This window comes from Ornithinibacillus gellani (assembly GCF_003730295.1).
GTDB lineage: Bacteria > Bacillota > Bacilli > Bacillales > Amphibacillaceae > Ornithinibacillus_A > Ornithinibacillus_A gellani.
The window spans coordinates 57,672-115,342 of the sequence record NZ_QTSZ01000053.1 but is presented as its reverse complement, the minus strand read 5'-3'; the positions used below and the strand labels follow the sequence as shown (position 1 = coordinate 115,342).

55 protein-coding genes (2 of these 55 cut by a window edge) are annotated in these 57,671 nt (G+C 40.6%); 27 read left to right on the top strand and 28 right to left on the bottom strand.

Annotated elements, in window-relative coordinates; all coding sequences use genetic code 11:
- On the top strand, window positions 1-313 hold the 3' portion of the coding sequence (locus tag DX933_RS18025) for a heavy metal translocating P-type ATPase (protein ID WP_123317823.1). 1,616 nt of this gene lie to the left of the window's left edge; only the last 313 of its 1,929 coding nucleotides appear in the window; its start codon lies off the left edge, out of view; the stop codon is at window positions 311-313.
- A gap of 20 nt (window positions 314-333) precedes the next feature.
- Here DX933_RS18025 and DX933_RS18020 read toward each other — a convergent pair whose 3' ends face one another.
- Genes DX933_RS18020 through DX933_RS18010 form a run of 3 tightly spaced genes read right to left on the bottom strand, consistent with a single transcriptional unit; the run spans window position 334 to window position 1,975 of the window.
- Complete coding sequence (locus DX933_RS18020) at window positions 334-1,152, bottom strand: YihY/virulence factor BrkB family protein (RefSeq protein WP_123317822.1); 819 nt, start codon at window positions 1,150-1,152, stop codon at window positions 334-336.
- 38 nt (window positions 1,153-1,190) lie between these two features.
- Window positions 1,191-1,487, bottom strand: coding sequence for a YtxH domain-containing protein (locus DX933_RS18015; RefSeq protein WP_123317821.1), 297 nt, complete (start codon window positions 1,485-1,487; stop codon window positions 1,191-1,193).
- A gap of 14 nt (window positions 1,488-1,501) precedes the next feature.
- Window positions 1,502-1,975 carry a low molecular weight protein-tyrosine-phosphatase gene (locus DX933_RS18010; protein ID WP_123317820.1) on the bottom strand — a complete coding sequence of 158 codons (474 nt, stop codon included), beginning with the start codon at window positions 1,973-1,975 and terminating at the stop codon, window positions 1,502-1,504.
- A 338-nt stretch (window positions 1,976-2,313) separates the two neighbouring features.
- Between DX933_RS18010 and DX933_RS18005 the strand changes: the two genes are divergently transcribed.
- Complete coding sequence (locus DX933_RS18005) at window positions 2,314-3,666, top strand: alanine/glycine:cation symporter family protein (RefSeq protein WP_123317819.1); 1,353 nt, start codon at window positions 2,314-2,316, stop codon at window positions 3,664-3,666.
- Window positions 3,667-3,725: 59 nt separating this feature from the next.
- Here DX933_RS18005 and DX933_RS18000 read toward each other — a convergent pair whose 3' ends face one another.
- Together DX933_RS18000 and DX933_RS17995 are read right to left on the bottom strand one after the other, a co-directional pair.
- The gene (locus DX933_RS18000; RefSeq protein ID WP_123317818.1) at window positions 3,726-4,397 is read right to left on the bottom strand and encodes an SOS response-associated peptidase; all 672 of its coding nucleotides are present in this window, start codon (window positions 4,395-4,397) and stop codon (window positions 3,726-3,728) included.
- A gap of 27 nt (window positions 4,398-4,424) precedes the next feature.
- Entirely contained in the window at window positions 4,425-5,420 is a 996-nt protein-coding gene (locus DX933_RS17995) for a glutaminase (protein WP_123317817.1), read from the bottom strand.
- Window positions 5,421-5,944: 524 nt separating this feature from the next.
- Here DX933_RS17995 and DX933_RS18780 point away from each other — a divergent pair.
- On the top strand, window positions 5,945-6,073 hold the full coding sequence (locus DX933_RS18780) for a hypothetical protein (RefSeq protein WP_263363209.1): 129 nt from the start codon (window positions 5,945-5,947) through the stop codon (window positions 6,071-6,073).
- 62 nt (window positions 6,074-6,135) lie between these two features.
- On the opposite strand, the gene DX933_RS17990 is transcribed toward DX933_RS18780, so the two are convergent.
- Complete coding sequence (locus DX933_RS17990) at window positions 6,136-6,933, bottom strand: CAP domain-containing protein (RefSeq protein WP_123317816.1); 798 nt, start codon at window positions 6,931-6,933, stop codon at window positions 6,136-6,138.
- A 619-nt stretch (window positions 6,934-7,552) separates the two neighbouring features.
- Between DX933_RS17990 and mreBH the strand changes: the two genes are divergently transcribed.
- The 4 genes from mreBH to DX933_RS17970 all read left to right on the top strand — a co-directional run bounded on the left by mreBH (window position 7,553) and on the right by DX933_RS17970 (window position 13,212).
- Window positions 7,553-8,560 (top strand): rod-share determining protein MreBH, encoded by a 1,008-nt coding sequence (mreBH, locus tag DX933_RS17985; protein ID WP_123317815.1) that lies wholly within the window; start codon window positions 7,553-7,555, stop codon window positions 8,558-8,560.
- Between the two features lie 784 nt (window positions 8,561-9,344).
- Complete coding sequence (locus DX933_RS17980) at window positions 9,345-10,496, top strand: CaiB/BaiF CoA transferase family protein (RefSeq protein ID WP_190279592.1); 1,152 nt, start codon at window positions 9,345-9,347, stop codon at window positions 10,494-10,496.
- Window positions 10,497-10,508: 12 nt separating this feature from the next.
- Window positions 10,509-11,711 carry an acyl-CoA dehydrogenase family protein gene (locus DX933_RS17975; protein WP_123317814.1) on the top strand — a complete coding sequence of 401 codons (1,203 nt, stop codon included), beginning with the start codon at window positions 10,509-10,511 and terminating at the stop codon, window positions 11,709-11,711.
- 52 nt (window positions 11,712-11,763) lie between these two features.
- Window positions 11,764-13,212: an NAD-dependent succinate-semialdehyde dehydrogenase gene (locus DX933_RS17970; protein ID WP_123317813.1), complete on the top strand. Its 1,449-nt coding sequence runs from the start codon at window positions 11,764-11,766 to the stop codon at window positions 13,210-13,212.
- A 173-nt stretch (window positions 13,213-13,385) separates the two neighbouring features.
- Here the strand turns inward: DX933_RS17970 and DX933_RS17965 are convergent, their stop codons facing one another.
- From DX933_RS17965 to DX933_RS17935, 7 genes are all read right to left on the bottom strand, one after another.
- Entirely contained in the window at window positions 13,386-13,709 is a 324-nt protein-coding gene (locus DX933_RS17965; RefSeq protein WP_123317812.1) for a DUF3870 domain-containing protein, read from the bottom strand.
- Window positions 13,710-13,721: 12 nt separating this feature from the next.
- Window positions 13,722-14,489, bottom strand: a complete 768-nt coding sequence (locus tag DX933_RS17960) for an IclR family transcriptional regulator (protein WP_123317811.1) — start codon at window positions 14,487-14,489, stop codon at window positions 13,722-13,724.
- Between the two features lie 75 nt (window positions 14,490-14,564).
- Entirely contained in the window at window positions 14,565-15,737 is a 1,173-nt protein-coding gene (locus DX933_RS17955) for a saccharopine dehydrogenase family protein (protein ID WP_123317810.1), read from the bottom strand.
- A gap of 44 nt (window positions 15,738-15,781) precedes the next feature.
- Window positions 15,782-17,278, bottom strand: a complete 1,497-nt coding sequence (locus tag DX933_RS17950) for an aldehyde dehydrogenase family protein (RefSeq protein WP_123317809.1) — start codon at window positions 17,276-17,278, stop codon at window positions 15,782-15,784.
- 45 nt (window positions 17,279-17,323) lie between these two features.
- Entirely contained in the window at window positions 17,324-18,997 is a 1,674-nt protein-coding gene (locus DX933_RS17945; protein WP_223806039.1) for a thiamine pyrophosphate-binding protein, read from the bottom strand.
- Between the two features lie 5 nt (window positions 18,998-19,002).
- Entirely contained in the window at window positions 19,003-20,178 is a 1,176-nt protein-coding gene (locus tag DX933_RS17940; protein ID WP_123317808.1) for an LL-diaminopimelate aminotransferase, read from the bottom strand.
- 110 nt (window positions 20,179-20,288) lie between these two features.
- Complete coding sequence (locus DX933_RS17935; RefSeq protein ID WP_123317807.1) at window positions 20,289-21,881, bottom strand: Na+/H+ antiporter NhaC family protein; 1,593 nt, start codon at window positions 21,879-21,881, stop codon at window positions 20,289-20,291.
- 539 nt (window positions 21,882-22,420) lie between these two features.
- Between DX933_RS17935 and kynU the strand changes: the two genes are divergently transcribed.
- The 4 genes from kynU (at window position 22,421) to DX933_RS17915 (ending at window position 26,849) form a co-directional block, all read left to right on the top strand.
- The gene (gene kynU / locus DX933_RS17930) at window positions 22,421-23,692 is read left to right on the top strand and encodes a kynureninase (RefSeq protein ID WP_123317869.1); all 1,272 of its coding nucleotides are present in this window, start codon (window positions 22,421-22,423) and stop codon (window positions 23,690-23,692) included.
- Entirely contained in the window at window positions 23,692-24,321 is a 630-nt protein-coding gene (kynB, locus tag DX933_RS17925) for an arylformamidase (protein WP_123317806.1), read from the top strand. The genes kynU and kynB overlap by 1 nt, the downstream gene beginning before the upstream one ends.
- 253 nt (window positions 24,322-24,574) lie before the next feature.
- Window positions 24,575-25,417 carry a tryptophan 2,3-dioxygenase gene (gene kynA / locus DX933_RS17920; RefSeq protein WP_123317805.1) on the top strand — a complete coding sequence of 281 codons (843 nt, stop codon included), beginning with the start codon at window positions 24,575-24,577 and terminating at the stop codon, window positions 25,415-25,417.
- A gap of 76 nt (window positions 25,418-25,493) precedes the next feature.
- The gene (locus tag DX933_RS17915) at window positions 25,494-26,849 is read left to right on the top strand and encodes a sodium-dependent transporter (RefSeq protein WP_123317804.1); all 1,356 of its coding nucleotides are present in this window, start codon (window positions 25,494-25,496) and stop codon (window positions 26,847-26,849) included.
- Window positions 26,850-26,914: 65 nt separating this feature from the next.
- Here the strand turns inward: DX933_RS17915 and DX933_RS17910 are convergent, their stop codons facing one another.
- From DX933_RS17910 to DX933_RS18535, 7 genes are all read right to left on the bottom strand, one after another.
- Window positions 26,915-27,586, bottom strand: a complete 672-nt coding sequence (locus DX933_RS17910) for a hypothetical protein (protein ID WP_123317803.1) — start codon at window positions 27,584-27,586, stop codon at window positions 26,915-26,917.
- A 160-nt stretch (window positions 27,587-27,746) separates the two neighbouring features.
- Window positions 27,747-28,433, bottom strand: coding sequence for a TerC family protein (locus DX933_RS17905; protein WP_190279591.1), 687 nt, complete (start codon window positions 28,431-28,433; stop codon window positions 27,747-27,749).
- Between the two features lie 114 nt (window positions 28,434-28,547).
- Window positions 28,548-29,492: a DMT family transporter gene (locus DX933_RS17900; protein WP_123317802.1), complete on the bottom strand. Its 945-nt coding sequence runs from the start codon at window positions 29,490-29,492 to the stop codon at window positions 28,548-28,550.
- Between the two features lie 132 nt (window positions 29,493-29,624).
- Complete coding sequence (locus DX933_RS17895) at window positions 29,625-31,508, bottom strand: ABC-F family ATP-binding cassette domain-containing protein (RefSeq protein ID WP_123317801.1); 1,884 nt, start codon at window positions 31,506-31,508, stop codon at window positions 29,625-29,627.
- 42 nt (window positions 31,509-31,550) lie between these two features.
- Window positions 31,551-31,745, bottom strand: a complete 195-nt coding sequence (locus DX933_RS17890; protein WP_123317800.1) for a hypothetical protein — start codon at window positions 31,743-31,745, stop codon at window positions 31,551-31,553.
- 604 nt (window positions 31,746-32,349) lie between these two features.
- The gene (locus DX933_RS17885; RefSeq protein ID WP_123317799.1) at window positions 32,350-32,910 is read right to left on the bottom strand and encodes a TlpA family protein disulfide reductase; all 561 of its coding nucleotides are present in this window, start codon (window positions 32,908-32,910) and stop codon (window positions 32,350-32,352) included.
- A gap of 39 nt (window positions 32,911-32,949) precedes the next feature.
- Window positions 32,950-33,597, bottom strand: a complete 648-nt coding sequence (locus tag DX933_RS18535; RefSeq protein WP_190279590.1) for a hypothetical protein — start codon at window positions 33,595-33,597, stop codon at window positions 32,950-32,952.
- A 165-nt stretch (window positions 33,598-33,762) separates the two neighbouring features.
- Between DX933_RS18535 and DX933_RS17875 the strand changes: the two genes are divergently transcribed.
- Both DX933_RS17875 and DX933_RS17870 read left to right on the top strand, forming a co-directional pair.
- Window positions 33,763-34,764, top strand: coding sequence for a DmpA family aminopeptidase (locus DX933_RS17875; protein WP_123317798.1), 1,002 nt, complete (start codon window positions 33,763-33,765; stop codon window positions 34,762-34,764).
- Between the two features lie 17 nt (window positions 34,765-34,781).
- On the top strand, window positions 34,782-35,471 hold the full coding sequence (locus DX933_RS17870) for a copper homeostasis protein CutC (RefSeq protein ID WP_123317797.1): 690 nt from the start codon (window positions 34,782-34,784) through the stop codon (window positions 35,469-35,471).
- A 198-nt stretch (window positions 35,472-35,669) separates the two neighbouring features.
- Here DX933_RS17870 and nagE read toward each other — a convergent pair whose 3' ends face one another.
- The 4 genes from nagE to DX933_RS17850 all read right to left on the bottom strand — a co-directional run bounded on the left by nagE (window position 35,670) and on the right by DX933_RS17850 (window position 39,450).
- Window positions 35,670-37,118: an N-acetylglucosamine-specific PTS transporter subunit IIBC gene (nagE, locus tag DX933_RS17865; RefSeq protein WP_123317796.1), complete on the bottom strand. Its 1,449-nt coding sequence runs from the start codon at window positions 37,116-37,118 to the stop codon at window positions 35,670-35,672.
- A 197-nt stretch (window positions 37,119-37,315) separates the two neighbouring features.
- Window positions 37,316-38,134 (bottom strand): PRD domain-containing protein, encoded by an 819-nt coding sequence (locus tag DX933_RS17860; RefSeq protein ID WP_123317795.1) that lies wholly within the window; start codon window positions 38,132-38,134, stop codon window positions 37,316-37,318.
- A 35-nt stretch (window positions 38,135-38,169) separates the two neighbouring features.
- On the bottom strand, window positions 38,170-38,667 hold the full coding sequence (locus tag DX933_RS17855; RefSeq protein ID WP_123317794.1) for a PTS sugar transporter subunit IIA: 498 nt from the start codon (window positions 38,665-38,667) through the stop codon (window positions 38,170-38,172).
- Window positions 38,668-39,201: 534 nt separating this feature from the next.
- On the bottom strand, window positions 39,202-39,450 hold the full coding sequence (locus DX933_RS17850) for a DUF3949 domain-containing protein (RefSeq protein ID WP_223806038.1): 249 nt from the start codon (window positions 39,448-39,450) through the stop codon (window positions 39,202-39,204).
- Window positions 39,451-39,663: 213 nt separating this feature from the next.
- On the opposite strand from DX933_RS17850, the gene rfbA reads away from it, so the two are divergent.
- From rfbA to DX933_RS17815, 7 genes are read left to right on the top strand one after another with little or no spacing between them, the layout of a single operon-like run.
- The gene (rfbA, locus tag DX933_RS17845; RefSeq protein ID WP_123317793.1) at window positions 39,664-40,596 is read left to right on the top strand and encodes a glucose-1-phosphate thymidylyltransferase RfbA; all 933 of its coding nucleotides are present in this window, start codon (window positions 39,664-39,666) and stop codon (window positions 40,594-40,596) included.
- Complete coding sequence (gene rfbB, locus DX933_RS17840; RefSeq protein ID WP_123317792.1) at window positions 40,589-41,623, top strand: dTDP-glucose 4,6-dehydratase; 1,035 nt, start codon at window positions 40,589-40,591, stop codon at window positions 41,621-41,623. Before rfbA ends, rfbB begins: the two co-directional genes overlap by 8 nt.
- Window positions 41,602-42,597 (top strand): glycosyltransferase family 2 protein, encoded by a 996-nt coding sequence (locus DX933_RS17835; RefSeq protein WP_123317791.1) that lies wholly within the window; start codon window positions 41,602-41,604, stop codon window positions 42,595-42,597. The genes rfbB and DX933_RS17835 overlap by 22 nt, the downstream gene beginning before the upstream one ends.
- On the top strand, window positions 42,563-43,252 hold the full coding sequence (locus tag DX933_RS17830) for a GNAT family N-acetyltransferase (RefSeq protein WP_123317790.1): 690 nt from the start codon (window positions 42,563-42,565) through the stop codon (window positions 43,250-43,252). Before DX933_RS17835 ends, DX933_RS17830 begins: the two co-directional genes overlap by 35 nt.
- Complete coding sequence (locus DX933_RS17825; RefSeq protein ID WP_123317789.1) at window positions 43,252-43,617, top strand: EamA family transporter; 366 nt, start codon at window positions 43,252-43,254, stop codon at window positions 43,615-43,617. Before DX933_RS17830 ends, DX933_RS17825 begins: the two co-directional genes overlap by 1 nt.
- Window positions 43,618-43,627: 10 nt before the next feature.
- Entirely contained in the window at window positions 43,628-44,758 is a 1,131-nt protein-coding gene (rffA, locus tag DX933_RS17820; RefSeq protein ID WP_123317788.1) for a dTDP-4-amino-4,6-dideoxygalactose transaminase, read from the top strand.
- Complete coding sequence (locus DX933_RS17815) at window positions 44,721-46,412, top strand: DUF6044 family protein (protein WP_123317787.1); 1,692 nt, start codon at window positions 44,721-44,723, stop codon at window positions 46,410-46,412. Before rffA ends, DX933_RS17815 begins: the two co-directional genes overlap by 38 nt.
- Before the next feature lie 37 nt (window positions 46,413-46,449).
- Here DX933_RS17815 and DX933_RS17810 read toward each other — a convergent pair whose 3' ends face one another.
- Window positions 46,450-47,088 (bottom strand): uracil-DNA glycosylase, encoded by a 639-nt coding sequence (locus tag DX933_RS17810; protein WP_223806037.1) that lies wholly within the window; start codon window positions 47,086-47,088, stop codon window positions 46,450-46,452.
- A gap of 74 nt (window positions 47,089-47,162) precedes the next feature.
- On the opposite strand from DX933_RS17810, the gene DX933_RS17805 reads away from it, so the two are divergent.
- Window positions 47,163-47,630: an SRPBCC family protein gene (locus tag DX933_RS17805; RefSeq protein ID WP_123317786.1), complete on the top strand. Its 468-nt coding sequence runs from the start codon at window positions 47,163-47,165 to the stop codon at window positions 47,628-47,630.
- A 264-nt stretch (window positions 47,631-47,894) separates the two neighbouring features.
- Window positions 47,895-47,999 carry a helix-turn-helix domain-containing protein gene (locus DX933_RS17800; protein WP_123317785.1) on the top strand — a complete coding sequence of 35 codons (105 nt, stop codon included), beginning with the start codon at window positions 47,895-47,897 and terminating at the stop codon, window positions 47,997-47,999.
- A 136-nt stretch (window positions 48,000-48,135) separates the two neighbouring features.
- Here DX933_RS17800 and DX933_RS17795 read toward each other — a convergent pair whose 3' ends face one another.
- Window positions 48,136-48,336 carry a cold-shock protein gene (locus DX933_RS17795; protein ID WP_123317784.1) on the bottom strand — a complete coding sequence of 67 codons (201 nt, stop codon included), beginning with the start codon at window positions 48,334-48,336 and terminating at the stop codon, window positions 48,136-48,138.
- A gap of 174 nt (window positions 48,337-48,510) precedes the next feature.
- Here DX933_RS17795 and DX933_RS17790 point away from each other — a divergent pair, with 174 nt between their 5' ends.
- The 5 genes from DX933_RS17790 to DX933_RS17770 all read left to right on the top strand — a co-directional run bounded on the left by DX933_RS17790 (window position 48,511) and on the right by DX933_RS17770 (window position 54,570).
- Window positions 48,511-49,407, top strand: coding sequence for an AAA family ATPase (locus DX933_RS17790; protein WP_397316875.1), 897 nt, complete (start codon window positions 48,511-48,513; stop codon window positions 49,405-49,407).
- Window positions 49,408-49,421: 14 nt separating this feature from the next.
- Window positions 49,422-51,338, top strand: a complete 1,917-nt coding sequence (locus tag DX933_RS17785; protein WP_123317782.1) for a vWA domain-containing protein — start codon at window positions 49,422-49,424, stop codon at window positions 51,336-51,338.
- A gap of 179 nt (window positions 51,339-51,517) precedes the next feature.
- Window positions 51,518-52,579, top strand: coding sequence for a fatty acid desaturase (locus tag DX933_RS17780; RefSeq protein WP_123317781.1), 1,062 nt, complete (start codon window positions 51,518-51,520; stop codon window positions 52,577-52,579).
- Window positions 52,580-52,819: 240 nt separating this feature from the next.
- Window positions 52,820-53,956 carry a sensor histidine kinase gene (locus DX933_RS17775; protein ID WP_123317780.1) on the top strand — a complete coding sequence of 379 codons (1,137 nt, stop codon included), beginning with the start codon at window positions 52,820-52,822 and terminating at the stop codon, window positions 53,954-53,956.
- On the top strand, window positions 53,953-54,570 hold the full coding sequence (locus DX933_RS17770; protein WP_123317779.1) for a response regulator transcription factor: 618 nt from the start codon (window positions 53,953-53,955) through the stop codon (window positions 54,568-54,570). The genes DX933_RS17775 and DX933_RS17770 overlap by 4 nt, the downstream gene beginning before the upstream one ends.
- A 39-nt stretch (window positions 54,571-54,609) precedes the next feature.
- Here DX933_RS17770 and DX933_RS17765 read toward each other — a convergent pair whose 3' ends face one another.
- Both DX933_RS17765 and ileS read right to left on the bottom strand, forming a co-directional pair.
- A complete protein-coding gene (locus DX933_RS17765) occupies window positions 54,610-55,221 on the bottom strand; it encodes a zinc dependent phospholipase C family protein (protein ID WP_123317778.1) in 612 nt (203 codons plus the stop codon).
- A 143-nt stretch (window positions 55,222-55,364) separates the two neighbouring features.
- Window positions 55,365-57,671, bottom strand: the 3' portion of a protein-coding gene (gene ileS / locus DX933_RS17760) for an isoleucine--tRNA ligase (protein ID WP_123317777.1). Its footprint extends 777 nt past the window's final position; 2,307 of the gene's 3,084 nt are visible here — the last part of the coding sequence; its start codon lies off the right edge, out of view; it ends in the stop codon at window positions 55,365-55,367.

The following is a 57,671-nucleotide window of genomic DNA, read 5'->3' as shown; positions in this document are numbered from 1 at the left end:
TGACGGCATTAATGACGCACCCGCGCTTGCAACAGCAAATGTTGGCATTGCCATGGGTGAAGGAACAGATGTTGCATTAGAAACGGCGGATATGGTACTCATGCAAGATGATTTAGAAAAAATAACCCATGCCATCAGTCTATCCAAAAAAATGAATCAAATTGTAAAGCAAAATATTTTCTTTTCCATCGCTGTTATTTCTGTACTTATTTTATCGAATTTCTTTCAAGTAATAGATATGCCGCTTGGCGTAATCGGTCATGAGGGCAGTACCATTCTTGTTATACTAAACGGCCTGCGCTTACTAAAATAGCTGCTCCCAAATGGGAACAGCTATTTTTTCTTTGTATCCAGATATACTGCATTTAAGATTCCACCGGAAATAATAATAATTCCAGATAGATAAAACCATACCATTAAAATAATGACCGCCCCTAGACTGCCATACGTTGCTGAATAATTCCCTATCGTATGAACGTAATAGGAAAACGCATAGGATACAAGCTGCCAGCAGATGGTCGCAAATACTGCTCCGCCAAAAGCATCCTTAAAGGATATCCGAATATTTGGAGCCAATTTATAAAGAAATAAAAAGACGATACAAAATACAATCGATGTTACACCCCAGCGCAATGTCCCCCACGCTTGAACAAAATCATCGGACAATCCAAAAAAAGAAAAGATATAAATACCAATCATTTTTCCCAACACGGGTAACACAATCGCAATGACAATAATTCCAATCATTGCAATGGTTAGAACGATTGCAATGAGCCGCGAGATAAAAAAAGACCGATCTTCTTGTACGTCATATGCGCGGTTAAATGCTTTCATAATTGCATTTACACCGTTAGAGGCAGACCAAAGTGTACCAAGAATACTAATGGATAATAAACTACCATTTTGTTGATTCACCAAACTATTGATATTAGATGTAATGAAATCCATGGATTCTGCTGGCGCAACTGTTGCCAGCATGTCCGTTAAAAGATGTTCATCAAAAGGTAGGTAACCGATTAACGTAATCATAAATAGGAGCAGTGGGAATAGAGAAAGCAAAAAGAAGTAAGCAAGCTGTGCAGCGAGACCAAAATAATCCCCTGTCAACAAACGCCCAACAAATTGCTTTCCCATAAGAATCATTCTATCCATTCGCCACGCTCCCGTATTGAGCCCGTAACTTCCAGCTGTTATTTTTCCTCTATTTGCGATGCCCGTTGTGAAACTTTACTCATCGTTTGTTCCAACTTTTCCAGGGATTCCATCGCTTTTTCCGCTCCCCCAGCAAAGCCTTGATTAAATTTATCAAAGGCTATACGGGCATCCCGAATCGCTTCATGCGGATTACTTGTATACCGGCTTGTTGATTCTTTTACTTCATGCAGCTTCGTAGTCGCATATTCACGCGTGCCTCGATCTAACAATGCAGCAAGGCCACCCACCACTGCTCCGATTAATACACCTGATATTAATTTTCTTTTTCCCATTATGTCCCTCTCCTTTAGTATAGATGATGTTGCTTCATAATATGCTTTAATAATTGCTGACAGCCTTCCATAACAAGCGCATATGTTTGATTGAAATCGCCAGTAAAATAAGGATCTGGCACATCTTTTTCAAAAGTGCCATTGACAAAGTCCAGTAGTCTGCCAATATATACCTGTTCCTTAGGATAACCTATTGTGCGCAAATCTTTCACATTCTGTTCATCCATCGCAATAATATAATCAAAGCCTTGTAAATCAGTCGGTTGGATTTGACGAGCCTGCATATCATCATACCTGATATCATGCGCGTCTAAAAGCTTTCTCGTTCCTTCATGCGGGGGATTTCCCTCATGCCAGCTACCGATACCACAGGAATCCACCTGAATATTGTCCTGCAACTTTTCTTGTTCGACAAGCTTTCGAAAAACGGCCTCAGCCATTGGCGAACGGCAAATGTTGCCTAAACAAACAAAAAGAACCCGAATCATAGCAAGCCACCTTTTTTCTTTTCTTCTATTATAGCGAATCCCAGTTGCTTAATTAAGTAAAATGTCGAAGGATGTTTTGATAATTTTACAGTCTATCGCCATTTAATCGTTTGTAAAGTTTGTTTACTCATAATAAAGACATCCGTTTTTTCGAATCGTTAGCATCTTCGTATGAGCGTTGCAATGTCATTTATTTATTTGAAAGTATCGTTGTTGCCCACCATTTTGACCTTTTCCATATTTCCCAATATTTATTTTCAAAAATAGCTTGACTTTTGTTTAATTTTTCGGAATATTTGTTATAAGCTGTATAACAATATATAGATAGGTGGGAGAAAATGGAGAAGGTACTTGCGGAAATAAGTAGTTTTGTATGGGGACCAGTCACATTGATTCTTATCGTTGGTACAGGTTTGTATTTAACGATCCGTCTAGGATTTTTGCAGTTTCGTACGTTGCCGTATGCATTACGGCTTGCATTCAGCCCAAAACGTCAGGATAGTAAATCTAAAGGAGATATTAGTCATTACGAAGCACTTACCACTGCAATGGCTGCTACCATTGGAACGGGAAACATCGTAGGAGTAGCGACTGCTGTTGTTTTAGGGGGACCTGGTGCGGTATTGTGGATGTGGATATCCGCATTATTTGGTATGGCGACCAAATATGCTGAAGCAATTCTCGCTGTAAAATATCGTGTGGTGAATAGTAAAGGTGAAATGTCTGGTGGACCAATGTACTATTTGGAACGAGGATTAAATGCCAAATGGCTTGGTGTGTTATTTGCTATTTTTGGTTCGATTGCTGCATTTGGAATCGGCAATATGGTGCAGTCCAATTCTGTATCTGACGCATTAACGCGCTCTTTCAGCATACCTGACTGGGCAACTGGGCTTATTCTCACCATCTTAACTGGTTTGGTCATTCTCGGTGGTATTAAAAGTATTGGTAAGGTAACCGCATATTTCGTTCCGGTTATGGCATTATTTTATGTTGCTGGTGGCCTCATCATTATGATTATGAATTATGATGTGGTACCTGCTGCAATTGGATTAATTTTTAATGACGCATTTACTGGAAGCGCTTTAGGCGGTGGAGTGATTGGAACGGTTATTCGTTATGGTGTGGCCCGTGGAGTGTTTTCCAACGAAGCAGGTTTAGGTTCTGCTCCTATTGCAGCCGCTGCTGCCAAAACAGATTACCCGGGACGTCAGGCACTTGTATCGATGACACAGGTCTTTATCGATACCATCATTGTATGTTCCATTACCGGTATTACTATTGTAATGGCTGATATGTACACCAGTGGCATAGAGGGTGGAGATTTAACTGCTGCTTCATTCTCCTTATTCCTTGGGGAGACTGGCGGATATATTGTAACGATTGGTATTGTCTTATTCGCATTTTCAACCCTTGTAGGCTGGTCTTACTATGGTGAAAAATGCTTCAGTTACTTGTTTACAGATAAAACCGTGCCATACTATCGAATTGTATTTGTCATTTGTGTATATTTTGGTGCCGTTTTACAATTGGATGTCGTTTGGACCGTTGCAGATATTATGAACGCATTAATGGCATTCCCGAACTTGATTGGATTATTGGGGCTATCAGGGGTAGTCGTTTACGAAACAAGGAAATTTATCAAGGTATCCAAGGAAGAACGGGCATTGGAAAAACAGAATGCTTCGTAACCTATATTTTTAACTAAAAAACAATAAACGGGGTCTATAGTGGCCCCGTTTTTTTCTACTTATACAATTGGTGCAATGCAAGCTTCATCATTATTTTTAGCTGCATTGACATGGCTGGACACATCATAAGCAGTCAATGATTCCATTTCAAGCTGCTGTAAAAAACGGCTCGCTTCAACAGGTGCAAATCGCCTTGGTGTAATCCAAGCATCCTCTTGATCCTTTGGCAACATAATAGGCATCCGATGATGGATATCCTGCATAAATTCATTCGCATCCTTAGTTAGCATCGTGCAAGTGAATAATTCTCGACCACTGTCATCTTCCACCCATTTATCCCACAGACCAGCAAAGGCAAATAGCTTCCTGTCCTGCAACTGAATTCTCTTTGGCTGTTTTCCCACATCTGACTTCTTCCATTCGTAAAAGCTATCAGCAATAATCAAACATCTTTTCGTTGCCATTAGTGACTTGAAACTTGGCTTCTCATGAGCCGTTTCACTTCTTGCGTTAATCATTTTATAACCAATCTTTTCGTCTTTTGCCCAGGATGGAACGAGTCCCCATTTCAGATAACCGGCACGTTTTTTCTTGCCGTCATGAATAATAGCTAGCACATCCTGCCCAGGCGCTACATTGTAACTCGTGTGATAGGATTCAATCGGTTGTTCCAAACCAAATGCCTCCATAATTTCCAATTCATCAGCAAGTAGTGTATATCGTCCACAAATAATGCCCCACTCCCTTCTTAAGGAAACTCAAAATACACTGAGATCCCATTGTGATGCAATATGTCTTAAAAGTCGAATACCTGCAACACTATTTCCTTTCTCATCTAATGCAGGTCCATAGACACCAATCCCACATCCGTCCAAAAATGGTAATTCCTCATGACGTACACGTGGAGGTGCAATGGCAATAATCCCCCCGGAAACCCCACTTTTTGCAGGTATCCCTACATAAGTAGCAAATTTTCCCGATGCGTCATACATGCCACAGGTTAGCATCAGGGCCTTGGCGATTCTGGCAATTTGCCGTGGAATGATTTCCTCCTCCGAATCTGGGTCTTCCCCGTCATTTGCCAAAATTAGTCCAATCCGTGCGAGATCATCTACCGTAATTTCTATTGAGCACTGTTTAAAATAGGTTTCTAACGTAATATTTAAATCTGATTCTAAGAAACCTGTTTCCAATAAGTAATAGCCAATCGCCCGGTTGCGCATGGAAGAATCTCGTTCCGACTCATAAACATCAATATTAATTTCCGGTAAATAGCCGAGCATTTTTTCCAAAAGAGAAAAAATCGATTGCAGCTTCTCGTCAGACGTTTTTCCTTCCAGCATAGAAGTTACGGTAATTGCGCCAGCATTTACAAATGGGTTAAACGGCTTATTCACCCGATTCATTTCTAAGTGCATAATCGAGTTGAACGCTCCGCCAGTAGGCTCCACGTCGACACGATCAAGTACATAGGTTACGCCACGTTCCATACATGCTGCGATAAAACTAATAGCCTTTGAAATACTTTGGATCGTAAATGGAATATCAACGTCACCTGAATTAATTTTCAAGCCATTATTTCCTAAGATGGTAATACCTAAATGAGATGGATTCGCCTCCCCCAACAATGGGATATAGGAAGCAACTTTACCTTCCTTCGTATGCTTCCGATAAAACGCAACCCAATCATCAACATATTGTTGAAGCCATTCTTTGTTTTGTTCTGTACTCCAATTTGCTGTTCCTTGTACCATTTATGCCTCCAATCCCATGAATCGTTTTCATGTAGCTATTATTATTCAGAATTACTTCTCATATTTAACTTATGCGCTGATGTGATATATCGTCCGTTCCATAATGGGCATACTACCTATGTCATAACAAAGGTGGAAGCTACGCAAGACTACGCTTATTATAAACACAAGCATTGGACAATGTTTCCAAACCATACGCTCTTCTGAATCTAGATATATTTATCCAAAATATATACGATATAATACAAACTAGCAACCATAAGCGCATTCGAGTTGCTACAAAGTCTATCCGCCCCATGAAAGCGCTTCATCATATTGACACATCCTATCCTATTTTTCAAGTTTGGAAGTGTTATGACTTGCATGAATCCTTCTTTTTACACAAACTGGGCTTCCAAGATTTATTAATTGCCTAGATGGAAGAAAACTACAAACATTGGCCGAGCTTTTTCATACATTGCCAAATACCAGCATTATATTCTATCATATTTGAAGCAACTCAAGTCTATGGCAGCAGTTCATAAATGTATCTTTCGTTTTTGTTTGGAGATGGACTTGCCGATGATTTTGTTGGAGTACACAATCACTTGTTAAAACCGTTTCCGAACGGCATGCTATTAAATGAAGATGTAGAACAGCTTTTCGGATTTTAACAGTAACAACAGAAAAAAAACTCCGACAGCACACGATGCCTGTCAGAGTTTTTTAATAAAGCTTATTTCCCAATAAACTGTTGTGTCCAAACATTCCCATTTTCAACATAACCTACACCGATATGTGTAAAGCTGCCGTTCAAAATATTTGCACGGTGCCCTTCACTATTCATCCAGGCATTTACTACTTCCTGTGGTGTACGTTGGCCTTTTGCAATGTTTTCACCAGCTGAATTGTATTGGATTCCCCAATTTTTCATCATATCAAAAGGTGATCCATAAGTTGGGCTGTTATGTGAGAAGTAACCATTAACTGCCATGTCGCGAGATTTCTCACGAGCAACCTTACTTAAATTCTCATCAATTTGAAGTGGTTTTAAACCGTAATTTGCTCTTTCCTTATTGGTTAACTCCACAACCTCTTGTTCAAACTGATTTAACGCAGATGATTCAGCTTGCGGCTTTTCTTGTTGTTCCGGCTGTTTTTCCGGTTGAGGTGTTTGTGTTTGATTTTGAGCTGGCTTTTCAACCTCTGGCTTTTCTGCCGGTTTTTCAACCGGTTTCTCAGCAGGCTTTTCTACTGGCTTACTTTCTGCCTGTGGCTTTTCTGTTTGTGTGGAATGCTCTTGCTTCCAATTATTATTCTGATTCTTCCACTGGAATTTAGCAACATATTGTTTGATAAATGATTGAATATCAAAGTTATCTAATTGTTGCCACTGCCCTCCATTAACAGAAACTTTATATAAAGTGGTGTTTGCAGACGTATCTGCTGCCTGAGCAGATGCGGATGTCTGAAAAGCACCTCCAAAAAGTAATGCTGCAGATAGTGCGGTTACTGCTCCTATTTTCTTGAACATCTTGTTCTACCTCTCCTTTTTCATAGAAAATTTGTGGTGCTGCTAACTTGCAAGATTACTATATCACGTGTTTTTTGTAATATTTTTGGCGCAATTTTCCACTATGAAAATGTAAAACTGAAAGCGTTCTATGTATGTGAGTTATCCCCATACCTGTTATAGGGATTCCCCTTCCACGTCAAACAAATTAATTTGGAAAGTGAGCGCACGCATGGGAAATAATGCTATAAAATAGCGCTTGACAACCATCCCAAAAAAGCATTTATATTACAAAGAACTAAATTCTGTAACGGAAATGTTACTTGATTCAACCCTTGTCATGCCTTATTTTAGAGTTAGCATGTCTATTAAAGGAAGTCATTTGAATTCTCTTTAGTTCAAAAGTTCTATCCTGGGAAAAATGGAGTTCATTCTAAGTAATGACATATGAATATAATGGAAGTGAAATAGGCTGATACACCTGCTTTATGATAGGCAAGAGCTGACACAACACGGAAACAATACAACACTTTTCCCGGTACTTTCCAGTTTACTTTTTGGAATAAACGTTATAAAAAGTAATGATAGATGTAAAAAATATGATTTAATTGAAATCAGTCATCATTGGAGGAACAATAAAATGTTATCAACTGCAGAAATCGGAATTGACTTAGGAACTGCGAATATACTTATCTATTCAAAAAATAAAGGTATCGTATTAAATGAACCAGCTGTTGTGGCAATTGATATTAATACGAAAAAAATTGTAGCTGTTGGTGCAGAAGCGAAGGAAATGGTCGGAAAAACACCACAAAACATCGTACCGATTCGTCCATTAAAGGATGGTGTGATTGCCGATTATGATGTTACCGCACAAATGCTAAAAGAACTACTTAAAAAAGTCAGTAAAAAAATGGGCTTGTCCATGCGGAAGCCTGTTGTCGTGGTTTGTACACCTACAGGCAGCACAACCGTTGAACGTCGTGCAATTCACAATGCCATTACAAGTTACGGAGCAAAACAAGTACATCTTATTGAAGAACCAGTAGCAGCTGCTATTGGCGCAGAATTGCCAGTAGACGAACCAATTGCCAATGTGATTGTTGACCTTGGCGGCGGTACGGTCGAAGTAGGTATTATTTCATTTGGTGGGGTGGTATCTTCTAATTCAGCCCGTGTCGGCGGCGATAAAATGGATGAGGAAATTATTCAATATATCCGCAAACATTATAATATTTTAATCGGGGAACGGACAGCGGAAAATATTAAAATGGAAATTGGATATGCCCACCCTAACCATAAGGAAGTAAAAATGGAAATCCGTGGCCGTGATATGGTAACTGGTTTACCTAAAACAGTAGAAATTTCTTCGAATGAAGTGTACGATGCATTGAAGGAATCCTTGGAAAAAATATTGGAAGCCATCCGGGCAACACTAGAAGACTGCCCACCAGAACTAAGCGGCGACATTGTTGACCATGGGATTGTCTTGACCGGCGGTGGCTCACTTTTGCATGGAATGAAAGACTGGCTATCCTCTGAAATTTCCGTGCCGGTCCATATTGCTCCAAACCCATTGGAATCTGTTGCCATTGGAACGGGAAAAGCATTAAAAATGATTAATAAATTACAAAAAGCAGCAAGATAAAGGCAGCATTCATCAAACTTTATTAAGCAGGCTGGATTCTTAGTACAGAACCCAGCCTGCCACTTTAGTTTAAACGTGTTTAACTTACTCCATTTTCATAAAATCATGATTTCGCGTAACTTAAATGCCGTTTAACCTATTCCATTTTCATAAAAATATGATTTCGAATAACTTAAATGCAGTTTAACTTACTCCATTTTAGAAAATAAACGATTTCACATCACTTAAATGCCGTTTAACTTACTCCATTTTCATAAAATCATGATTTCGAATAACTTAAATACGGTTTAACTTACTCCATTTTAGAAAATAAACGATTTCGCGTAACTTAAAAGCGATTTAACTTACTCCATTTCCGGAAAACACAATCTCACATCACTTAAAGGCGATATATCTTACTCCATTTTCTCCTTTTCGCAGCAGTCACATCCTTTAAAATGAAAACAGCAAGGAGGAATATTAATCACGCGCCATCCTTCCGTTATTATCTGGCTCAATTTTCATTACCACTTCCGTTATAAACGGTAAGCGTTTACAATATTTTCAGAATACATTATAATAAAGAATAGAATCATGCTTAAGGCGCTTCCACGCTCATCTCGCATGATCATACGTCATATATTTATTATACACACTGCCTAATCTGTGCTAGACCCTATCCGGGCAGCAACATGAAAACAGATGGAAGCCAGTTTGATTCAGCTGCATACATGCGGTTGATTTGAATTGGCTTTTTTTAATGCAGGCAGAAGTCAAGCTTAATCATACAGAAAGGAGTGATATGGTGACTGGGGCGTTGGAGCATATTCGTATTCTTGATCTATCTCGCGTACTGGCTGGTCCATATTGCACGATGATCCTGGGGGATTTGGGTGCAGAGGTTATCAAAGTAGAAGCACCAGGCGGCAGTGATGATACCCGTAAATGGGGTCCCCCCTTTCAATCTGGTGTCAGTGCATATTATATATGTGCCAATCGTAATAAGAAAAGCATTACTGTTGATTTGAAGTCAGAGGCTGGAATCCAAACCATTAAATCATTGGTTAAAGACGCAGATGTCATCATCCATAATTTTAAAACTGGTACGATGGAACGCTTTGGACTTGATTACGACGTATTACAGGAAATCAATCCAGGAATTGTTTTTTGTTCCATTACCGGCTTTGGGGAAACTGGGCCATATCAACAAATCCCTGGCTATGATTTTATCATCCAAGCGATGAGCGGCATCATGAGTATTACCGGTGATGAAACTTCTGGACCACAGAAGCTAGGTGTTGCCATTACGGATATATTAACCGGTCTGTATGCATGTATCGGTATCCAAGGAGCATTATTGGAGCGAACGCAATCTGGTAAAGGACAAAAACTGGACATTTCCTTGTATGACTCCGCTGTTAGCGCGCTCGTGAATATCGGAAGCAACTATCTCATGTCGGGAAAAATTCCAACGAGGCTTGGAAATACGCATGCCAATATTGTTCCATACCAAACCTTCCAGACCTCAGATGGGGAAATGGTAATCGCAGTTGGAAATGACACCCAGTTCGCTGCATTATGCCGCATCGTAAATAAACCAGAGCTAAGCAAGGATGAGCGCTTTCGCACGAATCCTGATCGTGTTGCTAATCGTGAATTGATTACTACATTACTGCAGGAGCAATTTTTATTACAAACAACTGCCCACTGGCAAGCGGAATGCGAAAGCAATAATATCCCCTGTGGGCCGATCCAAAATATGGAGCAGGTAGTGAATGACCCTCAGCTGCAAGCACGAAAGATGTTTGTAGGCATGGACCATCCAACAGCAGGTTCGATTCAAATGGTTGGTAGTCCTTTAAAGCTGTCTCGTACGCCTGTATCGTACCGCCAGCCTCCACCAGAAGCTGGGGCACATAATGAAGAGGTTTTAGGTGAAAAACCAAATATAGATTGAGGAGATGTTTTTATGAATTTTGATTTCACAGAAGAACAAGTCATGCTTCGTAAAACGGTAAGGGATTTTGTTGATCGGGAAATTATGCCCAACATGGCAGAATGGGATCGTGCAGGACAATTCGATGCGAGCATCATTCCTAAACTTGCTGATCTCGGATTGATGGGAGTCTGTATCCCTGAACAATACGGTGGTAGTGGCATGGATTATAATGCACTTGCGATTGTTTGTGAGGAACTCGAACGTGGCGATACAGCATTCCGGACTGCTGTTTCCGTTCACACCGGACTAAATAGTATGACCTTGCTGCAATGGGGAACAGAGGAGCAAAAAAACAACTACCTCATTCCCCAAGCGAAAGGCGAAAAAATTGGCGCATTTGGTTTAACGGAACCAGGTGCAGGTTCTGACGTTGCTTCCTTGCAGTCGACCGCGGATAAAGATGGAGACCATTATATTTTAAATGGACAAAAAACATGGATTTCCCTTTGTGACACAGCCGATCATTTTCTTGTATTTGCTTATACGGACAAATCAAAAAAACATCATGGAATTTCAGCCTTTATTGTAGAACGGACTTGGAAAGGCTTCTCTTCTAAGGCTACCAAAGGAAAATTAGGCATTCGTGCGGGCAATACAGGTGAATTATTCTTTGAAAATGTACGTGTTCCAAAAGAAAATCTACTTGGTGAGGAAGGTGAAGGCTTTAAAATTGCCATGGCAGCCTTAGACAATGGCCGCTTTACAGTTGCAGCGGGAGCCGTTGGTCAAATTATGGCTGCCTTGGAAGCAAGTGTGAAATATTGCCATGAGCGGGAAACCTTTGGCAAGCCAATTGGGAAGCATCAGCTCGTTCAACAAATGATTGCTAATATGGAAGCTGGGCTGCAAATGAGCCGTCTGCTCGTCTATCGTGCTGGCGAAATGAAAAATCAAGGCAAACGGAACACACGCGAAACATCACTGGCAAAGTGGCAGGCTTGTGACTTTGCGAATAAGGCTGCCGATGATGCAGTGCAAATTCATGGTGCATATGGCTTTTCGGATGAATATCCAGTGGAACGTTATTTACGTAATTCGAAGGCCCCGGTTATTTATGAAGGAACCCGAGAGATTCATACGGTTATGCAAGCAGAATACGTGCTTGGCTACCGTAAAGATAAAAAACTGAATAACATGCTGCCTGCCTGGGAGCCTACCGGTGAACATGTGTAAGTTTAGAAATCTGTAAAACAGTCTATTAATCTAGAAAAGGAGGGCTCATCATATGATAGAAAAACAGACAAAAAGTATTTATATTGATGGCAACTGGCGAACATTGGATCCGGCCAAGCTGGACACCATTTACAATCCAGCAACATTAGAGCCTCTGACTGAAGTTGCCTATGGAGGAGCTGCGGAAACAAAAGAAGCAATTGCAGCAGCTGCCAAAGCATTTCCGGTCTGGAGCGGAATGACGGGTAGAAAACGATCTCGTATTCTCTATAAAGCCTCCGAAATGATGATGGAGGATGCAGAGCGTCTAGGAGAAATATTAACCTTAGAACAAGGGAAGCCCTTAAAAGAAGCTATTGGTGAGGTGAAGGGTGCTGCCAGTTTTTTACTTTGGTATGCAGAAGAAGCAAGCCGAGGCTATGGCGAATGGATCCCATCTTCCGTCCGCTCCAAGCGAATGCTAGTCATTCCACAACCAGTTGGCGTTGTTGGCGCAATCACCCCATGGAATTTCCCAAGCTCAATGATTACAAGAAAGCTTGGTCCTGCACTCGCAGCAGGTTGTACCGTTGTGCTAAAGCCTTCGCCAGAGACACCGCTTTCTGCAATTGAAATTGTCCGGATATTTGAGAAAGCTGGCATGCCAAGCGGAGTTGTAAATTTAGTGACTGGTAATGCGGAGGAAATCGGTCAAGAACTGCTAACGAATAAAACGGTTCGATTAATAACATTTACAGGCTCCACAAAGGTAGGTAAATATTTAATGCGTGAAGCAGCAGAGCATGTGAAGAAAGTAGCTCTGGAACTTGGTGGTCATGCACCTATTATTGCCTTTGAAGATGCGGACTTGGAAAAAGCCACTACCCTAGCCTTACTCAGCAAATTTCGGAACAATGGGCAAACCTGTATTTGTGCGAACCGACTCTATATTCATGAAGCCATTATCGATGATTTCACTACAATGTTAAAACAAAAGGTCGAACAATTGAAGATTGGTTCAGGATTGGAAGACGTCGATCTTGGTCCATTAATCAATCAAGCAGCTATTGAAAAGGTACAAAATCAACTGGAAGATGCACTTGCAAAAGGGGCTGAAATGGTTACAGGTGGCGACAAATGGCAAGGCGATTTGAAAGGACATTTCTACCAGCCTACCATCTTAACGAATGTTACTGATGATATGGTCATCATGCAAGAGGAAACTTTTGGACCATTATTTCCAATTCAAGCCTTTACAGATGAAACAGACGTCTTCCAAAAAGCCAATAATACGGATTATGGTTTAGCAGCGTATGTATTTACAGAAAATACGAGTCGCACCTTCCGAGCAGCAGAAAAGCTGGATTTTGGCATCGTCGGAATTAATGATGTCTTTCCAGCCGTTCCTGAAGCTCCATTTGGAGGCATCAAACAATCTGGTAACGGTAAAGAAGGCGGGCATCATGGAATGGAAGCGTTTCTTGAACAAAAATTTGTATCCATTGGTGTAAACCGAGATTAAACGATTGCTAAACCATTCCTTTGTCTAAAGGCGATTCATCTCCTATCTTGCTTGGCTTTACCCTCCAAACGCTTGAAGAAAAAGTTTTCTCACCTGTTATCGACAAAGGATTCTTGTTCACATTACGTTTATCAAAATTTCACTTAAATAATATACCTAAAAATGCCCAGCGTCTAAGACGATTGGGCATTTCCTTTAAACAATTCATATTGCTTGTATAAATCCTTTAACGCAGAGGCAAGCGCATTACCTGCTTTACCACGATAATGCTCCTTCACCTCCTGTACAGGTCCTTCAATGCCGTCTCTTAAGCTATAGCCACGCAATAGCTGCTCCACATAATCACGTCCATGGTCTGTTGCAAGCGTACAGCTTGCGGTCACAATTACGGCGTATTTTTTATCAATTTCTGCTGTAATTGTTAAGGTATCATAAATACTTTTAGCAGCCATTCCCGATGGCAATCGGGCATGTCCTGCAATAAAAACCGTATTCATACGCTCCCCCCATCAATATTCTGTCAATTGCTGTTCGCGATAACCAAGTTGATTGGAAATATCAATGGCTGTTTGCCTGGATAGTGTAACCAACCGTTCGAGGTGCACACCTTTAAAATAACTCGTCAGTCCACTCACAGTCAAAGCAGCGATCACCTGATTACGATAATTAAAAATAGGAAAGGAAAGCCCAGTTGTATCCTTATCCTGTTCTCCTTCACTAAATGCATAACCACGTTTTCTGATCAAGTTCAAATCCCGCCATATTTTATCTTTATTCAACTGTTGGTCACTTTTTAATATCAATTCCATAATCCGCTTTTGTCGTTCTAATGGTAAATAGGCCAATAATAATTTAGGTCCAGAGCCAATATGAAGTGGAGAGCTTTTACCAATCCTGGTAAACAAGCGAACTGCTTTTGTACTTTCTACTTTTTCAATATAGATAGCTTCATCATGATTAATGATTACCAAGTGAATTGCTTCATTAATTTCTTTTCCGAGCTGACGCATATAAGGCAAGGCCACTTCACGAACCTCCAGTTGGTTGGAAACCATATGACCTAACTCCAATAATTTTAGGCCGAGCCGATAGCGGCTGTCATGCTCATTTTCTTTAATTTTATACAAATAGTCCATTCTTTCTAACGTTGTTAACAGGCGATAGGCAGTAGGTTTTGGAATGGATGCACGGACAGAAATTTCCTTTAGTGAAAGTTCAGGTGTCTCTTCGGAAAATAAATTAAGCAAGCTTAGCGCTTTGATTACACTTTGGTTCATATACATGACCTCTCATCTGTCGCTATTTTAATTGGTTAAATCCCCCCGCAGCTGCAGGGGGGATAGGGGAGAAAATTAACTATTCACATGTATCTTTTCTTGTGCTTCATGTTCTAAAATATGGACATCCCGCTTTGCCATTTCTTTAATGTATATTGCACCTGGTACAATTTGCTCTGGTGGATACACGCCCCGTTTAGAAATGGTTCCATTACCAATCATCTGTGCAACGACAGAAATAGTATTCGCAGTTGCCCTCGCCATCGCAGTTACTTGATGTGCCCGATCCTTATACGTCGTCATTTCAAAGGCGTGTGTCATTGGCTCACCTTTTTTCTGTCCTGACACGAGCACACGTAATAGTACTGCGTCATCCTTCTCCCCTAATTCAACAATCGGATCTAACACCTTTAAAAATACTTCTCGTGGATTCACAGCATGACCGTTTACTTCTACCTCATAATCCATTCGAGTCAGATTCAAATCAACAAGCAATTTAAATTTTTCCGCATGGCCCGGATAGCGTATCGTCTTATATTCCAATGTCTCCAGATGTGGATAGCTTAAAGATAAGGTTGATGTTCCTCCTGACGTATGGAAGGCTTCCAACGGTCCGAAACGATCAAAGTATATTCGTTCCACTTCTGACAAGGACGGAATTTCCTGTTTTACTCCGTTTCGAATAATTAAGGATGGATCTGTATAATGGTCAAAAACACCTTCCATCGAAAAGACATGATTATACTCCAAAGGTGCTTCAGGTCGAACCGGAATTCCGCCAACATATAGCTTGATTGCTGCTACTTCATCTAGCTGGGTTACCCCATAGCCAGATAAAATATTAATCATTCCCGGTGCAACACCTAAATCAGGAATGAGCGTCACATTTGCAGCCTTTGCCTCCGCTTGAAGCGCCAATACCTTATCTGTCATATGGCCAATATGTCCGCCTAAATCAACTGAATGAACCCCAACACGAATAGCTGTTTTCGCAACAATCTCATTAAAGGAGTAAAATAAAGCATTAATGACGACATCAAACCGCCCCATATATGCAGCTAATTCCTCTTCATTATTGGCGTTCACCTGATATGCCGTAAGTTTGGCAGAACCAAGCGTTTGGACGACCTGTTCGGCACGTTCATATGCAATATCCGCTAATCCCACAGCTGTGACACCTTCACTAGCAATTAAATCCCTTGCAGCTTCTTTTCCCATTAAGCCTGATCCTAATACCCCTACTTTCATATGCTCACCTCTTCATTTAAAATGTAAGACTTCCTATAAAGATTTTATTCGACGTCAATCTGTGCCCGTTGCAGCTTGCCGCTATAATCTACATATACTGCCTTCCATTCCGTAAACACATCTAATGCTTGCACACCAGAATCACGATGACCATTTCCGGTACCTTTTGTACCACCAAATGGCAAATGAATTTCTGCGCCGGTCGTCCCGGCATTCACGTAAACAATTCCTGTATCCAAATCACGCTGTGCCTGAAACACCCGATTGACATCACGCGTAAAGATTGAGCTGGAAAGTCCGTACTCCACTCCATTATTCACTTCGATTGCTTCTTCAAAACTCTTCACCGGAATCAGCGACACGACTGGACCAAAAATCTCCTCTTGGCCAATTCGCATCTCGGGTGTGACATCTGTAAATAAAGTTGGTGCAAAATAATGGCCTTTAGCAAAGTCTCCATCTGTCATTTGATTTCCACCAGCTAATAATTTAGCACCTTCATCTTTACCAATTTCTATATATTTCTTTATTTTTTCTATACCTGCATCATTGATAATTGGGCCAACCTTATTGACGGCATCTAGACCATCACCAATCGTCAGCTTTTCCATTTCGACAAGAAGACGTTCTTCCAAAGTTTCTTTTACAGACTCATGGACGATGACACGACTACAAGCCGTACAACGTTGCCCGCTCGTTCCAAATGCACTCCAAAGAATTCCTTCCACAGCTAAGTTAAGGTCAGCATCATCCATCACGATGACCGCATTTTTTCCACCCATTTCGAGGGAAACTTTCTTCAATTGACGCCCACAATCAGCAGCAATATTTCTGCCTGTTTCATTGGAACCTGTAAAGGAAATAACGCGAATGGTATCATGATGTACCATCGCATCACCTACCGTTGCACCGCTGCCGAAGACAACATTGAGCACACCTTTCGGCAGACCAGCTTCCTCGTATATTTTCGCTAGCTCATATGCCATAATTGGCGTTTCAGTTGCTGGCTTCCATATCACGGCATTCCCGGATACAATCGCGGGAAAGGACTTCCAAGTCGCTATGGCAATAGGAAAATTCCATGGCGTAATAATTCCTACTACACCAATAGGCGCACGCACACTCATGGCAAATTTATTTTTTAATTCTGCTGGAGTTGTTTGACCAAATAAACGTCTTCCCTCTCCAGCCATATAGAAGGCCATATCGATCCCCTCTTGCACCTCACCGCGTGCTTCCTCTAATACCTTACCGTTTTCCATCGTCAATAGCTTTGATAATTTTTCCTTACGTTCTTTCATAATCGTTCCCACTCGATATAATACTTCGGCACGTTGCGGGGCAGGAACAAGCGCCCATTCCTTCTGCGCAATCTCCGCCGCAGCTGCAGCTTGATCAACCGCATCTGCAGTCGAAAGCGGTACTTCAACAATGGTTTCCCCCGTTGCTGGGTTTTTCACTTGTGCGAAATCACCTTTTGCTTCTTCCCACTCCCCATTGATATAGTTGGTTAGCTGTTTTACATCCAATAACGATTCCATATCTGTTACCTCCCAGAATATAATACGCGTGAAAATGAATATGCGTTATTGCTGCGCACGTTCTCGCAATTGTTCAATAGTTGAAGTCACTGATATTTGTTCTTTACCGATAATGATTTCAATAACTGTCGGACGATTATTCGTTAACGCTTGGTCAAGTGCTTCATTAAAGTCATCTATCGTTAAGACATATGTCCCGTCTGCTCCAAGACTTTTGGCCATATCCACAAAGGAAACATCACCAAGGTCTGTTGCAATGACTTTCTCCGGATAATGCATTTCTTGATGCATACGAATGGTGCCATACATGCGATTATTAAATACGAGTGCAATGATTGGAATATCATAGCGGACTGCAGTTTCCAGCTCCTGAACAGTCATCATGAAACCACCATCACCAGCCATTGCAATCACCTTTTTTTCTTGGTTTGCTAGCTTTGCTCCGATTGCGGCTGGTAGGCCATACCCCATTGCACCAGAGGTAGGACCGACATATGTATGCTTCTTAGTAAATCGATAATAAGCATGTAACCAACCAGCAAAGTTTCCTGCATCATTTGTAAAAATGGTATCTTCTGGTACGCGCTCCATGATGCTTGTAATGATTTGATCCTGAATTGTACTCGAATCACTTGCAGGCATGTTGCTCCCCGATACATATGCTTCATTTGCCCGCTCCGACCAATTATGCCATTGCACATCTATAGGCAAGGCATTCAAAGCGGAGAGCGCTTCCTGTGCATCAGCAACGATACCAAGATGCGGATGAAATACTTTTCCAAGCGTGCGATCATCAATATCTATATGCACCAATTTCTGTTCTGGCTGGATGAGCTGATAATCTTGCGTCGTAACCTCTGACAGCCTTGTGCCAACTGCTAAGATAAGATCTGCTTCTTGAACAGTTTCGAGTATTTCTTTTGCTGTACCAAGCCCTAAATGTCCAGCATATAATGGATGCTGGTTTGGAAAAACATCATGTCTGCGAAATGCGGCCATTACTGGTATGCTAAGTTTTTCTGCCGTCTGCACAAGTTGTTCTTCCGCTCCCGAAAGCTTTACACCTCCTCCAGCAATAAGTAAAGGTGTACGGGCTGTTGATAAAAGCAGCTCCAAATCCTTCATTTCTGAATTTGACGGTGCCGGTTTTGACCGTCTTATGGGTGGACCAAAAACCATCGATGCCTCTTTTGGTAATACATCCTCTGGCAACGATACGACTACTGGACCGGGTCGCCCTGTTTGCGCAATGCGAAATGCGCGCTGAACAATTTCCGGCATTCTCTCCGGGTCATTCACTTCAACAGCCCATTTTGTTATCGGTTGAAAAAATTGATCTAAATCAACCTCCTGAAAACCTTCCCTTCCTCGGAATCTCCGATGAACCTGGCCTAAGAAAATGACCATTGGCGTTGAATCTTGGTAGGCTGTGTGCACACCGATAGATAAGTTAGCTGCGCCAACACCTCGAGTCGCTAAAACAATTCCAGGCTTTAATGTACATTTGGCATACCCTTCCGCCATAAAAGCAGCAGCACCTTCATGGCGCGCAGAAATGACATCAATGGATGACTCATCGTATAATGCATCCAATACTGGTAAATAGCTTTCACCAGGAACGCAAAACACCTTGGCAATGCCTTCTAATTTCATACATGCCACGATTGCTTGTGCCGCTGTCATAGTGGATTGCTGCTGTTCACGTATTTGCTTATGCATATGTGCTAGTTTCCTCCTTTCCAATCCATTCGTTTTAAGCGTTCAATTACTTCATGCAGGCGTTTCATTGTCACGGATAATGCAATGCGAAAATAGCCTTCCCCATTTTTACCAAATGCTACTCCAGGAGTAACAATAATCCCAGCCTCCTGCAATAGTTTTTCAGCGAAAGACATGGACGTGAAACCATCCGGTACTTTAGCCCATAGAAAAATTGTTCCTTGTGGCTTCGCAACTTCAATTCCTATCTCCTGTAGTCCACGATGCAGACATTCCATCCGTGCTTCAAAAATCCGATTGTTCTCGGATACAACTGCCAAATCACTCTGCAATGCAGTTGCGGCTGCCTTTTGAATCGGAATGAATTGACTGGAATCAATATTGCTTTTAAGCGTAGCCAAAGCACGAATCACTTCCGAATTTCCGACAACATATCCAATACGCCACCCCGTCATATTAAAGCTTTTTGACAAGGAACCAAATTCCACGGCATACCTTTTGGCACCAGGCACCTGTAAAATACTCGGTGCCTGGTATGCTCCAAAGGTTACCAGATCATATGCCATGTCATTTGCAATCAAGATATCATGTTTTCTCACAAATGTAATCGCTTCCAAAAAAGTGTTTAATTCAACTGTTGCAGCTGTTGGATTCCCTGGATAGTTCAAAAACATGAGCTTGCTCTCCGCTTTATCCAAATCGGACAGCTGATCAAATCGGGGCACAAATCCATTATTTTCATCTAGAGGCAAATCAACTATGATGCCACCTGCTAAATGAACTGCAGTACGATAGACTGGGTAACCCGGATCAGGAATAATAACCTTTTCACCTGGATTAATAGAAGCCTGAATGAAATTGGCTATCCCTTCTTTGGAGCCTATCAGCGTAAGGACTTCTGTCTTCGGATCCAATTCAACAGCATAATGCTGTTTATAAAAGGCGGCAACTGCTTGTTTGAATTCTTCAATCCCCTCATAGGGTGCATATCGATGATTTGCGGTGTTTTGTACCTCTTCCATTAATCGTTCAATTATAAAAGATGGCGTGGGTAAATCAGGTGCACCTATTCCCAAATCAATCACATCCACACCCTGCGCAAGCAGTGCCTCCTTTTTCTGATGAATCTTGGAAAATAAATAAGGCGGCAATTGACTTATCTTACTCGATATCAATGTCATCCGCATCCTCCTATTCCACTATATGAAACGCCATTTCACGGAACTACCATCAGTATAAATGACCCGTTTGACAATTTCAATGATTATCGGAAATCAAAATAAACTGATTTTTATAATTCTCCTGCTTTTGGCTGTGTTTCCTCAGCTGCCAATGTTTCCGGTGTCCGCTTCAAGTACAAAAATAATACCACCAGCGAAATGACGACGACGATTAATCCGACCCAGACATGACCGACCAATCCAAATGCAAGATAACCAAGTGCAGTTATAAAGGCTGCTGTAAATGCATAGGGAAGCTGTGTTGTCACATGATCAATATGCGGGCAGCTGGAACCTGTAGATGATAGGATTGTCGTATCAGAAATCGGCGAGCAATGGTCTCCAAATACTGCCCCAGCTAGAACAGCAGCAAGCATTGGCAATATGAGCTCCACCTCTGTTGCGGCTGCTATTTGACCAGCAATTGGTAAAAGCAGTGCAAAGGATCCCCAGGATGTACCCGTTGCAAATGCAATAAAGCCAGCAACGATAAATACCAACACCGGCAACAGACCAATCCATAGATTGGACGATTGAACAAGGGCAGCTAAATAAGCTCCCGTACCAAGTAAGCCAATAAGACTGGATATGGACCAAGCAAAGATTAATATCGCAAACGCTGGGAGCATCGATTTTGCCCCTTCTTTGAATCCTGCGCCAAGCTGCTTACCTGTTAATTCACCAGCTTTTAGGTGGCGGCTAAATAATAATAAGGTTACAATCAAACCAATAATTCCTCCGCAGAGCAAGGCTAATGCTACATCTGCTTCACCAAAAATTTGAATGAACGATTTATCATCTCCTGCAGCAAGATATCCAGAAACATAGATGGACCCTAATACACCAACAACTAAAAAGATAATTGGAATTGCCAAGTCACCGACACGCCCACCTTTACTCTCCGGGAGTTTTTCTTCCGCATTTACTTGCTCCTTCGTTTCTGGATCAAGCACTTGCCCAGTCTGGATGGCTCGATCCTCATGCACCTTCATTGGCCCGTATTCTCGGTTCGTCAGTGCAATCACAAGGACAACTCCTAGCGCTGACCAGACATAATAATTCATTGGTATCATCGCCAGGAAACCACCTAAAGCAGAATGAGTCGTCACGCCATGTGTGGCAAACACAGCACCAATAAGCCCGATAATATAAGCACCCCAGCTGGATACTGGTGCAATAACACATATCGGTGCTGATGTGGAATCGACAATATAGGCTAGCTTTGCTCGTGACACCCGATGTTTATCTGTCACTGGTTTAGCAATCTGACCAACCGTTAAACTATTAAAATAATCATCTACAAATATAACGATTCCGAGTATCATCGTCATCAGCTGTGCCCCCGCACGAGTCTTCACACGCTTAATCATCCAATCAGCAAATGCACGAGTCCCACCCATCATGCTGATCAACGCTGTAATAATCCCAAGCAGCAAGACAAATAATAGAATAAATACATTCCAGGTGTTTAAGCCACCTTCCTCCACAAAAACATCCCGAAATGACTCCCAAATAAGCAAAAGGGATTCAGATATCTGGAAGCTTGCAATAAAGAAAGCGGCAGCAACAATCCCTACACCAAGTGATAGAAGAACTCTCTTCGTAATGAGTACCATGATAATGGCTAGTAACGGAGGAACGAGTGACCAAATGGAATCTACCATGATAAAACCTCCTTTATTATTTCAACCACGCATCTGTAGTTAAATCAGACAACATGATTGATTATTTCTATTATTCTATTTTATTTGTAAAATCCCTCTTTTAGAAGGATATTTATTTATAAAGTGAAACTTCAATCAGTCGGGCTTTCGCACTTTCCCGACTGATTGTTAGTTGAACCAATCAGGCCTTTACTGGCTGTTGACCCAACACTCACAATGCTTGTTATCAATAAAAATGCTTGATGTGGGGGGCTTACAATTCATTTGATCAACAAAAATTATTGACAGGGGGTTTACAGCCAGTTAATCTGTGATAAAAACTAGGCTCAATCCTTTTATGATCAAGAAAAGGTGGCTTTTTATTGCGAAACGGTGTTTTACAAATGAGCAGGATATAGAATAGAATAATAGCAGGCGATCGATTCATATAAAAAACGAAAATTGCGTATTCCATTTTTATATGTGAAATGGACCATCTGTTTCTTGATTGATTGATGAAGTCGGCCGATTCTACATAACGAATATAGAGGTGAAGCGTGTTGAATGAACAACAATTACAAGCAAGAAAATATGACGAACAAGATCCCCTCCAGTCCTTTCGTAACGAATTTCATGTTACAGAGGAAACCATTTATTTTGATGGTAATTCACTTGGACTATTTTCCAAACGTGCAGAGCAAGCAGTATCGGCATTAATGAATTCCTGGAAGCAATATGCGATTGATGGTTGGTCAGAAGGAGAACATCCATGGTTTTATCTTTCCGAGGAGCTTGGAAAACAATCCGCACATTTAGTTGGTGCAAAAGCAAATGAAGTTATCATAACAGGTTCGACTACAACAAATTTGCATCAGTTGACTGCAACTTTTTTTAAACCAGAAGGAAACCGGACAAAAATATTAGCAGATGAGTTGAATTTCCCTTCAGATATCTATGCATTAAAAAGCCAATTACGGTTAAAAGGCTTGGATCCCGAAACACATCTTGTGCAAGTAAAATCCAAAGATGGTAATACATTAAAGACAGAAGATATTATTGCCTGCATGACGGATGAAATTGCCCTCGTTGTTCTTCCAGGTGTCTTATACCGTAGTGGCCAAATTTTGGATATGAAAAAATTAACAGCCGCCGCCCATGAGAGAGGTATCCTTATTGGCTTTGATCTTTGCCACTCTATCGGAGCTATCCCACATGAGCTATCAGACTGGAATGTAGACTTTGCTTTCTGGTGTACGTATAAGCATTTAAATGGGGGCCCAGGCAGCGTTGGTGGTTTATTCGTGCATAAGCGGCATTTTGGCAAGCACCCAGGTTTAGCAGGATGGTTTAGTTCTGCCAAAGACAAACAATTTGATATGGAGCATACGCTTTCCCAAGCGGAAGATGCAGGTGCATATCAAATCGGAACACCACATGTACTAAGTGCCGCTCCCCTGCTCGGATCCTTGCAATTATTCCAGGAAGCAGGCATAGAAGCCATTCGCAAAAAATCCCTGCTGCTAACAGATTATCTAATGAAGTTAGTGGACACAGAACTTACTGACTTCGGTTTTCATATGGCGAATCCACGCGATGAAAAAAGCCGTGGCGCGCATGTGTTTCTTGAGCATCCAGAAGCAGCGCGAATTTGTAAGGCATTAAAAGCAGACGGTGTAATTCCAGATTTTCGCACACCGAACGGCATTCGACTCGCTCCTGTTGCACTTTACAACACTTTTGAAGAAGTATGGCGCATGGTTCAAATTTTAAAAATAATTATGGAAGAAAAAAGATATATGCAATATGAAAATAAACGAGGAGTGATTGCCTAATGACCAATTGGATCGATATTTCCCAGCCTTTTACCAACGACATCGCCCATTGGCCAGGTGTCCAGCCGTTTCAATTCAAGCTATCTGCAACAATGAGACAGACTGGATCTGTTAATATCGGTGAGATTGCTGGATGTGTACATACGGGAACACATGTAGATGCTCCATTTCATTTTAATAATGATGCCAAGACCATCGAACAAATGGATATCAACCGTTATATTGGTGAAGCAATCGTTTTGGATGTTACTGGTACAGACCAAATCAATGCAGCATACGTCAAACCGTTACTGGAAGCAAAGTCTGTGTCTCGCATTTTACTAAAAACGTCCTTGCCAAATAACCCAAAACGATTTCCAAACAGCATCCCGTTTTTGGATCCTGATTTGATTCCATTATTAGCAGCAAAAGGCGTAAAACTATTAGGAGTCGACATGCCCTCCGTTGATCCGCTAGATAGTAAGGAACTGGCTGTTCACCACGCACTACATGAACATGATATATATATTTTAGAAAACATTATGCTGGATAATGTGGCACCAGGACACTACGAGCTTATTGCACTGCCCCTCGCCATCCCTGGCGCTGACGGTAGTCCAGTAAGAGCCGTCATAAAACCAATTGAATAGCTGCATGATATATAGAGGAAACGGATGGATATCAATTTCTACTTCGTTGGCATTCTAGCGTGTTTTTATACTATCAAAGTGTAGGCTGAATAAGGCCGTACAACGTTATCCGGTTGCCGCGCGACTTTCGGCATGCCATGCACCACCTCACCCGGGTGGCGCGCGACAATGATTTACAGAAATCGACTGTGCCCGATTTCGTCCATCATGAAAAGAAAAAATGTCTTTCAAACTATGTTAGGGGGAACGGAGAATGGATCACAAACAACAGACTTTTAAAAATGAACAAGGAATCCATACAGATTTTATTGAGAAAATGACATATGGTGACTATTTGCAATTGGACACCTTGCTTTCCAGTCAAAAGCGTTTATCCGATCATCATGATGAAATGCTTTTTATTATCATTCATCATGTAAGTGAGCTATGGTTAAAGCTTATCATTCATGAAATTCAAGCTGCTATTGAAGCAATTAAGAATAATGAGCTTCAGGCATCCTTTAAAATGCTCTCCCGCGTGTCCAAAATCCAAACACAAATTATTCAGGCTTGGGATGTTTTATCAACATTGACACCTGCTGAATACATGGAATTCAGAGACAAACTTGGGAATGCATCTGGCTTTCAATCTTATCAATATCGCCTAGTGGAATTTGTCCTCGGCTATAAAACACCATATATATTAAAAATATATGAAAAAAGCCCGGAACTTCATGCCATTTTGAAAGAAGCATATCAAAGTCCAGGCTTATATGATGTAGCCATTCATGCACTTGCACGTGAAGGGTTTGACATCAATGAAGAAGTCCTGCATAGAGATTTTTCTACAACATATTCAAAGGATGAAAGTGTCGAACAGGCATGGATGACTGTTTACAAAAATGTTGACCAATATTGGAGTCTGTACGAGCTGGCAGAAAAGCTCGTTGACATTGAAGATTGGTTTCAGCAATGGCGCTTCCGTCATATGAAAACAGTAGAACGAATCATTGGACATAAAAAAGGAACAGGCGGCTCTTCTGGTGTCGGCTATTTGAAAAAAGTGCTTGATCATTATTTCTTCCCTGAACTATGGGAAATTCGCACTAAAATCTAATTACAGTATGTATTTCAAATAACAACATGCTATACTGAAAAAACATTACTTTTTTTCAGAAATGAGAGGAAAAACCATGCAGAAAAAGGAACAATGGGCAACAAAGTTCGGTTTTATATTATCCTCGGCCGGAGCCGCAATTGGCTTAGGCGCGATTTGGAAATTCCCTTATATGACAGGTATGAATGGTGGCGGCGCATTTTTTCTTCTGTTCATCCTGTTTACCATATTAATTGGATTACCCATTTTAATTGCAGAATTTATCATCGGTAGAGGATCACAAAAAGAAGCAGTTGGCGCATATCGTGCACTTGCCCCTGGAAGTCATTGGTCTTTCGTTGGAAAATGGGGTGTAGTTGGCGCATTTATACTCATGTCTTTTTACAGTGTCGTCGGTGGCTGGGTACTCATTTACAGCATCCTATCCATTATCGGCAGTGTCATTCGTGATCAAGCGGACTATGCTGCTTTGTTTATGACAGTTACAGAAAGTCCTTGGATTACAATCACAGGCTTTGCATTATTTATGCTTATTAATATCATCGTTATTTCTTTTGGTATTAAGGATGGTATTGAAAAATCAAGCAAAATATTAATGCCACTTTTGTTCATCTTTTTCATCGTCTTAGTAATACGGGCACTAACCTTTGAAGGTGCGGCAGAGGGCTTAAGATTTTTTCTGCAGCCTGATTTTTCACAGTTAAATGCAGAAGCTGTCCTTTATGCATTGGGACAATCCTTCTTCTCATTAGCTGTTGGTATATCGGTGATGGTGACATATAGTTCGTATCTGGACAAAAAAGCTAGTCTGCCAAGTGCAGCAGTATCTGTTTCTATCATGAATATTTTTGTTTCCCTGCTAGCTGGGCTTGCAATTTTCCCTATTGTCTTTTCATTTGGCCTCAAACCGACGGAAGGACCTGGTTTATTATTTATGGTATTACCGGAAGCATTTGCACAAATGCCATTCGGTGAGTTATTCCTAAGCTTGTTTTTCCTTTTGTTTTTGTTTGCCGTACTTACCTCTTCGTTCAGTATGCTGGAAATTATAACGGCTACATTTACGGAAGGGAAAAAACAACGTTCTCGTAAACATGTAGCTTGGATAGCTGGATTTCTTGTGTTTTTGGCTGGAATTCCTGCCGCGTTATCGTCAAGCAGTCTAGCTGATTTTCACATTTTTAAGTACACTGTTTTTGATGCAAGTGACTTTTTGGTAAGTAACATCATGCTACCAGTTGGGTGCTTCATGATTGCTTTATTTATCATTTTTAAATTAGACCGAACTTTCATGGAAACAGAATTTTTGGCGGGAAATCGCTTATCACCAGCTGTATTTCAAATGTGGTATCAATTGATGCGCTGGCTTGTACCTGTAACCATCATTATTGTGCTCTTAAGCTCCACTGGAATTATCGGTAATAACAATTAAATAAACAAAAAGATGCTGCCCTTTAAAACCTGTCTCAGGTCTGATGGGCAGCATTTATTTTTATATTATATATTTTCCTCGACACGATAAACGAGTTCAAACGCATCCTCATTCAGAAGCTCTGCAATATGAACCTGCTTTCCATGACCAAATATCACTTCATCTTGGGTCATGGCAACAATCATTGCCTTCACATGTGCATCTATATCAATGTAGATGTCACCAACCATCGGCTTCATATCATTATCACTATCTGTTAAATAGGAAATGGATTCATCTTGAATTTGTTGTTCTTCCGGCACGAGCGATTTATCATAATAGGCAATTTCCCTGCTTCCTTCTTGCCTTCCCGGCACCATTACGACATATTCATGATGCTTTACACCATTATCCTTTGTCGTAACCACATTTCCATTTTCCACTCGTTGTACCTTTTCGATTTCATTTAAGGAGTAATGATCCAGAAACTCTGGTGCAGGTTTTGTAATTAAAATATAATCTCCTACTTCTGGACGTCTACTTTGATCTAAAGTATAACGTTTCCCGTAAAAAATAAATGTATCCTGATGTGCCGGGCGATGCAGCTCAATTTCGCTTGCCTTCGTTAAAATTTGTTGCATATCCTTTAACCGATATAAATGAATCGAGTTCTTAAACATCGGTTTGACAGCATATACCTTATGCAATTCATTTTTATAAAACACAAACTGTCCCTTTCGCGCCTGATATAATTTCAATCCAATCTGCCTCCATTTCCGTACATTTCATATACCTATGCTATTCCCAATTTGATACTTTCGATAAACATGAAAGATAATCCTTATGAACATTTTTTATAAAAAAAGATAAGCACATCGAAACCATTCGACAGTCTTATCTTTCCTACATCAGATGAATTTAATTCTTTACTTGCACATTCGCTTTATTTTTCATATAGCCGATGAAAAGAACAGCGAATGTTAATAATCCAATAAACACATATTCGACAGGACCATTACGAAAATGGAATAAATCAACCATGAACTGGTCCCCAGTAATCATTTCCCCCGCAGTCCAGGCCAAAATACCAGCACCTATATAGGCTATCCAAGCATAACGATCAAGCATACGGACAATTAATTTTGACCCAAATATCATAATTGGAATACTAACAGCAACTCCAATTGCAATCATACTAATATGCCCCGATGCAGCGCCAGCTATTGCAACCACATTATCCAAGCTCATAATCGCATCAGCGACAACAATGGTTCCTACTGCTTTCATCAAGCTTCCCGCAGCTTGTACTTCTTTTTCCTGCTTGTCTTCCACTAGCACATTGTAAGCAATCCATAATAATAATAAACCACCAATTAAATGGACGAATGGAATTTTCAATAAGTATACAATCACAACCGCAAACAATATCCGAAGAATAACCGCGCCGCCTGTTCCAATAAATATCGCTTTGTTTTGCTGCTCTTTTGGCAGTCCCTTTGTTGCCATTGCGATAACGACTGCATTGTCACCAGATAGTACGATATCAATAGCTATAATTTTTAATAAAGCGATTAACGCTTCCGAAGTAAATTCAATTCCTAGCATATTTAGGTTGCCACCTTCCCAATGGATTCATGTTTTCACAAGTTGATTTGATTATCATGGATAGTTGTTTATTAGTATTGGAATACACATGTTTTCTATCCCTTTTTGCAGTAATCACTTAAGATTTGCTTGTATGTTGCGCTTTGTCGGCACTTTATAATTAATCGCAATGATGCCTACTGCCACAAGACCTAATGCTGCTAAAATTAGGCCATTGAAATGCTCGTCCGCAATAAACATCGCAGATAGCACCGCACCTGAAACAGGTGTGATAAATTTATAAATACTTATTTCGCCCGCTTTATTGTATTTCAAAATCGAATACCAAAGTGCAAATGCGACCGCTGATAGCAAAGCAGAGTAGATTAAGAGTCCCCAACCAAGCGGTGTAAACACCATGGCATTTTCCTGCATTTGCGGCAAACCAATTGCAAGCATGATGGACGCACCAATGGTTAGCTGCCAGCCGGTCAATGCAAAAGGATGAATGCCAACTGCCATTTCTTTAGCCATGATTGTTCCAATTGCACCAGTTAATGCCGCCAAAATCATATACCCTTCTCCATTAAATTGAAAACTAAATTGAAAGGACTGTCCCCAATTGGCCACAACAATCCCCGCGAACCCGGCGATAAGTCCGATTGTTTTTGCTTTATTCATACGATCATTTTTATAAAAGAAGTGCGCTAAGATAACCGTAAAAAAAGTTCCGCTTGAGACTAGAATAGCCCCCTGCATACCGGAAGTATTCGCAAGTCCATTATAAAAAAAGAAATACTGTAATGCCGTTTGTACAATACCGAAAATAACTAAAAATCCGAGCTGTCGCCTCGTGACCTTTAATGCTTTTCTTTGGGTAAAAAGCAAGCCAAGTAACAACAAAAGTCCAGCCATTAAAAAACGTATGCCAGCAAAGACAATTTTGGCAATTGTATCTTCAGCAGCCATTTGCATTTCCGTATAGCTCACCTTTAAAACAGGAAAAGCACTTCCCCATAAAATTGAACAAAAAACGGCAATGCTAATCACAATCCATTTTCTAGTTAATATTTCCTTCATGTTTTCAGTCAACTCCCGAGTTGCATAGCGCACGGCAAAGCTAACTTTCTCTGCCTGTGCTATTATTCACATATTTAACCATAATAAATGCTGCATGTTCCATGGATTACATGCAGCACGATCATCTATTCTTTAGCTATTTTCAAGTGATTCAACAAGCAAGGAAAGCTCTTCCCAGCGTTCCATTTTTGCCTCCAATTGTTCCTCAACCTGCTGCTGTTCCGCATAAAGTTGTTGGACTTTTTCTGCATCACTACCTGCGTTTGCTATCGCTACTTGCAGCTGTTCCACTTGCTCCTCCAACAACATAATCTCGTCTTCAATTGATTCCCATTCTCTTTTTTCCTGATAGGATAATTTTTTCTTCTGCTTTGGTTGTTCCATGGCAGACCGTTTTTCTTTCATCGTATGGACTGGTTCGACTGCATGTTCCTGCTGTTCAATATATTCACTATAGCTTCCAAGATAGCGACCAATAGTACCAGATCCGTTGAATATGAGTAACCGCTCAGCAATCCGATCTAAAAAATAACGATCATGTGATACCGTAATCACCACACCTGGAAAGTGTAATAAATATGCTTCCAAGATACCCAAGGTCTGTGTATCTAAATCATTTGTCGGCTCATCCAGAAATAATACGTTGGGTGCGGTCATGAGCACTTTTAATAAATATAAGCGCCGTTTTTCGCCACCAGACAGACGCCGAATATACGTCCATTGCTGCGCACGTGAGAAAAGAAAGCGCTCCAACATTTGCTCCGCAGTGATCACATCCCCATCTGCGGTATGAATAACCTCTGCCGTTTCTTTGATATAATCGATGATGCGCAGTTCTCCGTCTAATTCTGCTTCACCTTGAGTATAATAACCGATTTGTACGGTTTCGCCAACCTTTCGCTCTCCTTGATCAGGTGTTGTACGTCCGGCCATGATGTTCAACAGGGTGGTTTTTCCAGATCCATTTGGACCAATAATACCAATTCGGTCACCAGGTATAATGAGTTCACTAAAATCACGAATCAATTCTTTTTCTCCGAAGGACATCGAAATCGATTCCAGTTGTATGACGTCTTTACCTAAGCGTTTGGACCCCGTTTGAAATGCAGCCTGTTCCTGTTTTGTATGGAAAGTACGCTCCTGCATATCCTGTATCCGTTCAATACGAGCTTTTTGTTTCGTAGAGCGTGCTCTTGCCCCACGTTTCAGCCAAGCGAGCTCCTGTCTCAGCGTATTCGCATGCTTTTGCTGACTACTAACTTCAAGTGCCTCTCGTTCCGCTTTTTTTTCCAAAAACAGTTCGTAATTTCCTTCATAGGTAAAGAGCTCCCCCTGATCCAGCTCATAAATTCGATTGGTTACCCGATTAAGAAAATATCGGTCATGGGTTACAAGTAAAAGTGCACCCTTGTAGCTAACGAGGTATTTTTCCAGCCAGCCAACAGTCTCATTATCTAAATGGTTGGTTGGCTCATCCAAAATCAATAAATCTGCCGGCTGAATCAATGCTTTAGCAATAGCTACGCGCTTCTTCTGTCCGCCAGACAACTCATGAATATATTGATTGAATTGTGTAATACCAAGCTTGGTCAATACGGTTTTCGCAGCTGTATTAGCGTCCCAGGCATCCAATACATCCATCTCCTGCTGCATACGCATCAATTGCTCCAGTGCCGCAGGATTGTCACCATCTGTCTGTATGTTTAAAAGCGCCTCTTCATAATTTCGCATGGCGCGCATGATATCTGAATCTCCATAGTAAATTTGCTCAATAACACGAAGGGCAGGATCCAGCGCAGCATCCTGTGCCAAATATTCAATACGAAAATCTTTCGGGTGGTGAATAGATCCTTCCTCTGGCTTCTCTATTCCTGCAATGGCCTTTAGAAAGCTCGACTTCCCAGTACCATTTACTCCAATCAACCCAATACGTTCCCGACCAGATATCGTACAGGATATGGAGCGAAACAGCACCTTATCTCCATAGGATTTTGTTATATTTTCCACTGTTAACATAGTGACCCTGCCTCATTTCCAATTACGTATATATCAAACTGCTTATTTTTTCGGCTCATCCGGTCCAAATTGTCTTTTCGTCACCAATTGCTTTAGCAACAAAACAATTAAAAAAAGCAGCCAAGATGTCACAACATAAAAAATAATTTTCCCAGCACCATCCATTTTGCTGAAAAAGAATGCCATACCAGCCCATATAATCCCAATGGCCAGCACCTGATAGCCTAGAAATTTCATTTTCTTTCCTCCAACCCTTAATAATTATGCCCACTCTTCATTTTATCCTAGCATCAAGCATTTTTCCATCGTTTTCCCTATCAACTTCAAGTTGGTGAAAGAAATCTACGCAAACTTAAAACCCCTGCTTGCTACACAGGGATTTCAAATTGTTTCGATTAAATTCATGAAAGCGTGCTGCTGAGTTTTTGACGATTCCAGCGCTATCGTTTAGTTTTCAGCGCTCCAGATCAAATTTTTTAACGGTTCGGCATCTATCGTTTAGTTTTCAGCCTTCCAGAACAGATTTTTTGACGATTCGGCTTCTATCGTTTAGTTTTCAGCCATCCAGAACAATTTTTTAAACGATTCGGCTTCTATCGTTTAGTTTTCAGCCATCCAGCATCCATTTTTTTAACGATTCAGCATCTATCATTTAGTTTTCAGCGTTCCAGATCAAATTTTTTAACGATTCAGCATCTATCGTTTAGTTTTCAGCGTTCCAGAACTATTTTTTAAACGATTCAGCATCTATCGTTTAGTTTTCAGCGTTCCAGAACAATTTTTTAAACGATTCGGATCCAGATGAGGTTCAACATGAACAGCCAGAATAATTAAATAGATTCTATTTCATCTTTTCGTATTCCTGTATCATTTTTTCATAATTAATTGCGCCCAATGCCTTATACGTGATAATACCTTCTGAATCAATCATGTATGATGTAGGTATTGGCTGTATTTGATAAATTGAAGCCGCAAGATTCTCTTTGTCCAAAAGTATTGGAAAGGTGACACCAAAGTTATCTAGAAATGTAGGTATACTGCTTGGGTTGGTCTCAGAGTCCGTCAAGTTTACACCCAAGATAACGATGTCTGTATCCTCATGAAACTTCTGTAAATCAGGTATTTCAGCACGGCATGGTCCACACCAGGTTGCCCAAAAATTCACCATGACACGTTCACCTTGATAATCGGATAGCTTCACCGTTTCACCATCAAGTGACTCCAATTCGAAATCAGGCGCCTTCTTGCCTTTTTCCAAGCCGATCATGGCAACCTCTTCCTCGCCATCATCTACTGCCGCTTGATTGTCCAATGATTGATTGGCATCCTTATTGCTTATAAAGTTATAAATTGCATAGGCAAACATGCCAACAATGATGACAATGAAAATTCCTTTTTTCATTTGTATGTATTCTCCTCTGCATGCTATGATACAAAACCATTATACGTTTCTTTCCTTCAAATAAAAAAGAATTAGCCCAGAACTAACAACAACCATCATGATCAAAAACCACGGCGACAGCATATAACCAAATATCGTTGTAAAAGGTAAATAAAAAGCTAGTCCTAATTGACCAATACTCCAAATCAATAAGACCATCGCTCCAAGCAATTCATTCGATAACTTTCCTTGCAGCAGTACAATCGCTAACAGTAACAACACCAATAGTCCGAGATACTCCCAAGAGAAGGAGGATTGATTCCATACGATTTGAATGAACTCATATGTAAAAGAAGCGGTAATACATATGGTAACAAATGAAAATAAATACACATCGACAGTATGCTTGCCACGCGCAATTTTTATAATGGCTGTTATACTACCAAATAAAATAGCAAAATATAAAGATGCGGCATCACTCGGGTAAGCAAGAATCGCAAGTGGATCCTGTAAAAAAGTTGGTAGGTTTAACACGATTTTCCCTAGCCAAATAAATAAAACCACATTAATCAGCATGGATAATCCTTCATCCATATGCTGCTTTTTTCTTTCTTTATCCAGCGGGCTATTCGCATAAAAGAAAAGAAATCCAGTTAAAAAGCTAATGACCAAAATACCAATCGTCGTTAACACCCACAAGGAAGACATCTATTTCTCCACCTCGTTAAAATTATGATATGTCCATCATACCTTACTCATGAGAAAAATCGGCAAAATCTGTTTACCAATTCATCTATGACAGGAAGGTGGCACGGAAACTATATTTATATTAAAATTTAGGTATAAGTACTATTCGATAAGGGAGGCCTGCCAATGAAGCTTTCCAAAGGAAGGTTCAACAGTATAACAGATGTTTCCGGTGTTAAGGTTGGACATACCACCTTATATAAAAAACTGAACGAAACCGATGTAATCTGTACAGGAGTAACTGCTATTCTGCCACATGGTGGGAATTTGTTTCAGGAAAAGGTTCCAGCAGCTTCCCATGTGATTAACGGCTTTGGCAAGACTTGCGGCCTAATCCAGGTGGATGAGCTAGGTGTAATTGAGTCCCCTATCATGCTTACCAATACGTTTGGAGTTGCCGCAGTACTGCAGGGAACGCTCACCTATATGTTGGATCAAAATGAAGATATTGGTGATACAACGAGTTCATTAAATATTGTTGTTGGTGAATGCAATGATAGTCATCTCAACTCCATCCGTATTCAAGCCGTTCAGCCGGAACATGCGCTTCAAGCCATTGAACAGGCAACCACATCACCTGTTGAACAAGGTGCAGTTGGTGCTGGTAAAGGGATGGTCTGTTTTGGTTATAAGGGTGGGATTGGCTCCAGTTCCAGAATAATTACCAGCGGGGAAGCAAACTATACCGTTGGCTGTCTCGTTTTAAGTAATTTTGGCAAGCGAAAGGATGCACGCTTTGCAAATTGGGATGAACAGGACCAATCGACACCTGATGGTTCCATCATGATGGTTATCGCTACAGATGCACCTTTATATGACCGTCAGCTCAAAAGGCTTGCCAAACGTTGTGCTGCTGGCCTAGGAAGAACCGGAAGCTATATGGCAAATGGTAGCGGCGATATCGCAATTGCCTTCTCGACTGCCCAAACAATTCCCCATACCGCAAAGAAGCAAGTGGATACATTCACTTATGTACGCGATGATGGTGAGTTAATGGGTGGTATTTTTCAAGCAGGCGCAGAAGTAACCGAAGAGGCCATTTTAAATTCCCTTATATTCGCAGAAACAACAGTAGGAAGAAAAGGTCGTATCGTGGAAAAAGCCCCACGTTTTACAACAAACAAATAAATAGGCGGTGGATAAAAATGATTATAGAAGTAATTGCAGAACAAGCAGCAGATATACTAGAAGCGGAAAAAATGGGTGCTGATCGAATTGAATTGGTCAGCGCTATGAAAGAAGGCGGCCTAACCCCAAGTTATGGTACGTTGAAAACGGTTTTAGAGCAAGCTACGATTCCCGTACAAATCATGGTGCGTCCGCATGGCTACAGCTTTACATATGATGAAACAGATTGGCTTACCATGAAAGAAGACATTTCGGTCATCAAACAGTTAGGCGGCAATCGAATTGTCTTTGGCTGTATTACACCTGAAGGAAAAATCGATGAAGAACTTCTAACTAAAGTAATTGAACACGTGCCAGACTTTGATATTAGCTTCCATCGGGCATTCGATGAGGTAAGCTCTCAAACAGAGGCATATAAAGTATTATGTAAATATAAAAAACATGTAAAAAGAATACTGACGTCTGGCGGTAAGCCAACTGCTAGTGAAGGAGCAAATAACCTCAGGAAACTAGTTGAATTATCAAAAGAAATGGATGGTCCTGATATTCTTCCCGGCAGTGGAGTAACACCAGAAAATATTGCAACCCTTCATGAGCAAATTGGTGCAAATCAATACCATATTGGTTCTGGTGTGCGAATGGAAAAAGACTTTAGCCAAGGCTTCGATCAGGAAAAAATGAACCAAACGATTCAGGTATTAAAATAAACAACATAATTGTAAATGGCTTTACTAGCTGTTGATCCCCCACTTACAATTCTGGTTATCAACAAAAATTCTTGATGTGGGGGGGTACAGCCAGTTAATCTGTGATAAAAAATATACTTTCTGAATCAAAAAAATGCAGCTCCTATGCTCAGTTATCGTAAATAACGAGCGTGGGAAGCTGCATTTTTCATATGAACATTATTCTTTGCGAAGTTTATGCACTTCATCGGCAACGAATTGTACGTTTGTGCCAACGACAACCTGAATACCATGCTTACCAACTACATTAATTCCTGGTACGCCAGTGGATTTAATTTTATCCTGATCCACTTTGTCCATGTCTTTTACTTCGACACGAAGACGAGTAACACAATTGTCAACGGAGGTAACGTTTGCGTCACCGCCAAGACCTTCATAGATGTCGGCTGCCATTACTGCAAAGCGTTCCTTGCCAGTTGCAGGCTCTCCACCTGTTTCTGCTACTACTTCATCATCTTCACGACCAGGTGTTTTCAGATTGAATTTCACAATCAAGAAACGGAACAAGAAGTAATAAATGACCGCAAACACTAAACCTTGAACAATTAACATGTACGGTTGGTTTGCCAATGGCAATCTAGAGCTCAGGATAAAGTCAACAAGTCCTGCACTAAATCCGAATCCAGCTGTCCAGTGGAACATCGCCGCAACCATTAATGAAATACCTGTCAATGCAGCATGCACTACATAAAGTGCAGGTGCCAAGAACATGAAAGAGAACTCAAGTGGCTCAGTTACACCAGTAAAGAAGGCAGCAAATCCAGCTGCTAGCATAAGGGAAGCTGCTTGTTTCTTACGCTTTGTTTTTGCGGTATGATACATTGCCAATCCAGCTGCTGGAAGACCAAACATCATGATTGGGAAGAAACCAGCTTGGTACATACCAGTTACACCTTTTTCACCAGTACCAGCCCAGAAGTTTCCAATATCATCGATACCGGCAACATCAAACCAAAATACAGAGTTCAATGCGTGATGCAAACCAGTTGGAATCAATAATCTGTTAAAGAAACCGTATAACCCGGCACCGACAGCACCAAGTCCACTAATAGCTTCACCAAAGTTTACCAATCCAGTATAAATAATTGGCCATGCAAAAAAGAGAATGGCAGATGCAATAATCATTGCACCGGATGTCATGATTGGTACTAAACGCTTACCACTAAAGAATGCCAAGGCATCTGGTAGCTGTACATGACTAAAGCGGTTATACATGGACGCTGCCACTAAACCAGAAAGAATACCGATAAATGCGTTACCAATATTACCAAAAGCATCATTTACGTTTTCAGGGTCAATGGATTGTAGCATTGCGACTGTGTCAGTTGATAAAAGCGTTGTTACAACGAGAAAACCAACCAAACCAGCTAATGCTGCTGCACCATCCTTTGCCTTGGACATACCGAGGGCAACACCGACTGCAAATAGTATTGGAATATTATCAATTATAGAACTACCTGCAGTAATAAAGAAGGCTGCAAATGGGTTACCTGAACCCCAGCCATCGTGGTCAATCCAATAGCCAATCCCCATCAAAATTGCCGCAGCTGGTAGTACAGCTACTGGAAGCATTAAGGAGCGGCCTAAACGTTGAAAATATTTCATCATTTTCTTTTTCCTCCCGACTTCAATTTATAAATTACTCATTGTGCTAGCCTGTTATTCATTGGGGAACATGCCACATACCTGTTTGAATCCGCTGCCAACCACACCGACTAATTCATATATCACTGCCCATTTGCTCTTACTAATTACATAACAATATAGTGCAATAAAAGGAATTTTCAAGCAGTTTCATGGAACAGCTAATACTTTCTTAGTCTCTCAATATGGAGTGTAATATATCCCAATTCCATCTCAGGCAAATCAATTCCGTGTGTATCTAAGAGGTCTTTTGCAACAATTTCTGCACATGCGTATGCTTCTGGGAATTTCCGCCGAATCATTTCAAACATTTCCTCATCCAATGTATGCATGGCATAATTCTTGGAACGGCTTAATGTAAATCGTAAATGGGTAATTAAGCGCTCATAGGAAATGTCACCTTCCTCGACCTTCACACCTAGCACATTACTAATGGTTTGAACCATGTCTCTTACAATTGAGGTTTGTCTAACTGTTTCGTGTAAATCACCTCCTTGAATTTTCATCGTATGGATATGAAGTGCAATAAATGCAGCCTCATCAACAGGCAAATCAATATCCAGCTTTTCTTGAATATGTGCAAGCGCCCATAAACCAATATCAAATTCTTTTTTATACAGCACTCGTATTTCTGGTAACAATTTGTTTTGTAAATGGATTCCTTTTACCGAGCGCTCAATGGCAAATGATAAATGATCTGTCAGCGCAATATGCACATGTTCATTTAATTCTGTATTCAGATGCTTTTCCGCATAGGCAATAATTTCTTCAGCAAGGGTGAAATGCTCTTCTGGTATCCGTAGCAATAACTGCTCCAGCTTTTCATTCTCGCGCATCACAAACAGCTTTTCAATTTTATCAGCAATTACAATGTCATGCTTCGTCTTTTGGTAGCCAACACCGGCACCAACCGCTATTTTTTCTTGCATTCCATCAGTCACTACGACCGCATTATTATTCAATATTTTTGTAATTCGCATGCTGTTGGACCCTCCTTCCGCTGAAGAACCTGTGCTTATCTTTCGGAAACTGTCATTAATACAGTTTCACCCTTTTTCCCCACTGTTTCGGCGGTTGGTTCATATGTTTTTGTTCCATCCTGACTGTTCGTGATTACGATAGGTGTAACCATGCTTTTCGCTTTTGATGCAACTTGATCTAAATCAAAGGAAACAAGTACATCTCCTACTGAAACTGTATCGCCTACACTTACTGCAACGTCGAAGCCTTCTCCATCTAATACAACCGTTTCTAATCCGATATGAATTAAAATTTCTGATCCGTTTTCGGCCTCAATTCCGACGGCATGCTTCGTTGGTGCTACATTGACAATCTTTCCAGCTACTGGTGCATATATTTTACCCTCTGCAGGGACAACGGCAATTCCCTCACCCATCATCTTCTCACTAAATACCGGATCCGGAACCTCAGTGATTGGTAAGATTTCACCATCTACTGGTGCATAAATAGATAATTTTTTTGCTTCTGATTTATTGAATAGTTTTTTAAACATATCCATAACTCCTTTGCTGTAAATTATTATTAGTATATAACGTCATGGTTACTTCTATTATGCTTTCACAAAACAAGTAGTCAAACAATATACACTGAATAATTAGAATACATGTACTTTTCCATTTTAAAACATAAAAAAGGCATGGGGTAATGAAAGGACAGCTGTCCCTTCCCTTTACCACCATGCCTGATCGTATCAGTAACATGTGATTCGTATGAAACTAATACTATCGTACCATATTTTTTTTGTTTTGCAACCTGAAATCGCTTACTTTTGTAAAAAAAATGAAAAGACCAAGCGTAAAGTCCCTATTCCTCTTTCCAACAAATAAAAAAACAGATTCCACAACAGGTTAATGAGTACCATTTTATGAACGAACCTAATTATTTACGGTGAAAAAATCCAAGAAGTGGGAGTTTCTATTCGTACAATATTTCACTCCTGTTTTCATTTGCCCATCAATAAGCGCAGCACAAATAACCTCCCCATCAAAAGCCAAGATCATACGAAAAATAATGTCACCGTTTCAACCTATTTACGATGTACAACCCAATACGCAAGCGATGCAATCAACGTAGCGGGTAGATTAATGAGATTACCTTGTAAATTATATTGTGCTTGCTGTTCTTCAAAGCTCATGTCCTCATTTATTTCATTATGATGTTTATTCTGATAGTTATTATCTTCCTTCATGGACCTAATATTCCGATACTGTAACGGGATCATGACCAAATAGTAAATAATAAGTGGTGCGAAGATAAACCATACATACGGATCCACACTGCCTACCCCCTTTTTATATCTAATTTGTTATACGAATGAGCCCCTTTTAAGGTTTCGCTTCTTTGAAAGTTTTCCATGTGACAGATCATTATTTTCTGTAATCAATTTGCAACTAAATTGAAAGTTTAAATTTCACCAATGAGGATAAATGAATAAGTACATTCGAATATCTATCACATGAATGAGCTTCGATTAAAAGGAGGATTTTCCATGAAGGGCATTATTCTTGCTGGCGGCAGTGGTACAAGGCTTTCACCAAGCACCGATAGTATGAATAAGCATTTATTGGCCGTTTACGATAAGCCGATGATTTATTATCCACTTTCCGTATTAATGCTAGGTGGCATAAAGGAAATCATGATTATCTCAACTGCCCAGGATCGACCTAGATTTGAGGAATTGCTCGGGGATGGCTCAGAACTAGGCATAACCATTGTTTATGAAGAACAGCATGAACCAAAAGGCATACCTGAAGCATTATTAATTGGAGAATCTTTTGTTGGAGACGATGATGTGACCCTTATTCTGGGTGACAACATTTTCTATGGGCAAGGTTTTACTTCCTTGTTTCGAAAGGCATTACAAAATAATGAGTATGCTACTGTGTTCGGTTATCGGGTCAAGGATCCAGAGCGTTTTGGTGTTGTTGAGTTCGATGATGGCATGAATGTCTTATCCCTTGAAGAAAAACCATCCGAACCAAAATCTGACTTTGCGGTTACTGGACTATATATTTATGATCAGCAGGCAGCCAAATTCGCTCGGAAACTTTCCTTTTCTGATCGCGGAGAATTAGAAATCACCGATGTCAATAAACAATATTTGAAAAAAAATCAATTAAAAGTACAGCTATTAGGAAGGGGCTTTGCATGGATGGATGCTGGTACACATGACGCTTTATTTGAAGCATCTGAATTTGTCAAGAACATTCAAGATCGCCAAGGCTTCAAGCTAGCTTGCTTAGAGGAGATTGCTTTTTATATGGGCTATATTAGTAAAGAAATGCTGCAAAAGAAAGGCAATGATATGAAAAAAACGGATTACGGACAATACTTACTGGAAATTGCAAGCCGTAAACATAATAGACAATATTGGGATGATATCAATCAACATCCAGTTTTGGGGTTGGTGAATAATGAATAAACAGCAACCAACTCTTCTTATTACAGGAGGGGCTGGATTTATTGGGGCTAATTTTGCGACATACTATTTAGAACAATATCCGGAACGCCAGCTCATTGTGCTTGATAAATTAACCTATGCTGGTACAACCGAGCATTTGCAGGAAGTCATGCATCTGCCAAACTTCCTTTTTGTTCAAGGGGATGTAGCAGATACTCATGTTGTCCATCAACTATTTCAGGACTACCAAATTACCGGTATTATTCATTTTGCAGCGGAGTCACATGTCGACCGCTCCATTCAGGATGCCACATCATTCGTGACAACCAATGTACTCGGCACCCATGTGTTATTACATGCTGCCAAAACCGACTGGGAACGAAAAGGAACCCTAAAGGACAATCGATTTCATCATATTTCAACAGACGAAGTGTATGGATCATTGGATGAAGATGGCATGTTTTCCGAGGAAACCCCTTATGATCCACGTAACCCGTACAGCGCTTCTAAAGCGGGTGCAAATATGCTCGTCCGCAGCTTTGGCTATACGTATGGCATGAATATTATTATCTCCAGTTGCTCCAACAATTATGGACCCAAGCAGCATCAAGAAAAATTAATACCGACTATTATCCGTCATGCCCTTCATGGAGAACGGATTCCCATTTATGGGGATGGTCAAAATATCCGTGACTGGATTTTTGTAGTAGACCATTGTCGTGCATTGGATCAGATCTATCATCATGGAAAGCCAATGGAAACCTATAATGTTGGTGGAAGAAATGAGCGTACAAATATAGAAATGGCTGAACAAATTTGTAATCTATTAGATAATAAGATTCCCGACCATCAAAAACCGGAACAATTGGAACGTTTTTCTGAGCTTATATCCTTTACAAGAGACAGACTTGGGCATGACCGCCGCTATGCTGTAGATGATCGAAAAATCAGGCGAGAGCTTGGCTGGGAGCCGAATGTCTCCTTCCAGCAGGGCTTGCAAAAAACGATAGATTGGTATGTAGACAAATGGATTCCGATACAACTTTAATCTCTGTCGTTGTTCCGGTATATGGCTGTAACATCTGTCTTCGTGAGCTGTGTACACGTCTAGATACGGTGTTTCAAACCATGGCGGCCCAATATGAGATTATTCTTGTGAATGATGCTAGTCCAGACGGCTCATGGGAAACAATAGTCCAATTAAGTTCCGAAAATCCTTCTATTAAAGGAATACACTTATCCAGAAATTTTGGGCAGCACCACGCCATTACTGCTGGTTTAGATTATGCGACCGGGGATTGGACCGTTGTGATGGATTGTGATTTACAGGATCAACCAGAAGAAATTCCAAATTTATATCAAAAAGCATGTGAAGGCTATGATGTTGTATTTGGCAAACGCGTCGTACGTCAGGATAAATGGCTGAAGCGTCTCAGCTCGAAGATATTTTATAAAATATATGATTTTCTAGCCGATCAGTCTTCTGATCATACGGTTGCAAATTTTAGCATTTGTTCTAAGAAAGTGGTTCAAGGGTTTCAGCAAATGCGGGAGCAAAACCGGTACTTCCCTTTATTCATTAAATGGATGGGATTTGAAACAGCTTATATCCCTATCGAACATGAGGAGCGAAAAGCCGGTACTTCCTCCTATTCATTTGGCAAGCTCATCACACTTGCTACGGATGCTATCATATCGCAATCCAATAAACCGCTTCGATTATCCATTCAGTTTGGGTTTTTACTATCATTTATTTCCCTGCTGTATGGAATTTACTTATTTATTCGCTATTTCTTTCTGTCTGAACCTGTAACCGGTTGGACGAGTGTGATGGTTTCCATCTATTTTATTGGCGGTTTAGTCTTTTTTAATTTTGGAGTCATTGGACTTTATCTAGGAAAGGTCTTCAATGAAACAAAGGGGCGCCCACTATATATCATTGAGTCTAAAACAGAAAATCTTGAACAGGGTGACTGGAGGAAAAACAATGGAAAAAATAATCCGCCCAACACCATGGGATAAACGAACATTTCTTATTGATACGTATGAACTAACTGCTGCAAATGATGAGGCATTGGCAGTAGCAGATTCATTGGAAGGCCATTTCACCGTCAAGGTCGATCCATTGATGGATACGGATGCGTTAAGGCGACATGGTTTCTATTATACGGATTCTTTAATTGAACCAGTTTGTTCCAGAAGTGATTTACGTGTATTCGAACAAAAAGGAATCATGCTGTCCCAGGATTATAACCGAGCTGCCATATTGGAAATCGCCGAGGAGGTTTTTGTCCATGGTCGTTTCCACCGAGATTCCTATATTCCAAATACATTAGCAAACGAGCGGTATATGCGGTGGGTTGAAGATTTACTGGATGAAAAGCATATTTATGCATTGTTATATAATGGCACACTTGTCGGATTTTATGCCTTTCGAGAGGATCAAGTCCTACTGTTGGGAATCAAAAAAGAATTTCAAGGTAAAGGTCTAGCCAAACCATTTACAAGCCAGGGCTGTTTTGAACAGTTCAAAAATGATTACAAGGAATTAAAAACATCAATTTCGGCAGCCAATGTCGCATCTTTGAATCTGTTTTATTCGCTTGGCTTCCGGTTACGTAAGACGGTCGATGTCTATCATAAATTAAATGGCCCTGCACCTAAGGGGACGTTATAATGGGTTTCCTCTATATTTTCGGAACCATTATATTTACCGTCTACGGTCAGCTTATGCTTAAATGGCGTATCGATAAAGTCGGCAGTCTGCCAGAAGCAGCTTTTGAAAAACTGTTATTTCTGTTCCGATTGCTATTGGATCCACTCATTTTATCCGGGTTCTTATCTGCATTTGTAGCTTCATTATTTTGGATGGCAGCAATGACTAAGTTTGATATTAGTTTTGCCTATCCGTTTATGAGTCTATCATTTGTGCTTGTATTTTTATTATCTGTATTTCTTTTTAGCGAGCCTGTCACAGCGCAAAAAGTAATTGGACTAAGCTTCATTGTACTAGGAATCATTGTGACAAGTCAGAGTATGTGAGGTGATACGTATGATCCCCTTTAGTAAACCATGTGTCATCGGAGAAGAAATGACAAGAATGGAAGCAGCACTTCAACAAGATAAATTATCCGGAAATGGTGTTTATTCAAAAGCCTGTACCAACTGGCTGGAGCAGGAATTGCCTTGTAAAAAAGCTTTGCTCACCCCATCCTGTACGGCTGCACTTGAAATGGCAGCATTACTAACAGAAGTAAAAGCAGGCGATGAGGTTATCATGCCCTCCTTTACCTTTGTTTCTACTGCAAATGCCTTCGCATTGCGTGGAGCAGTTATCCGGTTTGTAGATGTTGATCCCGCTACCAAAAACATCGATCCGGAAGCGATTGCAGCTGCAATTAACGAGCGGACAAAGGTGATTGTAGTTGTTCACTATGCTGGTGTCGCCTGTGATATGGATGGCATTATGGCACTTGCGAGTAAGCATCAGCTTTGGGTCGTGGAGGATGCAGCCCAAGCACTTGGCAGCACCTATCGAAATCAAGCACTTGGTACAATCGGGCACTTCGGTACATTCAGCTTTCATGATACGAAAAATATAACTTGTGGAGAAGGTGGAGCCTTAACCATCAACCATGAAGCATCCATAAAACGTGCAGAAATTTTACAGGAAAAAGGGACGAATCGCACCCAATTTGTGAATGGGAAGGTAGATAAATATACATGGAAGGACATCGGATCTTCTTACTTATTAAGTGAATTGAATGCCGCCTATTTATCTGTTCAACTGGAGCAATCAGATGAAATTAATGCGAATCGAATGAATACATGGAAGCTTTATGAACAAGGTTTTGCAGAACTGGCGGCGCAACAAGCACTGAAGCTCCCAGTTATTCCTGATTATTGCATCCATAATGCACATATGTTTTATGTTGAAACGGAGACTCCAACAGAAGCAGAGCAGTTATTACATCACTTACAAGCACATGACATAACAGCGGTAACCCATTATGTGCCACTTCATTCCTCCGATGCGGGGAGGAAATTTGGTGTTTTCCATGGAGAGGACCGCTACACATCCAGCATTAGTCAACGATTAATCAGATTACCATTGTACTACGATATTGCCAAAGAGGATGTCGAACATGTCATTAAAAGTATCCAAGTTTTTTACAACCAATAAACTAATATTCTTAGCATTATTTGTGATTGCTTGTTATATCGCACCATACTATATACTTGGTGAAAATACACATATTCGAGTCCATGATAACCTGGACTCGAATATCGTTTGGTATAAAATGCTAGCAGATAGCGGCATGATTTTTGCTGGTCCTGATGCATTGCTGCCGTATGCGATTAATGGTTTGCCACGAAGCGCCCTCCCTTCCGCATTGGATGGAGCGGTATGGTTATATGCGTTGTTCCCTCCAATGATTGCTTATACGATAAGTCAGACCATCATGCGAATCGTTGCTTTTTTTGGCATGTATCTCTTACTCAAAAAACATATGCTACAGCAACACACACATCCCGTCATCCCGATTGGGGCTGCGCTTTGCTTTGCCATGCTGCCTTTTTGGCCATCTGGCGTACTTTCCATTGCCGGGATTCCGCTGGCATTACATGCATTTTTAGTGATTCGTAAACAAGGCTGGAAAACACCTAAGCGCTATTGGTTCATCTTGTTGTTTATTCCGTTCTTATCCAGCTTTATCCTGACATTTTTATTTTTCCTAGCCTTGCTTGGAATCCTATGGCTGATAGACTGGATTCGTACAAAGCAATTCCAGGTTCCGTTTTTTCTAGCGATTGCCGGAATGACTACCATATATTTACTCAAAAATTATTTACTGATTTATGCCATGTTTCTCGGTAATAGCGAGCCTACGCATCGTAACGAGATGAACCTGGGACATCTGAATCTTCAGGAAACCTGGGATTTATTCATAAAGAACTTCATCGTTGGACATACACATGCACTGGATGCACACCAAACCATTGTCCTGCCTGTTGTCTTGCTCACACTACTTTTAGCTATGGTATTTCGCAGCAATATAAAATGGATGATTGGGTTATTAATACTAAATGCACTGTTTTCCTTTATATATGCATTATGGTATTGGGAAGGCTTACGCATTTTGAAGGATCACTTCTCACTATTTAATACCTTTAATTTTGCACGCATTCACTTTATGCGTCCTGTGCTATGGTATGCCAGCTTCGCAATTGCGCTTTCATTTTTATGGAGACAATTTCGGTTAGGTAAATGGGTCGTCATCTTCTTGCTCGCTGCTCAATGTACCTTGTTATATCAGCTAACCGAAGACGTTAAATATAGAGAAGCTGGCACGCCAACCTTCAAGGAGTTTTACGCGGAGGATTTATTCAAAGACATTCAAGATTATATTGGTAAAGACCAAAGTTCATATCGGGTTGCCAGTATTGGCCTACACCCCGCCATCTCCCAGTACAATGGTTTTTACACATTAGACACGTATAATAACACCATTCCGCTTGATTATAAGCATGATTTTCGCACTATCATTGCGCCAGAATTGGCGAAAAATAAGACACTGCAAAACTACTTTGATACATGGGGCAGTCGGCTCTATATGTATTCCAGCGAGCTCGGTAAGCACTATATGTTCACCAAACACAGCAAGAAAGAAATACAGCAATTCTCCATTGATACAGCGGCTTTTAGAAAACTTGGCGGAGAATATATTCTATCTGCTGTACCAATTCAGCAGCATCATCTTCATTTTGAAAAGTCCTTTACAACTGCTGAAGCACCATGGAAAATTCATTTGTACCGCGTTCAAGCTAAAAAATAAAGTATACGGTTTAGGAATCAAGTGATGTCGACTTTTATCACACTTGATTCCTTCCTAACTTCTCAGCCCAAATGGTACGGTAAAATTGCCAATCCTCATCAAATAACTTGCGCATATTCGGTCTACGTCTGACAGCTAACGGATGATAACCAACAACCGTTTTGATTCCTTGCACATCATACACCTGTCCACGTAAACCCTTTACATCTACATCTGCCGACTGAAAAAAAGCTTGCACAGCAACATTTCCAAGGCAAATCATCAGCCCTGGCATATGTTTATCCAATTGCTGCTGTAAATGACGCATACAGATAGCACGTGTTTTCTCCTTGTCGTACTTTTTCACTGGCCTGCGTTTCAACACATAAGTGACGTATAAATCATTTTCATGAAATCCTGCCTGCAAAGCACCCTGCTGAAGTGCAGTTCTTGTACCACAAACAAATGATTCCCCTTCCTTGTTTTCCCTAGCTCCGGGATTATCCAATAAAATGGTAATCGGCGCTTGCGGATTTCCTTCTCCCCAAATCATCCGTGAACCATGATTGATTAAACCACACTGGCAACAGCCTACTTCATCCGCTGGAACGGTATCTTCCGACCACAATCGAATACACGCATCTTCCATGTCTGTCACTTCCTTTTTCCATAGTGTTTCACGAAGTAACTTCATCATGCATATTCTATCTTCCCAAATGGAAGGCCTTCGATTATAATCAATTTAGCTTATAGAAAAATAGAGGTCGAGAGATGAAAGAAATTACTGTATATCGTTATGAGGAAATTATTTTTGCACCAATTGAAACTGTTTTTGAATATGTTAATCATGATGAAAAAATATTACGCTGGAATTCCATGCTTGTCGAAAATATATATGAAAATCCAGACGACTATCGGCTAATGAAACCGGGAACGACCTTTACAAGTGTTCAACGGTTTGACAAAAAGACGATTAAAGTCGCTAGTAAACTGGTCGAAATAGATCCGCCCTATAAGGTTGTGGTGCATGCGGAATCAAAGGAAGGCACGAGTATTGCTAGCTATCAGCTTGCCCCTATGAATGGCGGAACAAAGTTAGTTGTCGAGGCAAGTATCATTCCAAAAAACGGATTTTACTGGTTGATGACGAAGCTGTTAGGCTGGACAACTAAATTTATATATCAGGAACAATTTGAGCAGTTAAAATTTGTTGTAGAAAACGAAGCTGAGGAAGCATAGAGTGAAACTTCAATCAGTGGGGGTTTTTGCACTTCCTCCACTGATTGTTAGTTGAACCAATCAGGCCTTTACGGATAGTTGATCCCCACTTATCTTTTTGTTTCATCTTAAAATCTTGAGGTGGGGGTATTACTGCCCGTTAAGGCGGGATAATTAACAATTGAAATGTGGACATGAAACGATTAATTATTCTCCTGAAAATGTTGTCTGAACAGTATTTGCATGATGTAATAGAACAAACGATCCTGTTAAAGGAAGGATATCATGCTTGTTCATAAAGCCTATAGCTTTCGTATCTATCCAACGAAAAAACAAACAGAATTAATCAACCGCATTACCAATGTCCGTATTGTTATGGTTACTATTTAGTATACATACGAAATCATCCAATTAACATGCAGCAGAAGCAAATGAATATGTAAAACTATTTTTTCTTAAAAAATGCAACCATGATATGGATTAAAAGTAAAAAAACCAGGGCTCCCCCTGGTTTTTAAATCATCAACTACAATTTTTGTACATTTGCAGCCTGTGGTCCTCGCTGGCCAGTTTCGACATCAAAGCTGACACGATCTCCTTCGTCCAGTGATTTAAAGCCTTCACTTTGAATTGCCGAAAAATGAACGAATACATCTTCCTGTCCTTCGCGTTCGATAAAGCCAAATCCTTTATCCGCGTTGAACCACTTTACAGTACCTTGCTCCACGATTTGTTTCCTCCCAATCTCTATTCATACATATTGGGTAAACTACTTGTAGCTACCCACGCTATCTTAGTATGGCATAATACTGCAAGTTCTATACATGGCCATCTATAAATCAAATGCTTCCTTCCATTTCTGAATCGTTCTGCTTGGTTTCTACCTCGTTTCAAGCTTAAAATGAATGAGAAAGGAGTCAAACGAATGAATAATCATTTTTCGACAAAAACAAAGACGCTGTTAGAAGACTATCAACAACAGCGCTTACCACAACATGTGAATAATAATCAGGCAACAACATATATTCCACCGGATCAAAGTCTGATGGAGGATGCGATTGTAGCTCTAGCCATGGGTAAAAATTTATTATTAAAAGGGCCGACCGGTACTGGTAAAACAAAATTTGCTGAAGCACTAACAGTCCGCTTCCAACAAGCAATGGAAAGTGTGAATTGCTCCATTGATTTGGATGCGGAAAGTCTGCTTGGGTTTAAAACCCTTTCATATGATGAAGACCAAAAACAACAAATCACATTTATACCTGGTCCTGTCACTAAAGCAATGACCAATGGCAGATTTTTATATATTGATGAAATCAACATGGCTAAACCAGAAACATTGCCATTATTAAATGGGGTGCTCGACTATCGCAGAACCGTTACCAATCCATTTACCAATGATGTCATTACTGCAAAATCAAGCTTTCGAACCATTGCGGCAATTAACGAAGGTTATATCGGTACAGTCCCATTGAACGAGGCATTAAAGAATCGATTTATCATCATAGACGTACCGTATATACAAGGAGAACAATTAGCAGAATTAATAAAACAAAGCACAGCCCTACAAGATGACACATACATTCAACGCTTTGTTCAATTATCTGCAGATCTCGTTCGTGCAACAACAGACGGTCGACTTGCGGAAGACGCAGCCTCCATTCGTGCACTGTTGGATGCATGCGATTTAAGTGCATACATCCCGCCAGCACGTGCCATTCATCGCGCCATCGTGGAAAAACTGGACGAGGATCGAGAAAAAAGCTTTGTAAAAAATATAGTCGAAACATTATTTTAGTGAGGTGAACAACCATGTTTCGCTTCCATGAAGACACCGTTAATACAGAAATGTATTTACAGCTGCAGGATTTAACGGCAATCTTATCCAAGGAACCTGCCCTACACTTTATGTATACACTTGGTTCTTATATCGATATCGTAAACATGCAAGTTACAGCCAGCACTTTTTGGGAAAATAATCAACCACAGATAACAGATGCTGGGCTAAAAACAGATGTATTTTTACGTACAATCGGTACCTATCGTCATACCGATCTTTCAGCGACACAGGACTTTATGAAATCACTGGAAGAAAGTCATTTGCCTCGGCTTGGGATCCAACTGTTTACGCTTTTGGAAAATATTCGTCTGGAAGAATTGATAAAAAAGGAACGTCCTGGAACAGCAGTTGCTTTTTCGGTTCGACGACATTATTTATACGACTATTTCAATAAACAACGTACAGCCAATGCGACAAGAAGCCTGGCTCTTGATGAATTGTTTTGTTTGCTGTTTTTAAAGTTGCAGGCAAATCATCCAGACCCTGACTTCCCACACTCCAATCCAACACAGCTTGATTCTGCTGAGTTGGTCGCATCAGAGCTTTATACGATTTTCGAAGCAGCATCAACCTTCGATATTGTAAAAGCTATGGAGCGTATACTTTCACATTTAGCTCCTATTTACCATAAGGATATGCTGAATGAATATCTCGTCCCTCCCATTGGTCACATCCATGCCTATCAAAGACAAACATTATTTGACGAGCTGACAAGAACCGACCCGTTAGCAAATGAGGATGAGCAGGAGGTGGATGCAGATAAAAATGAAGTATTTGAAGAAACCTTTTCAACTTGGCATCAAGAGACAAAAAATGAAGACAGGAACCAAACATTTTTACAATTTGACATCGAACAAGGAACGAAGACAACATTAATTGGAGATGGCGCAAGAGATACAGAAGACGGTGATCAAGCGATGGCATCCATGCAAGGTAAATCTGGCAAAAGCAAACAACAGGATTATTCCGAGCTCGAGACATTAGAAAAGAAAGCCAATGATTCCGAAGTTGGGAACGAAACCTCGGCATATGGAGAAGATAATCGTCTTGCAGTAGCAATCGATCGTTTTGCCGATACACCAAGTCCGGAAGATATCGAACGATATGCTGACTACAAGGATCAGATTGAAGCCTATCAACGGACACTCGCTGTTACAATTGAAAAAGCCATGGAACATAAACGCAATACGAGTAGAGATGCATTACTTTTCGGTAGATTATCTAAAAAGTTACTGCCTCTCGTCATCGAACAAGAACGACATATATTTTATAAAAAAGATAATGAATCGAAGGAATTAGATGCAGTGTTTTCCTTGCTAGTTGACTGCTCTGCTTCTATGCATTCAAAAATGGATCAAACGAAACAAGCCATTGTCCTTTTCCATGAAGTACTGCAGCGATTAAAAATCCCACATGCGATTACTGGATTTTGGGAGGATGCACTTGCAGTCAATGCAGAGGAACAACCGAATTATTTCCATCGTATCCACACGTTTCAGGATAGCCATTATCAATCCAATGGCCCTCAGATTATGCAGCTAGAGGCCGAAGAGGATAACCGAGATGGATTTAGTATTCGGATAGCACAAGAGGAGTTACTTGAGCAACGGGAAAAGCATAAATTTCTCCTTGTATTTACAGATGGCGAACCAGCCGCAGCCAATTATCAGGAGAATGGAATTGTTGATACCCATGAGGCGGTCCTACTAGCTAGAAAACGTGGGATTCATACGATTGGCATTTTTTTAGCAGATGGTGACCTGTCTGAACGTGACGATTCCATGATGAAGAGTATCTATAGGAAAGAACGAATGATGATCACAGATTTATCAGAGCTTACTGCACAGTTTTCACCATTACTTAAAAAGCTGCTACTGCAATCGATTTGAACACCTATCACGATACCTGTCTCTCTGACAAGGATCATCCATTCGCAATTTTCCATGCGAGTGGATTTTTTTCCGAAAAAGATGACATTTGTCAGGTGTAAGTCATGACATCTGTGTCTAATCAGCTTCCTATTTTTTCTTTATAATGATGAAGAGAAAATATTTTGGAGGCTGAATGTATGTCAAAGGAAAAAACGGTTTCTCTTCATAAAAGTGTAAAACCATTTGCACACGCCAATCTTAAAAAAAGTACAGTACAACTATTCAATACCATTCCACCACTATTATTACTTTGGACTGCCGCTTACCTTAGCCTATCTATTTCTGTCTGGTTAACAATCGGTCTCGCTTTGGTTGCCTCTGGTTTTATCGTCCGAAGCTTTATTATTTTTCATGATTGTACACATGGGTCCTTTTACCAAAATAGCAAGAAAAACAATTTACTTGGCACCATTACGGGGATTATTACATTATTTCCATATGAAAAGTGGAAAAGGGAGCATGCAATTCATCACGCATCAAGCTCCAATCTGGATAAACGTGGAGTCGGTGATATTTGGGTGATGACGGTTGCTGAATATGACAGTGCAACCAAATGGCAAAAACTCGCTTACCGACTGTATCGTAATCCATTCGTTATGTTCGGACTTGGCCCACTATACTTGGTACTCGTTTCCAACCGGATCAATCGAAAAGATGCTAGAAAAAAAGAAAAGTATAATACCTATTTTATTAATGTAGCACTGGTGATTATATTTGCAACGTTAGTCTGGACGTTAGGTTGGCAAGCAGTATTACTAGTCCATGGCATTTCGTTATATGTTGCAGCAGCACTTGGAATTTGGTTATTTTATATTCAACATACCTTTGAGGACTCTTATTTTGAAGAAGAGTCTGAATGGAATTATGTAAAAGCTGCTGTAGATGGAAGCTCCTACTATCAGCTTCCAAAAATTTTACAATGGTTGAGCGGCAATATCGGGTATCACCATGTCCATCATTTGGCACCACGTGTACCCAATTACCATTTAGAAGCGGCGCATGAATCTACACCGCCACTGCAATACGCAACGACCATTACAATCAAAACAAGCTTGGATTCCTTGCGCTATCGTTTATATGATCCAGAACAAAAAGCGTTTATAACCTTCAAAGACTTCCATCAACGGAAAAAACGTTCTGCATTATCGATTAAAACAGCGATAAAATCAGCAACATCAACAAGAATCCAAACGAAATAAAGTGAAACTTCAATCTGTGGGGGCTTTTGCACTTCCCCACTGATTGTTAGTTGAACCAATCAGGCCTTTACTGGCTGTTGATCCACCACTTACCATTCTTGATATCAACAATTATGCTTGATGTGGGGGGGCTTACAGCCAGTTAATCTGTGATAAAGCCCAACAGCCATCCAATCCGTGATGGCTGTTTAACTGTCTAGGTGCTACAATGGAATAGTTACAGGAAAGCAGGTGAATAGGATGCATAAATGGTATAGTATTTTCCCTAGAAATCCATGGCTCAGTATTTATACATGGATTATCTTTTGTTTTCTGCCATTCTTTTTTATATTCCGATCCTCTTCCCCTTTTGAAGTATCCATTGGGATTACATTATTGACATTATTTTTTCTTTCCTATATTTTTTCCTTTAAATCTAAAAGTGGTCTTGTCTATATGTGGCTTAGTTTTGAAATGATGATTAATATCGTGATGACCTTGCTATTTGGTTTTGTTTATTTTGCTTTGTTTACCGCATTTTTCATTGGAAACATTCGTAGTACGACAGGCTTTTTTATCATGTATGGTCTTCACATTATCTCTACAGTTGGTGCAGTCACAACTGGATTCATTATAGATATTGAATTATTTTTACCCCAAGTTCACTTTATTACGCTAAGCTTGATTGGAATCATTTTGCTTCCTTTTCATTTATACAATCGAAACAATCGTGAACAGTTAGAGGGACAGCTTGCGGTAGCAAATGAACGAATATCTGAGCTAATCGTCTTTGAAGAAAGACAGCGCATTGCACGTGATTTACATGATACGCTAGGGCAGAAATTATCATTGATTGGATTAAAAAGTGATTTGGTTCATCGATTAATCAGCGCCAATCCTGAAAAAGCCAAACAAGAAATACAGGATATACGCGTAACTGCCAGCACTGCTCTAAAGGAAGTACGTGAGCTCGTATCGAATATGCGTTCCAGAAAGTTGCCAGAAGAAATGGTTCGAATCAAACAGGTATTACGGGCAGCTGACATCCAATTGACCATCCATGGTGAAGATACATTGCTTCCAATGCCCCCTATTACAGAAAATGTATTAAGCATGTGCTTAAAGGAGGCAGTTACCAACATAGTGAAGCATAGCTTTAGTCAAACTTGTGATATCGTTTTTGAACAACAAGCGGATGCTTTTATCATGCATGTCCAGGATGATGGTATCGGTATATCCGGAAATGGTGCTCAACTGCCCGGGAGCGGCTTGCAAGGCATGCGAGAACGATTGGAATTTGTAAATGGGCACTTACAAATAAAAGAAAATCATGGCACGCGGCTTACGATAACTATTCCAATCGTGTTGACAAATATTATGGGGGGTGAAAGCGAATGATTCGAATCGTTATTGCGGAGGATCAAGGGATGCTGCTAGGAGCACTTAGCTCTTTGTTAAATATGGAAGAAGATTTCGAGGTAGTTGGTACGGCAGCGAACGGTGAGGAAGCTATCTCCCTTGTAAAGGAATTTAAACCAGACATATGCATTATGGATATTGAAATGCCTGTAAAAAATGGCCTAGATGCTGCCGAAGCATTACGTCAGGAGTCATGCAAAATCATTATACTAACTACGTTTGCCCGTACAGGATATTTTGAACGTGCACGAAAAGCGGGTGTTCGCGGCTATTTATTAAAAGACAGTCCAATTGAAGAATTATTTGCCGCAATCCATAGCATCATGAACAATCGCTGGATATATGCGCCTGAATTAGTAGATATGGTTTATGCTGACGGAGATGATTTACTGGAAAATCCATTAACGGAAAGAGAAAATGAAGTTCTGGCACTTGTGTCGCAAGGAATGACAACGAAAGAAGTGGCAGAAACCCTTCATCTATCACATGGCACCGTCCGTAACTATATGTCGCTGATCCTGGACAAACTGCAAGTAAGCAATCGAATTGAAGCAATCACCCGCTTCAAAGAAAAAGGTTGGTTTCATTCCTGATCATCATAGAGGTAGATTGGAAGGAACACATCTACCTCTCTATCTCTTCATTTGCTTTAACTTAAATATCCCCATTTCAACGGATGTCTCGATATATCCAATGATTTGTGTCTGGGTAAATACATTCAAATTTTCTGTTAAACTTTCTGCCTGGTATGACATATCGCCACGAACCGAATCTGCAAATTTCATTACCGCATCAGCCGACACCTCTTCCAAATCAACCATAGCGGGCTGACCTGCTAACCCCACCTTAATTTCCCCAGCACATTCATAGTATTCCAACAGCATTCCATTCAGTAAACGGAAATCACGATGATATAGCGAAGCCAAGCTGTCATCCGCATTAATTCGATTTCTTAGCCATGGCAGAAAGAAACCTTTTAACCAAATATCATCTGCAATCAAATGTGTATAATACCCTAACACATAAGGATGTTTCGTACGGTATTTTTGTAAGAAGCCCTGATAATCTACACTTCTTGAAAAATCCCGCGCGTCACCCGTAAAGAAATGCGACCGATCCTTCTCCGCTGCTGCAAAAACCGCATCCGGTGCAATATTACCATATAAAAAGGCTGGTTTATCTTGGATTGCTAGTGCCTTCGCAATCTTATTCCCAATGATAGCATGCATGATTCTAGAGCCCATATCATTCCCATCCCCTGTCGTTTAGTGACTTCCTTTTTCCCAATCCTATCACTTATGGAAACTCTTTAACAGTAGAAAAAGCAGAACAAGGGATACAGCTTTACACCTATCCCCTGTTCCTTTGTTTTCCAATTATAGTAATGTCATGCTGTTTCAATCGCAAGGCGTACAGTCTGATTTTCTACTTGAAACTCTTTCATCTCAGACTTTTCCGCAAAATAAATATCATGTAACATCAAGCTTCGATGTAGTAACACCTCAAAATCCTGTAATCTTTGCTGTACCTCCGGAATAGCTTGCACATACAAATCAACTCTTTCTTCCACTGGCAATCCGAGCTCCTTACGATAAGACTGAACAGCACGCACAACCTCCCGCACAAATCCTTCATCTTGAAGCTGCTTCGTTAATTCTGTATCCAATAACACCACATACTGACTGCCTTCAGCTATTGCAAAGCCTTCTTTCCCTGTTTTCTCCACCTGAACATCTGCTTCCGTTAGCTTCACAGTGGTACCAGAATGCAAGGATAATTCCAGTTCTCCTGCTTGCAGTAGCCTTTCCTTTTCTTCCTTATTCAGGTTTTGGACGGCCTGCTTCATCTCTCCAACTGCTTTCCCAAATTTCGGACCGGCAACAGAGAAATCAAGCTTCACGGTGGATTCAATCCAATCCCCCGCTTTGGTTTCAAATGTAATCTGCTTCACGTTAAGTTCATCTTCCAAAATTGTAGTATATGCTGATAAATCCACTTCTTCCGCTCCCTCACCAGATGAAATCACGACGAGAGAAGCTAATGGCTGTTTCGTTTTAATTGCCACCGCATTTCGAGCCGATCTCCCCAGTTCTGTAATTTGTAGAACCGCAGCCATTTCTTGTTCCAAGCGAACATTGATCAAATCTTCGTCTACTGTCGGAAAATCGGATAAATGCACACTTTCATTTGTTAATGTAAAATATATTTCTTCTGCGATAAATGGTGTGTATGCAGCTAACAATTGCGCAGTTTTCGTAAGGACTTCATGCAATGTTGTAAATGCAGCACGTTTATCAGCTGACATTCCACTTCCCCAAAAACGTTGTCTTGAGCGTCTAACATACCAGTTACTCACTTCATCCACGAATGCCGCTATCAATCGAGCCGCACCTGTAATATCAAAAGTGTCCAATCTTTTTGTTACATCACCGATAACCGTATGCAGCCGAGATAGAATCCATTCATCGAGCACTGACTTCGTACCGCCCTGATCCGCATCAGGAGAAAATCCATCAATTTTTGCGTACATTTGATAGAAAGAAAAGACGTTCATGATGGTATCAATCATTTTAGATTTTGCCTGGCGCACAGTCTGCTTGGAAAAACGTTTATTATTCCACGGGGAACTATCTGCTAATAATGCCCAACGAAGCGCATCTGCTCCGAATTCCTCCATCAGTTCTGTCGGATTAAGCGCATTTCCCTTACTCTTTGACATTTTCTGACCATCTGCATCCAAAATATGCCCCAAAGACAGCACTTGCTTATAAGGAGATTGCCCTGTATAAAGTGTTGATACGGCAAGCAAACTATAGAACCAGCCGCGTGTCTGGTCAACGCCTTCGATTACAACATCAGCAGGATACTGTTTGGCAAACTGTTCCTTATTTTCAAATGGATAATGATACTGCGCAAAAGGCATGGAACCACTGTCAAACCAAACATCAATGACCTCATCGACTCTTTCCATGACACCTCCACAATCACACTGCAGCTGTACCTGATCAACTACTGGTTTATGGAGGTCCATATTTTCTGGTAGCGGGGAGACAGAGAACTCTCTTAATTCATCCAATGAGCCAGGTGCCTTTTCTGTTCCACAGGTCTTACAAACCCACACATTTAAAGGTGTCCCCCAATACCTGCTTCTACCAATATTCCAATCCACCATATTTTCCAAGAAGTTTCCAAAACGTCCATCCTTCATATGGTCTGGATACCAGGTTACCCCTTGATTATTTTTTTGCATTTGTTCTTTTACTGCCGTTGTACGGATAAACCAACCTTCCATCGCATAATATAGCAGTGGACTGTCACAGCGCCAGCAATGTGGATAGCTATGCACATAGCGTTCCTTATCAAATAATAAATTCTTTTCCGCAAGCAGCTTGATAATAGAGACATCGGCATCCTTAACAAACATGCCAGCTAAATCGCCCATTTCTGCTGTATAACGCCCCTTGGAATTGACTACATGTACAAAGTCAAAATCATTTTCCTGCACAAGTTTATAGTCATCTTCTCCATATGCTGGTGCGATATGCACGACACCTGTACCGCTATCATCCGTTACAAAATCCGCCGGAAGCACCTGATGTCCTTTTTCCACCTTAGCAAAATCAAAAGGCGCCTCATAGGAAATACCAACCAAGTCTTTCCCTTTTGTAGTACGAACAACGGTATAGTCAGCTTT

What these genes read in the sequence shown, in the direction of transcription:
- DX933_RS17965 (WP_123317812.1), bottom strand. Translation starts at nt 13,709, where the DNA reads ATGAATACGGTTTTTATTGCAGGACATGCCCGATTGCCATCGGGAATG.
- kynB (WP_123317806.1), top strand. Translation starts at nt 23,692, where the DNA reads ATGACCAATTGGATCGATATTTCCCAGCCTTTTACCAACGACATCGCC.
- DX933_RS17810 (WP_223806037.1), bottom strand. Translation starts at nt 47,088, where the DNA reads ATGATGAAGTTACTTCGTGAAACACTATGGAAAAAGGAAGTGACAGAC.
- DX933_RS17815 (WP_123317787.1), top strand. Translation starts at nt 44,721, where the DNA reads ATGTCATTAAAAGTATCCAAGTTTTTTACAACCAATAAACTAATATTC.
- DX933_RS18010 (WP_123317820.1), bottom strand. Translation starts at nt 1,975, where the DNA reads ATGATTCGGGTTCTTTTTGTTTGTTTAGGCAACATTTGCCGTTCGCCA.
- DX933_RS17970 (WP_123317813.1), top strand. Translation starts at nt 11,764, where the DNA reads ATGATAGAAAAACAGACAAAAAGTATTTATATTGATGGCAACTGGCGA.
- DX933_RS17935 (WP_123317807.1), bottom strand. Translation starts at nt 21,881, where the DNA reads ATGGTAGATTCCATTTGGTCACTCGTTCCTCCGTTACTAGCCATTATC.
- kynA (WP_123317805.1), top strand. Translation starts at nt 24,575, where the DNA reads ATGGATCACAAACAACAGACTTTTAAAAATGAACAAGGAATCCATACA.
- DX933_RS18005 (WP_123317819.1), top strand. Translation starts at nt 2,314, where the DNA reads ATGGAGAAGGTACTTGCGGAAATAAGTAGTTTTGTATGGGGACCAGTC.
- DX933_RS17780 (WP_123317781.1), top strand. Translation starts at nt 51,518, where the DNA reads ATGTCAAAGGAAAAAACGGTTTCTCTTCATAAAAGTGTAAAACCATTT.
- DX933_RS17945 (WP_223806039.1), bottom strand. Translation starts at nt 18,997, where the DNA reads ATGCATAAGCAAATACGTGAACAGCAGCAATCCACTATGACAGCGGCA.
- DX933_RS17885 (WP_123317799.1), bottom strand. Translation starts at nt 32,910, where the DNA reads ATGAAAAAAGGAATTTTCATTGTCATCATTGTTGGCATGTTTGCCTAT.
- DX933_RS17860 (WP_123317795.1), bottom strand. Translation starts at nt 38,134, where the DNA reads ATGCGAATTACAAAAATATTGAATAATAATGCGGTCGTAGTGACTGAT.
- DX933_RS17855 (WP_123317794.1), bottom strand. Translation starts at nt 38,667, where the DNA reads ATGTTTAAAAAACTATTCAATAAATCAGAAGCAAAAAAATTATCTATT.
- DX933_RS18535 (WP_190279590.1), bottom strand. Translation starts at nt 33,597, where the DNA reads ATGTCTTCCTTGTGGGTGTTAACGACGATTGGTATTTTGGTCATTAGC.
- DX933_RS17825 (WP_123317789.1), top strand. Translation starts at nt 43,252, where the DNA reads ATGGGTTTCCTCTATATTTTCGGAACCATTATATTTACCGTCTACGGT.
- DX933_RS17975 (WP_123317814.1), top strand. Translation starts at nt 10,509, where the DNA reads ATGAATTTTGATTTCACAGAAGAACAAGTCATGCTTCGTAAAACGGTA.
- DX933_RS17990 (WP_123317816.1), bottom strand. Translation starts at nt 6,933, where the DNA reads ATGTTCAAGAAAATAGGAGCAGTAACCGCACTATCTGCAGCATTACTT.
- DX933_RS17775 (WP_123317780.1), top strand. Translation starts at nt 52,820, where the DNA reads ATGCATAAATGGTATAGTATTTTCCCTAGAAATCCATGGCTCAGTATT.
- DX933_RS17905 (WP_190279591.1), bottom strand. Translation starts at nt 28,433, where the DNA reads ATGCTAGGAATTGAATTTACTTCGGAAGCGTTAATCGCTTTATTAAAA.
- DX933_RS17915 (WP_123317804.1), top strand. Translation starts at nt 25,494, where the DNA reads ATGCAGAAAAAGGAACAATGGGCAACAAAGTTCGGTTTTATATTATCC.
- DX933_RS17995 (WP_123317817.1), bottom strand. Translation starts at nt 5,420, where the DNA reads ATGGTACAAGGAACAGCAAATTGGAGTACAGAACAAAACAAAGAATGG.
- mreBH (WP_123317815.1), top strand. Translation starts at nt 7,553, where the DNA reads ATGTTATCAACTGCAGAAATCGGAATTGACTTAGGAACTGCGAATATA.
- DX933_RS18015 (WP_123317821.1), bottom strand. Translation starts at nt 1,487, where the DNA reads ATGGGAAAAAGAAAATTAATATCAGGTGTATTAATCGGAGCAGTGGTG.
- DX933_RS17790 (WP_397316875.1), top strand. Translation starts at nt 48,511, where the DNA reads ATGAATGAGAAAGGAGTCAAACGAATGAATAATCATTTTTCGACAAAA.
- DX933_RS17800 (WP_123317785.1), top strand. Translation starts at nt 47,895, where the DNA reads ATGCTTGTTCATAAAGCCTATAGCTTTCGTATCTATCCAACGAAAAAA.
- DX933_RS17830 (WP_123317790.1), top strand. Translation starts at nt 42,563, where the DNA reads ATGGAAAAAATAATCCGCCCAACACCATGGGATAAACGAACATTTCTT.
- DX933_RS17835 (WP_123317791.1), top strand. Translation starts at nt 41,602, where the DNA reads ATGGATTCCGATACAACTTTAATCTCTGTCGTTGTTCCGGTATATGGC.
- DX933_RS18780 (WP_263363209.1), top strand. Translation starts at nt 5,945, where the DNA reads ATGTATCTTTCGTTTTTGTTTGGAGATGGACTTGCCGATGATTTTGTT.
- DX933_RS17870 (WP_123317797.1), top strand. Translation starts at nt 34,782, where the DNA reads ATGATTATAGAAGTAATTGCAGAACAAGCAGCAGATATACTAGAAGCG.
- DX933_RS17805 (WP_123317786.1), top strand. Translation starts at nt 47,163, where the DNA reads ATGAAAGAAATTACTGTATATCGTTATGAGGAAATTATTTTTGCACCA.
- DX933_RS17960 (WP_123317811.1), bottom strand. Translation starts at nt 14,489, where the DNA reads ATGAACCAAAGTGTAATCAAAGCGCTAAGCTTGCTTAATTTATTTTCC.
- nagE (WP_123317796.1), bottom strand. Translation starts at nt 37,118, where the DNA reads ATGATGAAATATTTTCAACGTTTAGGCCGCTCCTTAATGCTTCCAGTA.
- DX933_RS17785 (WP_123317782.1), top strand. Translation starts at nt 49,422, where the DNA reads ATGTTTCGCTTCCATGAAGACACCGTTAATACAGAAATGTATTTACAG.
- DX933_RS17875 (WP_123317798.1), top strand. Translation starts at nt 33,763, where the DNA reads ATGAAGCTTTCCAAAGGAAGGTTCAACAGTATAACAGATGTTTCCGGT.
- DX933_RS17890 (WP_123317800.1), bottom strand. Translation starts at nt 31,745, where the DNA reads ATGAAATTTCTAGGCTATCAGGTGCTGGCCATTGGGATTATATGGGCT.
- DX933_RS17955 (WP_123317810.1), bottom strand. Translation starts at nt 15,737, where the DNA reads ATGAAAGTAGGGGTATTAGGATCAGGCTTAATGGGAAAAGAAGCTGCA.
- DX933_RS18020 (WP_123317822.1), bottom strand. Translation starts at nt 1,152, where the DNA reads ATGGATAGAATGATTCTTATGGGAAAGCAATTTGTTGGGCGTTTGTTG.
- DX933_RS17895 (WP_123317801.1), bottom strand. Translation starts at nt 31,508, where the DNA reads ATGTTAACAGTGGAAAATATAACAAAATCCTATGGAGATAAGGTGCTG.
- DX933_RS17770 (WP_123317779.1), top strand. Translation starts at nt 53,953, where the DNA reads ATGATTCGAATCGTTATTGCGGAGGATCAAGGGATGCTGCTAGGAGCA.
- rffA (WP_123317788.1), top strand. Translation starts at nt 43,628, where the DNA reads ATGATCCCCTTTAGTAAACCATGTGTCATCGGAGAAGAAATGACAAGA.
- rfbA (WP_123317793.1), top strand. Translation starts at nt 39,664, where the DNA reads ATGAAGGGCATTATTCTTGCTGGCGGCAGTGGTACAAGGCTTTCACCA.
- DX933_RS17765 (WP_123317778.1), bottom strand. Translation starts at nt 55,221, where the DNA reads ATGGGCTCTAGAATCATGCATGCTATCATTGGGAATAAGATTGCGAAG.
- DX933_RS17940 (WP_123317808.1), bottom strand. Translation starts at nt 20,178, where the DNA reads ATGACATTGATATCGAGTAAGATAAGTCAATTGCCGCCTTATTTATTT.
- rfbB (WP_123317792.1), top strand. Translation starts at nt 40,589, where the DNA reads ATGAATAAACAGCAACCAACTCTTCTTATTACAGGAGGGGCTGGATTT.
- DX933_RS17950 (WP_123317809.1), bottom strand. Translation starts at nt 17,278, where the DNA reads ATGGAATCGTTATTGGATGTAAAACAGCTAACCAACTATATCAATGGG.
- DX933_RS17900 (WP_123317802.1), bottom strand. Translation starts at nt 29,492, where the DNA reads ATGAAGGAAATATTAACTAGAAAATGGATTGTGATTAGCATTGCCGTT.